The organism is Halopseudomonas litoralis (assembly GCF_900105005.1).
GTDB classification, from domain to species: domain Bacteria; phylum Pseudomonadota; class Gammaproteobacteria; order Pseudomonadales; family Pseudomonadaceae; genus Halopseudomonas; species Halopseudomonas litoralis.
Window position 1 is genome coordinate 3,611,815 of sequence record NZ_LT629748.1, and the last position, 56,334, is coordinate 3,668,148.

Consider the following 56,334-nt stretch of genomic DNA (forward strand, 5'->3'; position numbering starts at 1 on the left):
TTTGGCATGCGTTGCTTGTTCGGCCACGCATACAGAGTTTCCAGCCGGTTCAGCGCCTCGACCGCGCGCGGGTAGCCGATCCAGCGGTCGGCGCGAATGCGCTGGATGCGCTCGTCTGCCGGCAGCCTGGCCAAACCCTGTGCCGCTGGCAGCAGGTGGGACAGGTCAATGACGGGATATTCGTCCACGGCTACCACTCCTCGATCTGATCGAACGGTTTGGCCGGCGGCAGGTTGTCTGCCTGCGGGTCAGCCATGTCCACATCCGGCGGTATGGGCTTGGCCGGTGGCTCCGACGTCTTGAGGTGCTGGCGGCGATCAGCGTCGCGCCGCGCCTTGCGCGTGGCCTTCTGGGCGGTGGTCACGATCTCGCGCATCTGCCCGATCATGCGGAACAGCGCCGACTCGTCCACCTGCTCGCGCCCGAGCTGACGCAATTTGGCCAGCGCCTGGCGTTGTTCCCAGAGGGTGACGGCCGGATGGGACAAGGTGCGGTAGTGGATCTCCAGATAGTGCTGACCTTCCGGTTCCAGTACCCAGATGCGGCTGATGTCGCGCGGATCGCGCCGGATCAGGAAGGCGGGCAAGCGCTCGCGCCGGGCAATCCACGGCTTGAGGGCGTCGGCGTAGTAGTGGATGTGGTCGATGACAAAGCCGGTGCGGGTCAGGGTGCGGCGGATCACCGGCAGGAAATCGACCAAAAACGCGGTGGGGCGGGTAACGACGGCCGGGACGCCAACGCGCTCCACGGCCTCGGCCCAGCGCGCGGCCGGCGGCTGGAGCAGGCCGTTGTGCACGGAGCCGTGATAGGTGCCTACCGCCAACGCGAGCCAGCGCTCCAGCTCGCGCAGCGTCAGGGTGGCCATCTTCTCGGAATCGTACTCGCCGCGCTGGCCGGGATTGGAGAAGGTCGTCCCCGGTAATTCGTCGTGGATCATCTGCATCGCCGTGCCGATGATCCGTTCCACGATGCCGCCGTAGTGCGGCTGGCCTGGTGGGCGATAGTCCAGCCGGATGCCATGCTGTTCGCAGCCACGGCGCAGCGCTTCGCTTTTGAACTCGGCCGCGTTGTCCAGATAGAGCAGCCTGGGCTTGCCGCTCATCGGCCAGTCCATTTCCACATTCAGCCCTTCCAGCCAGGGCCGCTTGTCGCAGGCGGCATGCGCGAGGCATAGGCCGACCGAGACGGCGGACGGCGCTTCCAGCGTGACCACCATGCCGAGTACGCAGCGCGTGAACACGTCGATGGCGAGGGTCAAATATGGGCGGCCAATCGGTTGCCGGTCGCGCTCGTCGACCACGATCAGGTCGATGACGGTGTGGTCGATCTGCACCTGTTCCAGCGGCATGGTGACTTCGGGCGGAATGCCACCCGCGCCTTGCAAGGGACGGGCAGCGTCCTGCCCGCCCCGGCTGCGGGCTATTTTCGCCGGGTGTAGTCCGGCAATCCGCTGGGCCACGGTGTTGCGCGCCGGCACCGGCAGCTTCTGGGTTTTGCACGCCTGCGCGACTTCGCGGTGGAACGCCGCCAGGCTGCGTTTCTGCTTGGTCAGGAAGCGCTTTTGCAGCAGCTCGCGGATGATGCGCTCGACCGGTTCCGGCAAGCGCCCCTTGCCTTTGCCGCCGCCGGATCGGCCGGGCGTCAGGTCTGTTACCAGGCCAGTACCCTGCCGGGCGCGACGGATCAGGACATATACCTGTCGCCGGGACAGGCCCAGCGCTTGGGCTGCCTCATCGGCGGCTTCATGCCCGACCACCTCAAGCGCTGCCAGTGGCCCGATGATTTCCGTCCGGTGCCGGGCTTGCGCCCATGCCTCGTCGGGCAGGGTGGCCACGCCTTGCGCGGCAATCGGTGGAGTGTCTGATGTCATGCCCAAACCTCGCTTTGGTGCACACGAGTATTGAGCATAGTCGAGATTGGTGCAGACGACTCCTGATATTGGGCTGTCAGGAGCCGTATGCACACCAGGCGTTACATCCAGTCAGATGGTGCGGTCGTCTTCTGAAAACGACAGCAACGGTAGACGGAGCTGGCAGGTTAACCGGAAGGAACGCTGGAATCGACGTGAGCGCATTATCGGTTCGGCGTGACTCACTGATCCAGCGTCGCACCAGATTGGCGTGGAGGCCGTTATCCAGCGCAACGCGTGAGACGGAGGCTCCCGGTTCATTGCAAGTGGTGACGATGCTGGCCTTGAATTCCCGGGAATGGCGACGACGTTTTTGACAAGGCTTGGTTACGCTTACAGTGCTCATATTAAGTGTCCACTAGAAAATAAGTGGACACTATCCTGACGGCCCCAGTGCTCAGCTCAAGACGGGATCACCGGACGCTTACGTACGAACAGCGTGACCGACCCCAGGACGTGCTGTTCATTCGGACCAGGGTACCTATGCCATGACAATGCGCCAATGGAGCGGCTGTTTCGCAGTCTGGAAGCAGAATGGGGCTGACCGTGGGCTACATGAGTGCATCGCGGGCACAGCAGGATATCAGTCGGTTTCTGATGCCAGGGTACAACTTGCAACGGCCATATCAGTTCAACGGTGGACCACCGCCCGCTGTGGCTGGGGGAGAGTTAGAGAGTACTTGCTCTTCCGGGTACGCGGATTAAATGGTTGATCTTACCTTTGCATGAGAGAGAGAGTGAAGCAAGCCGATATTTTATCGGATTATCTGGTTAGTGCTCCAACCTCCTGCTGATGCACACTTCCTTCGCTAATTCCAGCAAGAACCCCACAAACCTCAATTTCCCGATCATCGTTGCAGCTCGCTCTTAATGAAACGAGTTGTTTCTCAAGCGCTTGCAGACCGGTTATCTGTGACCGCACTTGAGAGATGTGATCATCGAGCAAGGCGTTGACGGCGGTGCAAGGCTGATGAGGCTCGTCTTGATAGCTCTGTAGTTCGTGAATCTCAGCCAGTGACAGGTCTAGGATTCTGCAGCGACGGATGAAGGCAAGCCGCTCACTATGCTTCTCGGTATAGACACGATAACCGTTGTTCTGCCGATCAGGCGGCGGCAACAAGCCCTGCTGTTCATAGAAGCGGATCGTCTGCGTTTCGACCCCTACCAGCTGCGCCAACTGACCAATACGCATCAGCCTTCTCCCCTGTTGACCTTGTAGTGGCTTTATGGTTTTAAATGGTACCACAACATTTGTCAAGTGGAATAGTAGCATGAGAAAATCCTGTGGTAGCGCCTGTGACGGTGACGCAACGTCCGCAGTGGATAGCAATATGCATGCCTCCTCCGAAGCGTCAGGGAACTGGGTCAGCGTTTATGCCGTGCCGAAGATGGACTGCCCATCAGAAGAGCGAATGATTCGCCTGGCCCTGGACGGCTTTGAGGAAATTCGGGCGCTGTCCTTCGACTTGTCGAACCGCCGGCTCAAGGTCGTGCATGACGGCGAAGTCGAGCCCATCACCTCGAAACTGAAGACCTTGAGGCTAGGAGCCTCGCTTCAGGAAACCGTCGCTGCAAATCCGGAGACCATCAAGGCCGCTGAGTTCTCGCCAGCTTCTGCTAAGCAAGAATCCAGGACCCTGCGTTGGTTGCTCGGCATCAATGCACTTCTGTTCGGGGTGGAAATGACTGCCGGTCTAATCGCCCAGTCCACCGGGCTGATTGGAGAATCCCTGGACAATTTTGCAGATGCAGCCGTCTATGGCCTTGCCCTTTATGCGGTCGGGCATAGCGTAAAAATGCAGGTACGCGCCGCGCATCTAGCAGGATGGCTGCAGCTAATTCTGGCTATAGGCGTACTTGTGGAGGTGGTGAGACGCTTTGTATTCGGTAGTGAGCCTGAATCGCTGGTGATGATGGCTATCGCATTTGTCGCATTGATTGCCAATACCAGTTGTTTGCTGCTCATATCCAAGCACCGTGAGGGCGGGGCGCACATGAAGGCAAGCTGGATATTCTCGGCCAATGACGTAGTGATCAACCTGGGGGTTATCATTGCCGGAGCTTTGGTTGCCTGGACAGGATCCAATTATCCGGATCTGATTATCGGCACAGTCTCGGGGGTCATTGTACTTAACGGTGCCAGGCGCATTCTGGCGTTGAAGTAATGCCCATCATTGGCAAAACTCTCGCCGTATGCCCTGTTGCCCATATCAAGCCTGCTGGCAGCGTCTGATCAGGCTGTAAAGTGGCTGGTGCAGCAATCAATGGTCTAGGGCGAATCTGTTTAAGTGATCCTGCTCTTTAACTGGGTGCATCTATGGAGCACCCGTGCCGCATTCAGTCTTTTTGCGCATGGTGGGGGCTGGCAGCGCTACTTTTTTAAAAATCGTCATAAAAGAGAATTCATTGCATACCGTCTTATCCTCGGTGGCACCATGGGCAATCTGACATGCTTTCCGAGTTGCCCAGTGTCGTACTTTTCTTCCAGTCGACAGCCTTAGAGGACACCGCGGGAGACCTCCTGACAGGGCTGATCGCAGCCTACTGCTTATACGGGTGATAGATGTCATTCCACGGCTTCGGAAGGAAAAGCAGACCATGTAAGCCTTGAACCACTTGGTCACCTCAGTGGGACTGTCAGATTTTTTGTGTTCGGGCTGTTAATGGCCTGCCATCAGGTAGGCCCTCACTTACCAGGTTGGCTTGGTGAAACGATCTTCGTACAGGATCACGAACTGAGTCATAGCGGTTTCCAGTCATGCGCCGCACTACCCCAGTTGGCAGTGATATTACGTAGCGCCAACCAGAATACCTTTCGTATGGCAGGCGGGAAGACAAGGAACGGAATGAACCTATCCCATCCACGCCGCCATTGTCTTGCTGGCTGAATACGAAGCAGCAGCTCCCAGCTTGCGGCGCACCGAGTCGAGTCCAGAAACATTCACTTTGCCACCCTGGTGAGCCCGAGGAATGGGGTGATGGGATTGAATTGAGCGGAGCAAGAAAGCATGAGCCACAGGATTGATCTTGATTTCGGAGGCGAGAGCATTGGGTGATAAGTGCGCGCTACTCTTCGACCTATCCACGGGAATGCGCTACAAGACTCTTGTAACGAGGGTGATGGCTTTGCTTGCCGGAGGCGCCATGCCGCTTGCCTTTGCCCCTTTTGGTTGGGCATGGCTTGCGGTGGTCGCTCTGGCCGCATTGTTTGTCCTGACCGCGCAACCTTCAAAGCGTCAGGCGTTATGGTCGGCTTACTTCTTTGGCCTTGGTTACTTCGGTGTAGGTGTCTCCTGGGTCTTCGTCAGCATCAGCCAGTACGGCAATGGCCCCGTGGTGGGGATGTTAGCTACAGCGGCCTTTGTCTCGCTGCTTGCCCTCTTTCCATGGGGCGTCGCGTACCTCGTACGCCGCCTGCACCCTGAGATGGATGCGACGGCCCTCTGGCTAGGGCTACCAGCGACATGGGTGTTGAGTGAATGGATGCGCACCTGGTTCTTAACCGGCTTTCCCTGGCTCTTTGTCGGCTACAGCCAGACCGACACCACACTCGCCACTATCGCGCCTGTCTTTGGTGTGCTTGGCGTGAGTTTTCTGGTGGCCTTGCTCGCTGGCGGCCTGGCTTGGGTTGTTTTAAATCCAAGCCTGCGCCGTGCAGCGGTAGCCGGTGCCGTGTTAACCGCTACTCTTGCCAGCTTGCAGCTCCTGGATCATGAGTGGACGCAGCCAGCCGCCGATCCTATCAATATTGCCCTCTTGCAAGGAAACATCGCGCAAGACAGAAAATGGGACCCGGATTCACGGGGAATCACGCTGGACCGTTATCAGGCGCTTACGAAGCAGCATCTCGGGGCCGACATTGTGATTTGGCCAGAAACGGCAATCCCGATGTGGCATGACGAGGCTAGAGAATATCTTGCTGAGCTTAAGGCGTTAGCCGATCAGGCCGGCACCTCGTTGATGATTGGCGTCCCGATACGCGAGGAGGACGGTCGCACCTACAACGCGGTGACAAGCCTCTCCGATCCCTCAGGCTTCTACTACAAACGTCACCTGGTGCCCTTCGGTGAGTATGTTCCGTTTCGGGAGTTTTTGGGTTCGTCCCTCGACGTGCTCGGGGCGCCCATGTCCGATTTCACACCGGGACGGGAAGCGCACGTCCTGAAGGCAGCAGGGGTGCCTGTAGGGGCACTCATCTGCTACGAGGCGGTCTTTGGTGCTGAAGTCACGGAGTTTCTGCCCGAAGCGCAGTTGCTGGTGAATGTCAGTAACGATGCCTGGTTCGGCAGCTCGCTCGGCCCTTTCCAGCACTTTCAGATGGTCCGCATGCGTGCCATCGAAACCGGACGTGACCTACTGCGAGCCACGAACACGGGTATCACAGCAGCTGTCAGCTACGAGGGAAAGGTTCTTACACGCGCTCCTCAATTCCGCGTAGCCACCCTCAGTGCCGAAGTGACCCCCAGAACTGGCGCAACCCCTTATGTGCGCTGGCGGGATTGGCCTGTCCTTGGCGTGATCGCACTCGGACTCGGCTTGCTCCTGCTTCGTCGAATTCGGCAGTATCATCGCTTGGGTACATGACAGCGAGCAGATTTTAAATCGGATGAGGAGGAAGGGATTTGTCTACATGTGGCAATTGGCTATCAAGAAAAAAGCTCACAAGCCGGGAAAGCGATGCGTTGCTGTGGCTCTCGCTCCTGTTAATGTTGGCGGCGTCTATATGGAGAAGAGATATGAGCACTCAAACAACCTTCTGTTTAAGGATGCAAGCGGCCAATGGCGGGGTCAGACCGGACGTTTCAGTCGGGAATCGTGGGAAGGGCTGGAATAGCTGAATGATCGATCACATTCCCTCTTTACTCATCGCCAGCCAGCTCTTAATGGCGACAGTGGCAGGTTTGCTGCTCAACCTGACGCCCTGCGTTTTGCCCGCGATTCCTATTAAGGTCCGGACTATCTTACGAGAGGCGGGCAGCCAACGATCGCACCGCGTGCTGGCCGCATTGGCGTTCACCGCAGGAACACTCGCGTTTTTCTTGACGCTGGGCGGATTGACCGCATTTCTTCAGTGGAGCTGGGGCACTTTGTTTCAGTCCGCGGTGTTCGTTGGTATCCTTGTTGCCTTGCTGGTCGGGTTTGCGGTGGTCACGTGGCTGGATTTGCCCATTCCGATCCCGTCGTTCGCCGCCTCGGCCCATGGCCGGCGTTACTCTGAAGCATTCTTATCGGGGTTATTGAGTGCGGTTTTGGCTGCACCTTGTGCTGGTCCTTTCCTGGGTGGAGTCCTAGCCTTTGCCGTTACCCAGCCGGCGCCGGTAACTATGGGGATATTCGGCAGTATCGGGCTGGGGTTGTCGCTGCCCTACGCGGCACTGATCCTCAAACCCAAGTGGCTGAGCCGGTTGCCCAAGGCGGGGCCCTGGACTCTGGCCATTCGAGAAGGGCTCGCGCTGGTCTTGCTGGCCGCAGCCGTCTTCTTCAGCGCGAGCCTGATGCCCAAAGCGGTTTATCCCTGGCTATGGTGGTCTTGGCTGGCACTGGTGCTGGCCTGGGGTGCTCGCCGTTTCGTCCAGGGTAATGGTACCGTGCGTGTGATCACCACAACGGCGGCAGGCCTTGCCCTTGCGATGACTATGGGATTTGCATCCCCGCTGGACAGCAACGGAGACGAACTCGTCTGGCAACCCTACTCCGCAAAGTTACTGACGGAGACAAAAGCCCGGGGCACACCCTATTTGCTGGAGTTCACCGCCGACTGGTGCATCAACTGTAAGATACTTGAGCGCACGGTCTACCAAGAGCCCTCCGTGGCCAAAGCCGTGCGGCGCACCAAGATGGTGCCTATACAAGTGGACGTGACAGCGAGCAACCCCGAAAAAGATGCGCTATTAACTGCGACCGGTGGGCAGGCCTTACCCTTCGCAGTGGTTATTGACGGTGACGGCACCGTTATCGCCCGTTTCACGGGGCTTTTTGACGCCGACAGCTTGGTCGAAGCTATCAGTCGTACCGAAAACCTACAACCTTAGATACTGGAGATGAATCATGGTGATTCGACATAAAGGATTGCTGGCTGGTGTAGTGGCTTTTCTCCTCGCGATCGCTGCGTTCATGTTGATCGACACCAACGGAAACAACCCCGACGCTGTCCAGACTGAACGAGCCGCTCTTGAAGTCCCGGTTTCGGCCCGAACAGGATTGGCGAATTCCGCTGATAAGGTACGCCTCACTCTTGCGAAAGGCGACGCAGCATTGGCGGGAAAGCCTGGTGAATTCGTTCTGACATTGAACATTGAACCGGGCTGGCACGTGAATGCCAATCCGGCCTCTATGGAGTTCCTGATTCCCACTGTCGTCAATTCTTCAGTCAACGGCCAAGCGCTTGAAATCCCGACGCAGTACCCGCGCGGCCGGGTCAGTGACATTGTGCTGGGTGACACCGCCCTTGAGGTGTATGACGATGGTGCGAGTATTCGGCTGCGGCCCGACGGAAAACAGATTGCCGTGCTGGAAAAGGTAGGCAGGCTCGAAATGATTGTACGGGCGCAGGCCTGCAGTGACGAGGGCGTCTGCCTGGCACCGACTGACATGCCTGTTGCGCTGAATCTGGACGATACCAGCCGACAATAAGTCAGAACGCACTTTGGAAGTGACGCAACTGGGGAATGACTGTGAACAGCTTATTCAGAGTATCCCGATTGCCGTGGTTGCTCTTGGCAGCTCAAGGCCATGCCAGAGTTCATGTCTAGAGATGGGCGAGACTCGCTTCGTTAAACGGCAAACTTACATTGTAATTCGCACATTCCGCATGATGAAGTGGCTTCGGGGAAGTGTCGGCATCCTGTCCCAGATAATCGATAAATCTTGTTGGGGAATCTCGTATTGGAGCGAGCGAGCCAGAAAACGGGCTGCAACGCTCATCAAGGCGCCGGCAACGCCTTCTCCCGGACAGCGATGGTTAACATGCGGGTCGCCTGGTCCTTGCGGGATTGCCTGCCCAGCGCACCGTAACTGTTGAGGGTCAGCCTTTCATTCTTTGACTCGGCCGGCTTCCGCCTTTGGGCTCAGCAAACTGCCCAGGATCAACATGGCGGCGCCGACGACGATACCAATATCCGCCAGGTTAAACGCAGGCCAATGCCAGGACTGCCAGTAAAAATCCAGGTAGTCGATTACATGGCCTCGAAATGCGCGATCGATCAGATTCCCAACTGCCCCGCCCAAGATAAGGCTATAGCCTAGCGCTTCACTGTTGACTCTGGGCTTACGCAATACCAGAGCCAGCACGATTGAAATGACCAAAGCTATGACGATGAAGAAGTAACGCTGCCAACCGCCCGCGTCAGCCAGGAAGCTGAACGCTGCACCGGTATTCCAGAAATGAACCAGATTGAAGAACGGGGTGAAAGGAATCACGGTGCCGACCGGGAGCGAACCCGTAACTGCGCTTTTCATCGCTAGGTCGGCCGAGGCAATGGCCAGCGATAGCATCCACCAGAACCAGGGAGCAGCGAGAAGTGACCTTCTAGGAGACGAGCTCATCGCGTTTCTCCTTGAAGAAGTCGCTGCAGCTCCGGTGAGATGGGCATCGGAGCAAAAGCACTGACCCTGGCGCGCCCGCTGTTTCCGAGCGGCACCCAGATCTTAGAGAACAGCAGGGCCGCTATGATTCGCGGAACTTGGCTGGGCACCTCTCGAAAGTCGCGCAACTGCCAGCCAGCCCTTAGCATCAGCCAATGGCTCTGAGCATGAAGAATAGCCATTCGCTGGCTCAATATGTGGGCTCGCTCCAGCCAAGAGAAAGCCTCGGTTGGCGCCTTTTCACTGAGTGCTTTCCTAGCTTGGAAAAAGGCCTCATCGATGGCAATGCGGAGAGCGGTATTCATCTGGATCTCACTTACGCAGCAGATTGCCTAAGTGAACACCCTATAGCAGCTATAGGGTCAAGCGCTATGGATTCAGGCGACGCGAAAAATGACTTGAAGCCGAAATCATAAAAGAGGTTTGTCGCCCCCCAGCAGGCCAGCAGTTTGTCCGCATGGTCTGCTTTATAGGTTCGATAGCCAGTGTCTTCGCGATTAGGCGGTGGAAGCAGTCCCTGACGTTCATAAAAACGAATCGTCTGAATGTCCACCCCCGCCTGATGTGCAAGTTGGCCGATGCGAATAGTCTGTCCCTTGGTAAAAAGCCAGTATATCCAGGCTTGACCCTATGCCTGCTACATGGTTTTTAATCGGCAGGATCAAGTTCTATAGGAGAAGCTGATCATGAATTCCTGTGAGAAACCCAGTGGCTGTGGCCCCGTGTCGGCAACCACTGAAGCGGCAACCGCGCCTTTGAATGAAGGAGCATGGATCAGCAGTGCCCAAAATGGGTTGCTCTTCAGAAGAACGAATGATTCGGCTCGCGCTGAATGGCTTTCCTGAGCTCAATTCGTTGGCCTTTGATCTAAGCAGCTGACAGGTGCGCGCTTTGCATGACGGTTCGGTTGACCAGATCGCGACCAAGCTAGAATCACTTGGCTTCTTCCTATCCAGATTTGGTGATTGGTACGGTCGCTGGCCTCATCGTACTCAACGGTCCGCGCCGAATCCTGGCATTGAAAGCCTGGCCAACCGGATCGACAGCCACTCCCATTTACCCAAACAGAGGCGCGTAGCTTATGACTGACGTTAAGACGACTGAGATAGAACAGTTGATGGCTGGATTGAACAGAAAAATTGCCGAAGGGAATGCCGCCCAGAGTCGCGATGCAGCTTATGCCGTCTATGTGAAGCTCGCGTCGCTTCGTGAGCAGCTCCCAGCCCTCACAGAAGCCGGGGTGGAGAAGGCCTTGGAGCACGCCAGCCAGAAGGCCTGGCGACTCTATGAGGCTTTTCACCTTGAAGTGCAGTATGACTTGGAATGGGCGAGCAGCCGCAGCTACGAAGACTCTTAGAAATTTGTCCTTGAAGATGAGCAAGCGGCGAATGGGCCACGGGTGAAGCCCGGCCTAAACGAATCCATTGTGCCATGAATGAGGTTTCCACTATGCAGCATCGAACTACCAGATGAGCTGAGTGGAAGTGAAGATGACACTACTCGAGACTGCCAATGAGGGGGCCGCAGACCCTGTCCGTTTAGCTACGCCGCTGGGCCGGGCCATTGGTAATCTGTTCGCCCAGGCCTTGCCGCTACTGGACGGCAACCCACCAGGCTAGCTCAATGTCTTCATTATCGGTGGCGGTGCGGTACATCTATTCACCCATGCGCGTGGCAGTGTTGACATCGATGCAGAGATCGAGGCCGCGTGCTGCGCAAGGACGAGATCATGACCGTTTACACGCCGCCCGAGGGCTACGAGGATAGCGACCATGCTCGGTGGTTTTTTGGCGAATTAGTATATGTTTCATTGTTATAGTGATGTCTTGGCTACTTCGCTGCTCACCAACTGGCGCAGCGGCTCGGGGCCGAACTCGCTGAGCGCACGACCATTGACAAAAAAGGTCGGGGTGCCACGAACCCCAACAGCCATGACGTCCTGCATATCTGTTTCCAGCACGGCGTTGACGCCAGGTGCGTGCATATCCTGGCGGGCCTGCTCGAGATTCAGGCCGACGCGCTCGGCAGCAGCCCATGCCTGTGCCACCTTGGGATCGTCGTGCCAACCGGGCTGGGCCTCCAGCACAGCCTCTAGCACCTGTTCATGGAGGTTTTGCTTGCGCGCCGCCTCAAGCATCCGCGCCACTTCTTCCGAACCCGGATGGAACAGCACATAGCGTAATACCAGACGCACATCTTCCGGATTCTCAGCGAGAATCTGCTTCACATAAGGGTGGAAGGCGCGACATGCCTCGCAGGAAGGATCGAAGAACTCGACTATGGTTACTGGGGCCTGCACCGGACCGAATACCGGCGAGTGGGAGCGGACAAGTTGGCCGCCGCTCTGTTTGGGTTGTGCCGCGGTCTTTTGGGCTGTCGAACCGGGAGCCTCGGCCTGTTGAGGCGACTGCAACTGTGAGGAGGAATAGAAGAATGCGGCGGCAGCAAAGACGGCCAGGATCACGGCACTGATGATCAGGACCACGGAACGGCGATTCATAGAGTTGTTCTCCGACGGATGAGAATGAGCAGAATGGCTATCAGGATAAAGGAGAATAGAGCGATTGCGGGCAGTGGCACTACGCCGAAGAGTGTCATCCCGGATCCCGAGCAGGATGGGCCGGTGGCTGTGCAAGGCTGGATCGGCTGTGGAATCAGCCCTGCATAGAGTAGCGTATGAAAAAATGCCAGCGCCGCACCGATAGTGGTCAGCGGGAGGGCATAGCGCCAAATTGTGAAATCCGAGCGGTAGCAAGCTATGGCCATAATCACTGCCAGCGGAAACATGAATGCACGCTGGAACCAGCACAGCACGCAAGGTGCTTGCCCCATCACTTCGCCAATGAATAGCGCGGACAGGGTCGATACCAGTGCAACCAGCCAGGTTAGCAGCAGGTTCCAGGTCGCCCTCGAAGGTTGGGCATTCATTTCGGTGAGCTCTTGAAGATGACAAACACTTGCGGTAGATCCGCCACCCAGTTGATTCGGGACATCATACTTCCTCTTATCGGCAAGGCTCCTTAGAAGCGTTGCAGGCTTCGCCCAACGGCACACCCAAAGCGAAAAGCAACCAGAAACCCGCTGCGCAACCAGTCTCACCGCTGGGTTAAATCCGTTGTCAATGCTCAGTCCAGACTATGCATTGACAACGTTAAAATTGCTAGGCACACGCTGCGCATTGTCATCCGTCTGTAGTGATCAATTGATTCCGGACACGGTTTTACTACGCCCGCATTAAAAAAATGACACTACGGGGGCAATCTTGACAAACCTTTAAAGGTCGACAATCATCATCACGTACCACGTCGTCCACGTCCGGTAATCGTGGAGCCCTTAGCGCTGTGAAGCGCCACACCCTTTGAGCGGCTGCGCATTCTGAAAAGCCGCCAGCATCCGTGCTGAATGCCCCTGCTAATCAGCTTCATCGCCTGACCTAAAACCGCTGTACCCACCTGCGGGGACGCTCTCCCTGCCGGGAAAAGCCGTCTCCGCTTTCCAGTACGTTTAGAAATCGGAGAATCGCCATGAGCGCTACTCAAACCTCAGAAACCAAGTACTTTGACCTTCACACCACTGGTATCGGTTATCTCAATCGCCTGCGGGAGGTGACTCCGCGTAAGGGAAAACCTTTCATGGCTGTGACCGTCGCCGCTCTGAAGGGATCGGCAGATGCTTGCCTGAAAATCAATATGAAAGATTCCACTCGCCATGATAAGACCTCATCAGTTTAGATGCTTCGAGTGTAGATGTAGGGGGCGGTTCGCGGGAGGGAACGTGTAACAAATTGTGCCATCAAAATGACACTAAAGAGGGTGGTTTTTATCTTGGCGAACGGCGGCTCTAGAAGTTCTACGCAGTCCTGACTTTATTTTCAGTGAGTTACTAACTGCAGCCATGGTGATATCCAGCGTGCTAGAGAATTGACTTAGTCCTGTCATATCGGTTGGCAGCGAGCCGGCTAGCTGTCCGCTCCTGGCCGGCTAGCGACCGTTTCCATCACCGTTCATCCTTGCCTTTCATCACGTGGAGGACAAGCCATGAAAGCCACTGAAACCTATAGCCATCAACCTTGGAACAAGGGCAAGCTGGTCGGGCAGAAAGCCCCGCTGCGACTCAGAGACATTTGGTCCATCCGGGTAAGGCTTCAAATAGCGGATAGACCTCGAGATCTTGCGTTATTCGAGTTAGCCATCGACAGCAAGCTGCGGGCCTGCGATTTAACCAAGCTTCGTGTGCGGGACATCGCACATGGAGACCTTGTGTCGTCTCGGGCCATTGTGATGCAGCAGAAAACCCAGCACCCGGTGCAATTTGAAATCACTGAACAAACCAGGGTGGCGCTGGCGGAATGGATACAGCAGGCAAACCTACGCAGCGAGGATTTCTTATTTCCTAGCCGGTTGCATAGCTCAGATCATCTTTCCACCAGACAGTACGCGCGGATCGTCAAAGTTTGGGTGGCTGCCATTGGGCTTGATCCGGCCCTGTATGGCACTCACACGATGCGTCGCACCAAAGCTTCTCTGATCTACCGCAGAACGAGGAACCTAAGGGCGATCCAGCTTCTTCTCGGCCACAGCAAGCTTGAAAGCACCGTCAGATACCTGGGAATTGAGGTCGATGACGCTTTGGAAATGGCGGAGCAGACGGAGGTCTGACCTTGAATAGCGACGGCTGAAGCTAACCCGTCGCTATTCGGCCAATTGCTGCCGCATCAATGGGCGCCTGTCCGAGTCACACAATTTGATTGGGGCAGACCATACTGGGTCTCTGGCCGAGGCCAAGTATAGAGATCTGAATCCTCAAAGGAGCTTCAATGCATCTGGTAATGCTCGATACATGCGTATGGCTTGATATTTCATCCCAGAAGTCAGAGCTGCCAATGCTCACGGCGATAGAGCATCTAGTTGAGGATGGCGTTATCAAGATCCTGCTGCCCGACTTGGTACGGACCGAGTACGAGCAAAATAAAGACAGGGTGATCGAGGCCACACGCAAACGCCTCGCGAACGAGTTCAGAGTGGTTAAAGGTGTCATTGAGTCGTTTGGCGGCGACGGAAAGGACGTAACGCTTGAGACGTTGGAGGACGTGAATCACCGTCTGCCAATACTTTCAGAAGCCACCGAGGGCACGGTTAAGCGTGTCCTGAGGTTATTCGACACAGCTTTGGTTGTAGCAATAACTGATAAGGCAAAAATTAAAGCAGCTGAGCGCGCAATCGCGAAGAAGGCTCCGTTCCACAAGCAAAAAAACAGTGTTGCCGACGCGGTACTTATTGAGGCGTTCCAAGAGTATCGGCTAGAACACGCAGATGAGTACAACTCCTTTCGGTTCGTCACCCATAATGTCAATGATTTTTCAGCCAAAGACCACCGCTTACCTCACGAAGATTTTGCAGAAATCTTTGATGACCAAACCCATTTCTACAATGCCACAAGCCAGGCCGTAGAGGATCTGCTCGACCTCGAAGAGCTCCACTATGAGTACGACTGGGCTTGGGAGGATCAGACGCGCGGCTTGCAAGAGATCTTGGGGGCAATGGATGAGCTGGTCGATAAAGTTTGGTACAACAGGCATATGAATCGTACCGGGTTTTATGGAGGCCATTTCGTTTAAGTCAGGCCGCCATGGTCTGACCGGATTGTTGCTGGTAGAAGTTTGCCTCAGCTTCTGCCGGGGGTATATACCCAATCGAGCTCAGCAACCGCTGGTGGTTGTACCAGTGAACCCATTTCAAAGTGGCGATTTCCACGGCTTCGCGACTACGCCAGGATTGCCGATAGATCAGCTCCGCTTTGTATAACCCGTTGATGGTTTCAGCCAAAGCGTTGTCATAGCTATCGCCTTTGCTGCCTACAGAGGGCTCTATGCCGGCCTCAGCGAGACGCTCGGTGTATCGGATGGAGACGTATTGGCTACCCCTGTCGCTATGGTGTATCAGGCCGTCCATGCGGCTCGGCTGTCGAGCGTGCAGCGCTTGCTCCAGGGCATCCAGAACGAAGTCTGTTCGCATGCTGTTGCTCACCCGCCAGCCAACGATACGCCGGGCAAATACATCGACCACGAAGGCGACGTAGAGCCAGCCTTGCCACGTTGAAACATAAGTAAAGTCGGACACCCATAGCTGATTGGGTCGATCCGCATGGAACTGGCGTTGGACCCTATCCAGCGGACAAATCGCGTTCTCATTCGGGATGGTGGTGCGGATCACATGACCGCGACGAACGCCCTGCAGGCCCAGTTGACGCATCAGCCGCTGTACCGTGCAGCGAGCAATATCAATGCCCTCACGCTTGAGTTGCTTCCAGACTTTCACGACGCCATAGCACTGCATATTGTCATCCCAGACTCGCTGGATTTTATCGCTCAACAGCTCGTCCTGTTTGGCACGAGCGCTTCGCAGTTCGGGTTGACGGGCTTTGGCTGCATGCACGTAATAACCGGACGGAGCGATCTGGATTACCCGACAGATCGACTCGACTCCGTAGCGGTCACGGTACTCGTCAACGAAGGCGTTCAGGGTTTGTTGCGGCGGTCGAGCTCCGCCTGGGCAAAATACGCACTGGCCAGGCGCAGAATCTCGTTCGCTTTGCGCAGTTCCCGGTTCTCGCGTTCCAGAGCCTTGATGCGTTCTCGTTCCTCGGTCGTCTGGCCGGGGCGGTGGCCAATATCAGTGCGTATCCAGCCATGCAGCGTCTGGGGGACACAGCCGATCTTGGGCGCAATGGATTCGATGGCTGCCCATTCGGAGGGGTAGTCCTTCAGGTTCTCCAGAACCATGCGCACAGCACGTTCACGGACTTCAGGGGAATAGCTATTAGATTTCTTCATGCCTCATTCTCTCAAGAGTTGAGGCCTCCACGAAACCCGGTGCGATTCAATATGAACCGCGCTCACCACATTGAGCAAGGAACTATCAAGCTCATCCCGGAGGGAGCTGAGCGTAATTCCAATGGTGAGATTCACCAACACATCTGGAAAGGTGCGTTGGCCGCTGCTGAGAGGGTGAGAAATCAGTACGAGGACACCGGCCCTTGGGACGATTTTGAGTGGGGCATGCTCAACGGCAAGCTATCCGCGCTCCGCTGGGTACTAGGAGATGAATGGGACATGCTCGATACCTGAAGCAATAGAGGCCCCCTCTGGATCGACATCAAGACAGCTCTGTAAATGACCAATCAGCTTGTCTGTAACACTCTGGATAGCTCCCTCTTCACCATCCTATAAAGGGTTGACTGCTACCGGTCGTGACAGGCCGGTGTCGGCCAAAAGCGGCCGATCTACTCAAGTCACCCTGCTCTTGCCACTTCCTCTTGGCAGCGCTTACGACTGCACACTTAAAAGGCAGTGGGGCAAACAGTGACGTCTGGCTAACCTTGACTCCAGCACACCCGGCACCTACCTGCCACCGCCGAGCACAACAAGGCCAGCTTCGCGAAAGAACCAAGCCTGCCAATACCCACCATCAACAGTGATACGCAGAAAATTACCAGCGCCACGTCGAAGAACATGGTTACGATCAGCAAATTCACAGGGCTTGGCTTCGGTGCAGGCCGATTCCTACCATTTCAGTATCGGCGAGCTTGAGCAGATAACGAGCTGCTTGCTGCCCCGCGTCATTGCAACATAAAGATTTTTTGCATTCATCTTCTCTGGTTCGAGAATGATGGCTACGTCCGCCTCAAGCCCTTTCAACAACAAGGTGCTCCCCACAGACTTAGGGCGCATCGTACGAGGTATATGTCTAAAACGTTCTCGCTCTCGCATCGCCGCAGCGTGGAAAGTCACGGTCCCGTTCACTGCCCGTAGCGCCTTCGAGCACAAGCGCACGATGTCCGGCCGGAAAGCGAAAACACCGTTGGTATCGTAGAAAGCATCCAGCATATCGGCGGCACTTCGATGAGAGGGGGCTCGCAGATAAGCCAGCGCAATCTCTTCGATACGACTGGCGTGCGTCCGCGCCCTCCCTGCATGTAGCGAACGAGTCCGGGCAATTAGCTTTTCTGGTGACAGTCCCGACAGTAAGTTACCAAAATAGCTCACTGCATCGTCCAGAGACAATTGAGCAGAAGGATCAAACGCTGCAGCAAACTTCATGAAATCCACCATGTCATTGGCTTCAACCATTGTCGCACGGGCTCTGCGAGCGGTCTGCCACTGACTACCCTTGTTTCTCGAGTCTGCAATGATGAGAGCTGTGCCTGCAAACTTTCGCTTTGCAGTGGCGAGGCGTGTTTCGTTCATCTGGGCAGCCGACCCTTCAAGGCGAACCCACTCCACCCCTTTTGGAACCTTGGAAAGGTCAATAGAGCCACCAGCTCGACTCAACGATGGACGAACGGAGTTGAGAAGCCAATCACCAACCTCCGGTGCATCTGCATTCTTCCAGCGCCAAGGCTCCGGCTTCCACGTCAAACGGGGGAAAGCAGCAACCACATCTTTTTGCCAATCGACAACGGGGCCGGCAAAGTCAAAGATGACCTGAAGAGGGTCACCTAGGACCACCGTAGGCAGTAAATTAGCAAGCGCGAGAATCATCTCATGCTGCAAACTTCCGCAATCTTGGTACTCGTCCACAATGACCCGCGAGTATGTCGCTGAGACGATCTTATCAGTGTGACCGGCTTTAAGGATGCCCAACGCTGCTTGCCGAATTGCCGCATAGTTTGCGCTGTTTCCTTGTATCCGAAGAACAGCCGGCGCGAGACGCGAGCGCTGGGGAAAGCACTGGACCAAGCGAATGGCCCAGCTATCCAGCGTTGTCACTCGAGCGGCGTCGCCGCGTACGCCGAGCTTTTTCAAACGCTGCTCGAGCGCAGCTCTCCCCGCGTTGGTATGTGTCAGCACAAGGGCAGGCTTGCTGTCTTCACTTCGTAAGAGCGCAGAGGTGATGAGCTGCGTCTTGCCACATCCGGCAGGGGCGCTGACGCTCCCGCGACGGTACGCGAGGATGTCCAATTCAGCGTCACACATCGGACTGCCTGAATAATGCAAAAATCGGCTGTTTTAGCTCTGGCTCGGCGTCCTTTATCCAAGGGCCAATCACTCTTTCTCCCACCAGCTCCATTTTGCTGATGGACTTGAACCAACCTTTACGACCCGGTCCAACTTTGGAATCTTTTGTTGAAAGTTTAGCAGCCTTGCCCAAGAAGGCCCGCTCTTCGTCTTCGTACTGGGCATCTCCGCCGACGAGGCTTAACGCAGTCTCCAAATCGAACTTCTTATTTGAGACCTCTTCCAGAGCACCGCCAACCAACTCCTCTGAGTTGAGCTCAATCGCCAGCTTAATGAGATCGTCCACGCCATAGTCAGGGAGCCACCTGAACAAGGCCTCTTCGAGAGCAAGGGAATCACCCCAAGTACATACCGTGACACCATCAGCTTCAGCCGCCTCTCGTGCCTCTTGTGGTATGACCACATCTGCATCCAAGAACGCTTTGGTTCGGTAGCCCCACTGGGCAAAAATTTGCGCACGCTCTAAGATATGCTTCGGACTCCTTCCTCCGGCATCGACAAACGCAGTTGCATTTGCATATGCAGATTGCTTTCCTTTCGACACCCGGTATCTGTCAATACCTCGAAGGAGCCCAACCTCGCTAGCTCCTTCGCAGACAATCACAGTTCGTGCAAGGAATGCCTCCGGATAGAGACGAGCAGCACCCTGGATTACGTTCTCGCTACTTACCAAACGCATTTGGTGCTGCCCGCCGTCCGCTTTACGAACGATAACGATCTGGTCACCACTGAGTTCTCTCACCGCAACCGCAGAATGTGTTGTCATGAAGACCTGAAGCGGGGCCTCCGTTTCTTTTGACCCGAGAGAGTGCAGTAGACTGATCACGCGATGCGGTTCAAGTCCATGCTCGACCTCATCAACCAGCAAGCAGCTTGCTGCAGATGAAGCTTCCCGGTGAAGAGCTGCCAGTAACAGGCGACTAGACCCTGTACCAAGGTTGCGCAAGGGCACTCCGCCATCAGAATGCAACGTAATCGCCCCGTCTGAAAAGGAAAGCGCCCCCGCATCCAGCAATGCCTGGGCCTTCTCACCAACATCAATGCCCATCTCCCTAGCTTTAGTCGTGACTAGATCAAGCATGTCACCAATGTTGGCTCCAGCCTTATCCCCAAACGCCAACCGAGCCTCTCTTGCCGCCGAGACCAAATCATTGCCAACAGCAAGCTTTTCTTCCGATAACCGCGCCAATACAGAACTTCTGCTCCAAGAAAGATTGGTGCTCGAGTGATTACCAATACGGCTCGGCGCAAGCATTGCTCTTTCCTTCCATTGAAGTTGTCGCTGGTAGGGATCGGACTCTGTCCGCCTTGAGTACAAGGCTCGTTTTGGATCCAGGTCGCTTCCGACTACCAATTGAAACGTCAGAACGACCTCGAGACCATCACCAGGCTCGTCTTCGACACAGCCGCTGGCAGCATTGAAACCACGCAGCACGTCACCGAGACTATCCAAATCCATCAGATGGTCCGGGAGCGCGCCGACCGTCACCCTTATGATGATCGGCTTGGAAACATCCATTCCAAAGAAGTCGGCGTCCGAGAACTCTACATTGCGGCGCACGGACATGCAGACTTCAATTGCATCGAGAATTGAAGTCTTTCCGCTATCCCCAGGCCCGATGAGGCAATTAATACCTTCGCAGGGAGCCCAACTGAGCCGATTGATTCCTCGGAAGTTCTGAATTTCGACATACCGTATTCTTGCCATGCCCAGGCCTCCTGCTATATGGCCAGATATCTATTTGTGAACAGTCTTATCACACACTTCTCCGCCTGCTTGCACGTTCCTTGTGGATAGTTGTTTCCGGGGCTCCTCTTGGAGCCGGCATTCACCAAGGCCAGGCAGAGGCCGAAAACCATGATCACGATCAGGACTAACAGGGCGAACAACTCAGTGTGCGTGAGGTTTTTCAGGTAGGGAGAGGCGATAATCTGCGGGTAAATGGTGTAGCCAACAAGTCCCGCAACAGCGGTAATGCCACAATATTTCACGGCACCGATCCAGAATCCTTCCATGATGCATCCGAAAAGTTTTATCGAATGGCCATCATTACTTATCAAAGGGGGCTCGTAAAGTCACGGCGAACAAAACCCTTGAGGCATCAAGGATATTATTTGCAAGCTCCTCAAGCCCTCCAGGGCTACCAGTGATAGGCAGCTCCTGGCCGTCAGCCGGCAGGCGCAATCGTCAAGTTTCGGCCTAGAGTGCTTAAAACGCCGATCATGAATCGAAACGCGCGTTGCTGTGTAATTTCTAAAAAAGTGCAGCTAGTCTACAGACTAAAAATTCACGTAGAGGCGCGATTTTTGGATCAGCTTTCACCAGATAAGTCGTCCCGGGTGTTTTACACAACTCAGGCCAGAAGCGGAAGTCCGGTTGGGAGTCAGCAAATCGCTACTTCGAGAACTTCCTCGCCCCAGCGACGCAAAAAATCACGGCCACTGTCACACCCAGCATCCCGATGCTCACGCTCTCGTGCAGCAGAGTCGCGGCTAGCGCGAGGCCGAAGAACGGCTGCAACAGCTGCAGCTGCCCAACCGCCGCAATGCCGCCCTGTGCCAGGCCGTGATACCAGAATACAAAGCCGATCAGCATGCTGAACAAGGAGACATATGCGAGACTGATCCAAGCGGGAACTGAGATGCCCCTGAAGCTTGCCGGCAAATTGTACAGCGTCAACGCAGCCATGGTTGGCAACGACAGAACCAGAGCCCAGGAAATCACCTGCCAGCCGCCAAGCACTTTCGACAGCCTGGCTCCTTCGGCATACCCTAGCCCGCAAGCTACTATCGCAAGCAGCATCAGAACATCGCCCTTGGGCGAGGCAGTTAGGCCTCGAGAGACGGCAAAGCCGACGACCAGCAGGCTGCCCAGAATCGAAAAGACCCAGAAGGCCAAACGTGGGCGTTCACCGCCACGCAGTACACCAAAAACCGCAGTGGCAAGAGGCAGCAAGCCGAGGAAGACAATCGAGTGGGCGGAGGTTACGTATTGCAATGCCATCGCCGTCAGCAACGGGAATCCAACAACCACCCCAAACGCAACTACGGATAATGGAATAATCTGGCCACGTGTCGGGCGTTTCTCTCTGAACAGCAGAAGCAGCGCCAGTCCCAGCAGGCCGGCGATGGTCGCGCGCGCGACCGTCAGAAATACCGGATCAAACTCCATAACGGCGACTCGAGTAGCCGGCAGCGAACCGCTGAAGATCAGCACGCCAATAAGTCCGTTGATCCAGCCATTGGCTCTCTTGTCGCTAACCTCTCCGGATAAGTTGATTGTGTCGCTCACGACTAGTACCTCGCTGCTGGGATGTTAAAGAAGCGTATAATCGGATTAGCAATACAATCAAAAAATTGTACTGGATACGCTCTTCATGCCACGGTTCCGCTACAAAGTCGTTGTCGATACCCTTGCCGCCGACATCCGCGCCGGCAAGCTCCCGCCCGGTGCTCAACTGCCAACCCACCGCGAGCTGGCGAAGCAGAAAGGAATTGCGCTGGTAACAGCCAGCCGCATTTACGCCGAACTCGAAAAAATGGGGCTGGTGAGCGGCGAGACAGGACGCGGCACTTTCGTTCGCGAGACGTCCCTGCCGCAAGGTCACGGCATCGACCAGCAGGATGTCGCCGCCGGGATGATCGATCTCAACTTCAACTACCCCTCCCTCCCCGGGCAGGCCGATCTCCTGCGCATGGCGCTTCGGCAACTAGCTCTGTCAGGTGACCTCGAGTCCCTCCTGCGCTATCAGCCCCATGGCGGCCGGATGCATGAGCGCGCAGCGGTGGCGCGCCACCTGGTGGATCGAGGCCTCGTCACCGAACCGACCCGCGTCCTGCTCGTAAATGGCGCTCAGCATGGCTTGACAGTGACTCTGATGGGGTTGTTCAGGCCGGGGGACATCATCGCTGCAGACTCATTGACCTATCCGGGTTTCAAGGTTCTAGCCAAGACCCTGCACCTTGAGCTTGTCGCACTACCCTCCTCGGAAAGCGGCCCCGACCTCGGCGCTCTGGAACGTCTCTGCACGAGCAGGCCTGTACGTGCGATCTATACGATGCCGACCCTACATAACCCTCTTGGTTGGGTAATGCAGTTGAGCGAGCGAGAGCGCCTGGTATCCATCGCCAGAAAACATGACCTGATGATCATCGAGGATGCAGCCTATGCCTATCTGGTCGAGACCGCCCCGCCGCCTGTCACACAGCTGGCCCCGGAGCGCACGGTGTATGTCTCTGGGTTTTCGAAGAGCGTCGCGACGGGGCTACGGGTTGGCTTCGTCGCGGCTCCATCCCAGCTGATTGCAAGCCTGGAACGGGCGATTCGCTCCACCACCTGGAATACCCCCGGCATCCTCACCGCTATCATCACAGCGTGGCTGGATGACGGCACGGTTGCTAGGTTGGAAATAGAAAAGCGTCGGGATGCGCAGGCACGGCAAGCAATGGCGGCAGAAACGCTCAGTGACATTCGCTACGTGAGCCATCCGTCTTCTTACTTCCTGTGGCTTCCCTTGGCTGAAGAAGCACGCGCCGATCGGATCACGATGGCGCTTATGCAGGAGCAGATATCCGTTTCTACGGCAGAGCCCTTCGCCATTTCGCTACATGTGCCCCACGCGATCCGGCTGGCACTCGGCTCGGTCGACATGCGGGCGTTGGAGTCCGCCCTGCAGCAGGTGGCGTCGGTTGTCGGCTTTCATTCGTGACTTCCTAGCCAAACATGATCTATACGAATGACTGCTTCTGGCCGATTCCGGACGACGATGATCGACTGCGGTGACAGGCAGTTATTCGCACAGTGGCTCTAGCAGATCAATTACGCTCTCAAACCGAGGCTAGGTGGGCTAGTGACTCCCCTGACGTTTAAGCTCATACGCGGTGGGTTGGCGTGGCAGACACCGGTAGGAATAAAGCAGTGCTGGGCATCGGGGGAGGTTCCAAAGCCGCCGTGATGGGTAGAATTCGCGACGGTTTCTGTCTGCCGATCACAGATAGGGCGGCTAGGTTGGTCATCCGACAAATATCTGCCCACCTTAACCTCCGTCGGCGGTCGGCCTTGTATAGGTGTGGATCGTGAGCAGTTTGTTTGAGTGGACGACCGCTGCAGTCGTCTATTTCAATGGTTTTGATGAATTACACCCTGATTATCCAAGGAGGTGTAATTGGCGCCCCACTCCAACCGGAGTAGGTAGGTTCGTTTCGGTAGATGTCCACACTAACCACTTTCAGGGGTAGCTTCGGCTGTGATGGGTCGTTAGCAATCTTGACGAGAATAGGGGTAAGAGATAAAAACGGCATAAGGGCGTGTATAACTGACAGATGTAGTCTCGGGCAGTATGTGGGTCTCATAAAAATCTTTTTTGGAGAGCAGCGATGAAGATTCGTGGGCGTATCGAAGTTGAGACCGTCACCGATGTTTTGTGTGATTGAATCGCACCGGGTTTCGTGGAGGCCTCAACTCTTGAGAGAATGAGGCATGAAGAAATCTAATAGCTATTCCCCTGAAGTCCGTGAACGTGCTGTGCGCATGGTTCTGGAGAACCTGAAGGACTACCCCTCCGAATGGGCAGCCATCGAATCCATTGCGCCCAAGATCGGCTGTGTCCCCCAGACGCTGCATGGCTGGATACGCACTGATATTGGCCACCGCCCCGGCCAGACGACCGAGGAACGAGAACGCATCAAGGCTCTGGAACGCGAGAACCGGGAACTGCGCAAAGCGAACGAGATTCTGCGCCTGGCCAGTGCGTATTTTGCCCAGGCGGAGCTCGACCGCCGCAACAAACCCTGAACGCCTTCGTTGACGAGTACCGTGACCGCTACGGAGTCGAGTCGATCTGTCGGGTAATCCAGATCGCTCCGTCCGGTTATTACGTGCATGCAGCCAAAGCCCGTCAACCCGAACTGCGAAGCGCTCGTGCCAAACAGGACGAGCTGTTGAGCGATAAAATCCAGCGAGTCTGGGATGACAATATGCAGTGCTATGGCGTCGTGAAAGTCTGGAAGCAACTCAAGCGTGAGGGCATTGATATTGCTCGCTGCACGGTACAGCGGCTGATGCGTCAACTGGGCCTGCAGGGCGTTCGTCGCGGTCATGTGATCCGCACCACCATCCCGAATGAGAACGCGATTTGTCCGCTGGATAGGGTCCAACGCCAGTTCCATGCGGATCGACCCAATCAGCTATGGGTGTCCGACTTTACTTATGTTTCAACGTGGCAAGGCTGGCTCTACGTCGCCTTCGTGGTCGATGTATTTGCCCGGCGTATCGTTGGCTGGCGGGTGAGCAACAGCATGCGAACAGACTTCGTTCTGGATGCCCTGGAGCAAGCGCTGCACGCTCGACAGCCGAGCCGCATGGACGGCCTGATACACCATAGCGACAGGGGTAGCCAATACGTCTCCATCCGATACACCGAGCGTCTCGCTGAGGCCGGCATAGAGCCCTCTGTAGGCAGCAAAGGCGATAGCTATGACAACGCTTTGGCTGAAACCATCAACGGGTTATACAAAGCGGAGCTGATCTATCGGCAATCCTGGCGTAGTCGCGAAGCCGTGGAAATCGCCACTTTGAAATGGGTTCACTGGTACAACCACCAGCGGTTGCTGAGCTCGATTGGGTATATACCCCCGGCAGAAGCTGAGGCAAACTTCTACCAGCAACAATCCGGTCAGACCATGGCGGCCTGACTTAAACGAAATGGCCTCCATAAAACCCGGTACGATTCAGAGCTTCATTACCGGCAGGTGTTGGGGAGAGTCCTCAGAAGAACGTCTAAGATCGATGAGCAGGCTTGGCTATTCATGCTGGCTGAACCGACCTTGCGGAGCTATGCAGAGCGGATAGCAGAAGATCTGCCGGACGACCTCGCGGTTTTGAATCAGCTGCAGCTGAAGGCCACTTCAATCGAAGTGCCTTCAGCGCTTGATACAAATGTCAGCGAGGCGGAAGAGAAGGCAAACCGCAAGCTCAACTCGTCAGATTGCAAGCTTGGTTTCGAGCTGGTTGCTGCTTCAGAGGGGCCTACCTATCAAATCAGTTTTTCACGGCATTACCGAGAGCAATTATTGGCTTGTTTTTGAGCGTCATGGTCGTATACGTACGCTGGAGCGGGTATGCTGAATGGAAGCCTTTCGAGCTAGGATGAGGACGGCGTGATGACGACACCTTATGAGCGTAAGCAGAGCTTGATACAGGCCTATGAGTTTTTACAGGAGTTGTCCAAGGATATGGACATTCCTGAGTCAACACGACGCCAGGCTAAAGCTCTGTTGAGGCATTATCCCACGGCTCAAGATATAGAACTGGAAGGTCAGCTGCAGCAGCGCTGCAGCGAAGAGCTGGCTTTAGTGGCAGATAAGCATGGGCCATTGCATCCAATTCTGGTCAGCAGGATAGCGTTTGGATCCATGCTTTGAGATGGGGCGTGCTTTCAGGAGTACGTAGGCATTCAAAGATTCGTAGGTGCTCGTCAGGGTTAACTCGCCATGCTCATTAATTTTGAGGTTGGCCGGGCCTTAGCAAATTCTTGTTTGGCTGCGTTGCGGTTCCAAGACGCGGTACGCCGGTGATCTTATGGGACGCCATTGCCCCCAGTTACACTTTTATTGGCTTAGCGGGCAGTCAAGCACTCAAGTACCTCTAGCCTCCTAGACTAGATATATCTCATCCTCTCGGTCTGTAGGCGGCATAGCATGAATATAGGCTTGACTGTCCTCCTAAACCTTGAACGCACCTCCCCAAGACCTGTTGGCGAAAACGTTGCACTGCCGTGAACGGCAAAGCTTTCGTCACCTGAATCAAGGTGAAAAATATTCTGGCCAGGCTGACGGAACAGACTGGCTTTTACGCTGGCCTTATCCGTCAGCCATTGCGAAAATTCCGCCGCAATGCGTTTTTGCTGCAACTGGTTCAGCAATCGCACCTCGCCTTCAGATCCGATTAGGGTCTGTAGGGTTGGTACTTCCCATTCGGTTAGCAGAAGCTTGGCTGACTGTAATTTCTTTAGCTCTTGCTTGAGGCTGGCAAAACCATACAGGGTGAACAGGCTGGACAGAACGGACAGCTTGGCCTCATCGGAAAAGTATTTTTTTAGCTCGTTCCCAACGTGACCGCTGGTTTTGTTATCTAGTAGCACCTCAAGTATCCCTATTACAGCTTGTTATTTTGAGTATCCATCTATCAATGTCCTCACGTTTGAATTGGCTGTTGGCATAATTATGCGTAACTCCAGTACAAAAGGGCCTTAAAGAGGTCATTGGTTATAGTTTTGGCGACCCGGAGAGATACCTAACATTGCTCTCCGGCAGCTGCGCTCGGAGGCGATGGTTCTCCAGTGTAAGGTCAAGAATTCGTGCTTGGAAATCGAGCAACTGGCCCAGCGCTTTGTCACGCTGCTCCTCAAGTGCCTCAACCTTTTCCTTCAGATCACGGTTTCTTGACCTTTGTGCAAGCATCATCTGTCTAGGCGACTTCGTGGTCGCCTCGTCCTTATGTACTTCGATCCAGGCCTGTATGTCTGCAACCAGTTCTGGAAAGCGTGCTCTGCGAAGGGCAGAAGGGTCTACGCCGGCTTCTTTGGCGACATTGTTCTGACTGAGGGGTGTTCCTTTTGGCAGAATGTCTGGCTTACCCGCCTTGAGGCGTTCAAAGGCGTCCCTGAATTTCAGCTCTGCTTTGCTGATTTTTCTTGCTTCAACTGTTTGTGATGACATTGATAGCTCGCTCTGCGGATTCTAACTGCGCCTGCAATGACTCATGTAAAGGAGAATCTAGCGTTGCATCAAGGAGTTGAATAGTAACAACGTCTCTGAGCTGCTTTATCGCTGGCAGTTTAGCTATATCCAGAAAAGCCGACGGGCAAGGACTGTTACCTCCAAACCCCATGCAGGAACTAATGTTGCTAATCCCACCAAGAGGACAAGGGGGGCCTGAGTTTGCGCAACCTCCGAGAAATGTCTGCCGGTAGCTTATACGTCCGCTTTTTGCCGCTTTGAGCAATTGGTTGTGGTCTTTTTCTGAGATTTCAGAAAGCATTTGCTGCTTACGCTTCTCTCCGTGCGGTGATACGTATTGATCCGATTGCAGCGCTTTGAATTCCCTAACCATTGATTGGTACATCTCACGCAAGTAGTAGGCACGAGCCTCGTCGTTTAATGGCTCTTTGAGTCGGTAGTAGTTTTTTCCGTAATACTGGCTCATTGCGCGAGAAGCATGTTTCAGTTGATATTGAACCGCCGATTCGGTGACCAAGCCACTTGCGAGCATATTGACAGCGCCGGTTCTACGTAACTGATGCCACGCCAGTGGCCAGAGCTTGCCTACCGTAAATTTCTCCGGGTCGAGGCCGAATGTCATCCTGTTTGCCATTTCAAGATCAGACTCGGTAATCGTAAGCTCGTTGGCATCAAAGAGTTTGGGCCAGATGTTCCATATGTCCCCATAGGACCGCGTTTTTTTGAACTTTTTGGTTGTCTGAGATAGCGGCGCCTTGGGACTCCATGGCTCATGTGGCAACGATTGGAGAATCGGGTTTTCAATATCTTCCTTTGACAGCTGTATGTAAGGGTTCTTTTTGGCGGCTGTCAATCTTAGCTTCGCAACCGCCCTCATGGCTTTCACAGCAAGTTCGGTCGTAGGCGAGACAATCCAACGTGCATCATCGTCCTCAATGGTTTTGGTTGTAACGCCTTTAAGTGTATAAATGTCATCACCTAATTGATCACGCTCAACTTCGTAGCAATTAGCACGAAGTCTAGCCCCTTCACCTACTCGCATTAACGAGAAATTAAGTAAATAGGCCAAGCCAACATTGCTTATCAGAGTTAGATAGGAAGAAAGTGCGCCTACCCCGGCCTGTTCGGTTAATTTTACCCAGCGGTCTAAGAGGTCTGATATGCCGAATTTCTTAGCAATTTCCAGAAAAGAACCGTAAAACACCATACCAGAACGTCTTTCCCCTTTGACACGGGACTTGAGGAACGGCGCATCACCGCCAAGCCCACCGAATGCGTAGGATAAATCGCCCCCGGCATTCTGAGCGTATGTAGATAAGCAAAACTCATAACAGGACTCGACTTTATCTTGATAGAGCCGAAAATCGTCAAGGCATTCACGGAGTCGTGATACTTGGTAAGACCAAATTCTGGTAGGAATATAGGCTGTTTGGGTAGAATCAACGGTTGCAAGCTCACTGTTGAGCAGTTGCATTCCGCTCTCATCGAGTATAATAAAACCCAAACTATCTTTTGCTATAAGCAACGAATGAAGGCATGCAATTAAGCGATCTGACCGCTGCTTGTAATAGCTTGATAGGGACTCGATTACCTTTGGATATTTATGAAGATCTGTAACCAAGACGCCGGCGTCAGTGCAAGCAACAAACAGGGGTTTTAGCGTTTCAAACTTATATACCAATGCCTTAGCAGAACGTATCGCAGACTCCCCCCAAAGCCACCATGCGACGACTTGACGTAAGAAAAAAGCGTTCTGGTGGCTGACCTTTCTTCCTTGACCAGGGCCGTCTCCGAAGTAAATCGTGAGTGTCTGTTCAGACCAAGGTGAAAGATCCCACCTCACGTCGCCATAGCGCGATACCACATTACCATAGGTATCTATAACAACAGGAAAATCATTAGTTGGCGGCCAGGTGTCAGGCTTGAAATTTAAGGCATCTGTCTTGGTTAATAGGGAGTCAATCTGTAGTCCTGGGAAGTACGCCAAGTTCATACGATCACCTCCAATAGCTGAATATGCCCGTTCCAGGAGGGGTGATAACGACCAGAACGAACGAAATCCCTGGAGTCTTTTACCCACGTCGCTCGTATCTCGCTACCTGATGCTATGGCATCCAGCTTCTGGTTGATTCGGTTAATTAGATGATATGCCGGATGAGCCTCCTGCTTGGTTGAAGGCTTGTACAGATTTGTTTCCAAGCTCTTTATCTTCGCGTGAGATGCAAGCTTCCAGCAATAATCAAAACTCATAATGTCTCTGTGTTTAGCGCAGAAAAGGCAGCCTTCAGGGCTAATGCAATCAGGCTTCGGTGCCTCTCTGGCTGTATCAGAAATTAGTTCTGGAGTATTTTTTTCATCTACGCATATACCTGGCCCCGGCGGCGAATAGGCCGGATCTGTTGCTTTATGAAAGTTTAATATTTCAGACGCCGCTGACTGATGGTGTGGTCTTTCATAATCGCGAAGAAGGACTTCTTTGCCATGGGCCACTTGCTCTGCTGTCAAGCCGACATCACGGCTTCTCCTCAGTAGCCAATTTACTCTTGTTTTTCTTAATTCCTGTGGACCAAAAACCTGAATGTCAATTTTTTTGAATGCTTTTCTTAAAGTATTGCAACCGACTTTTGAATCTCTCGCTCTAATCATACCCCGACTTTGCAGGGGGAATAGACGAGCATCATGTTCAGAGAAACCTATCTCATCGAGCCACCGCAGATACTTTTCTAAATGCTCTTTGTATGACCTATAACATCGGAAAACAGCTTCTCCACTGCGCCTGCCTTTATATACACGAAAAACTTCAAGATCATCCCCATTAGACTTCCAGCGGTAACTTTCCTTCTCAAGCATTGATGCTTGCGCTAAATTCATGGATGTTTGGGCAATAAATATTAAAAGCTCCGCCTCGATTCTTAGATTTAAGATCGCCGATCTTTTATGCACATCAAAAATATTTTCATCGTCTGCTAACGGAGCACGTGCTTTTTTAGCACTCCGCCTAGCCGCATTATCTTCTATAGATTCAACGTCCAGGGCCGGATTGATCAAGTTACCTGCGACGGTGAATATTTTACTGTTTTCAAGTTCTATAGTAATAGGAAGAGAGCCCCGGACTGTTGCAAGATCCAGTGCGTCGCATACTATTTTTAAAGCACGGCCAAACTCATATGTTTGGGTGAGATTCTGCTTGTCAGCATTGGTGCTCAGTACTTTCTTTTTAGATCGTGGTTTTCTCACCCTTGTCTGCATCAAGAGGTTTCCGCCGGGGTTAGTTCCTGACAGCCGCAACGCCCTTGCAATGAGGTTTGCTAATTTTGAGGTCTGCCTATAGGCATAGATTTCCGACACTTCCTTTTTTATTTTTGACCTGTATATCTGATATTCCGACCACTCCTTAAAAGTATCGATCAAAGCATTCTGATGTATAGGGAATGAGTTTTTGTCGGACCATGCAAAAAACCGCCAAAGCACCTCCAGACTTGATTCGATAAGTGCCCGCGAGCGGCCCTGACTTATCATGGTCGAAATAGCCTCATGGAATACACATACAACTTGAGCACGCGCAGCATCTGGCTCACAAATTAAATCCTCACCGATACTTTTGATCGCCTGTTTTCTCCGCATACTTGCGCTGTCACGATGCAGAAGTATTCTGAGATCCCATGGAGTTTGGTGAGTCCCTACGGCTAAACCTGGAAAAGTAAGGTCTAATTCATGCATGACTATTTCCTTTAGCCAGCCCCATAAAGACCTCTGAGAAGGCATCTGCTGCCTCTGCCATTGCTTTATTAGTCTCAATGAACTTTATGTACTTCATTGTTGTGCTTTCATCTTGATGCAAGCAGGCTTCTTTTACGAACTGGATGGCATCACCTACCGGCATGAACTTCAGTGCCACACGCATGAGTTCAGTTGCAAAAGTGGCGCGCGTTCTGTGGAAGTGAAATCCTCGCATAACTTTCATCCCAGCCTTTTTGCCAGCGGATCGAAGGCGAGACATCTCTACATTCACTGCGCGGCTATCATCTCCGTTATAAGGGTTACCGTAGCCCCCTCAGTCACAATAGATGTCCGCTCGTTTACCATTGATACTTGAGGGGCGGACGGATTTATTCAGTGCCCAGTTACAACCCGGAATTCAAAGAGCAGACCGTCAGAAAGATGATGCCGCCCTATAATCAGAGTGTTGCCCATCTGAGCCGAGAGATCGGTGTTTCGGAGCCAACGCTGTATGCTTGGAAAAAGCAGTTTCAGACCAGAGGATTTGTTGTGCCAGCCAAACCGTCCAGCCCGGATCGTTGGGATGCCCGTGCCAAGCTGGCAGCGGTCATCCAGACCGCCTCCATGAATGAGGCCGAACGCTCGACCTATTGTCGTGAGCATGGTCTGTACCCAGAGCAGCTGGAGGCCTGGAAGGAGGCCTTCGAGGGTATGGATGCTGGCGGCCATCCGGCTGACAAGGCGCAGCTGACAGCAGAGCGCAAGAAGAGCCGTAAGCTTGAAAAAGAACTGCTGCGCAAGGAGCGTGCCCTGGCGGAGGTGGCTGCCTTGCTGACCCTGTCAAAAAAAGCCCAGGCCATCTGGGGCACCAGCGAGGACGATTGATCTCCGAGCCGATGAAACAGATGGCCATTGCCTTGATTGACGAAGCGGTAGAAGCAGGTGCACGCAAGCACTTGGCCTGTGGGGTGCTCGGCCTGACCGATCGTACGCTGCGCCGCTGGCAACGCAGCGAGACACTGCTAGATCAGCGCAAAGGAGCTGTCCGAAAGGGCAGCGCCCATGCCCTGACCGCACAGGAGAAGGAGCAGATTCTCGCTGTGTGTAATAGCGCGGAACATCAGAGCTTGCCTCCCAGCCAGATTGTTCCTCGGTTGGCTGACCACGGCATCTACATTGCCAGTGAGTCCAGCTTCTACCGGGTTCTGCGAGAGCATGAACAGGCGCATCGCCGTGGACGGACTGCCGCACCACGCACCCTGGAAAAGCCGCAAGCCTGGGTGGCTACGGCACCGAACCAGCTTTGGTCATGGGATATCACGTTCCTGCCGACCGCTGTGAAGGGAGAGTTCTACCGTCTGTATCTGGTGATGGATATCTTCAGCCGTATGATCGTAGGTTGGGAGATCCACCACAATGAGGCTTCAGCACATGCCTCGACTCTGATCAGCAAGGCCTGCCTACGTCATGGCATACGCCGCGATCAGCTGGTGCTGCATTCGGACAATGGCAGCCCGATGAAAGGGGCCACCATGCTGGCAACACTGCAAAAACTGGGTGTGGTGCCCTCGTTCAGCCGTCCATCGGTGAGCAATGACAATCCGTATTCTGAAGCGATGTTCAAGACCTTGAAATACAGTCCAGCCTATCCTGCTAAGCGCTTCGCGGACATCGACCAGGCCCGTGTCTGGGTGCAGCGCTTCGTGAGCTGGTATAACACCGAGCACCGTCATAGTGGTATCCGCTTCGTTACGCCGGAGCAGCGTCATGTCGGCCTTGACCGGGATATCCTGGTCAGCCGTACTGCTGTCTATGAAGCCGCGAAACAGGCCAATCCGGCTCGCTGGAGAACTCGCCCGACACGCAACTGGACACCTATCGATAGTGTCTGGCTTAACCCGGACAATCTGCATGAGGAGTTATTAGAAAAGGAAAGACGTGCCGCATGAGTTACCGGACATCATTGTTGACAACTACCGGTAGCGTGTGAGGAAAAGCAGATCCTGATCTTCCGGGTTCGCCAGCATTTGGCGTTTCAATCGCCTTGTGCTCATCGAATAGGAAATAAGCGACTCAAGAAGCTCTTCTGGTATAGGTACAGAGCCAGAAGCGCTGAATTTTGTTGAAACTGGCGGTCTAGCTCCGGGGCCAACTTCCAAACGCTTCCAGCCAACTTCTGGAACAGTAGTGGCATTGTGGAGTGTTTGAACCTTCAGATCGGTAATGGAGCCAATACGCAACCCCGAAAAAAAGCCGAGTCGAAGCATTAAAGAAAGCTCTTCCGTTGCGTTGCAGTCTGCCAACACAAGTATTTCTTTCATCGCTGAAATAGATACTGGTAACAGGCCGTCTTCCAGCTGTATTGCCCCAGCTACCTTTCGATTCGGAATGGCGAGATCTGTACTGGCAACCTGCATCGTGTGTTCAAATCCGAACGGATTGGTAAGTTTTATCCCAACGAAACGTTGTTCCCACATTGGCCATTCCGGAGAAATAAGGCGGCGCACTTGCATCCATTTATAAAACCGGATCACTGCTGCCATTCTTTGTGATGCAGTGCTTGGGGCGAGATCACCACTATTCCTGGCTGCAACTAGAGCGCCCCGGAAACGGACAAGACAGCGCTCGCTTTCACGCTCAGGAAAATGCCACCACTGGATTGACTCCGCTTCCAGCCACTTTGCATAGGCGAGCAAGTGAAACATATTGGATCGAACAGTTTTCAAATCGCGCTTGGAAGATGTCGCTTGATCCAGGGCCCAAAGATTAGCTTCTGCCCACGTTGAATTATCTTCCCAAACTATCTGGGGAAGATTTTTGATAGGTTTTCGTTTTAATGCTGACCACTGTAAAGAGCCATCTGAGATTTCAGCTCGACGAGGCTGGTAGTTGATTTTTTCAAGAGATGCCATTGACTCGTCCCTCCGACAACCCAATGCGGTTAAGGAAGGAACCTTTTCTGAGCATGGATCGGCCTAATTTGTCACCATTAAACCATGTATGGTGTGTGATGAAAAGTGGGTATGTAACGTTTGCCACAGGCCGGATCGAGCACCCGCACATCGCATAAATGCTGATGAAAGGCGCGGACTTCGGCTACCGCGTCCTTGTGCTTGTTGCGTGCCTCAAAGGCCAGCGCGGCGACCTGCACTTCCTGCCATTCGGCGCGCAGCGGTTCGATTACCGTCGGCAGCACCAGGCGTTCAACATAGGCGCGGGGCGTGTAATGCGCGCCCAGTTTATGCCGTTCGCGCGGGTCGAGCGCGCGCTCCAGCAGGGTACCGAAAATAGCCGGCTCGACGTATCGCCAGTCCGCTTCGGCGGCGCTGAGCAGCAGCTCCATCTGATCCCGATCCAGGCTGATAGCCTGACTGTCGGCAAACAGGCCGCCGTTGAAGCGCAGCAGGGTGTTTTCCAGAATGGGTGAAAAGCCGCCACTGTTCATCGTCTGCCAGAGATTTTCCAGCATCGGTGCGAAGGTTTCGGGCTTGGCCTTGAGGCGCTGCAACAGCTCGGTGAAACCGCGCGCTGGCAGCAGGCCGACATCCTCGGCAAACATGGTGAACAGCGTGCGCATCAGAAAACTGGCGACCAGTTGCGGGGAGTGCCCGCCGGCTTCCAGGGATTTCGCCAATTTCGCCAGTTGATCGGCAATTTCGCGGGTGACCCGTGCCGAGCGCCGTGCGGGGTCGAGGCTGAGCGGGTCCTGCCAGACGGCGCGTAGGCGCTCTCGGATCGGCTCCTTGCCCAGGTCCTCCAACCGAATGCGGTGGCTGCGGGCATCCGGAAAGGGCGTGTAAGTGGCGCCGGAGCGGCTGAATTCCGCGTACAACTCAATATTGCGGCCAACATCCACCACCAGAATGAACGGCGGGCGGCCTTCGTCTGCGGGTAGCGCGCGGGCGTATTGATCGGCCTGGTTGTGCGCCCGGAGCATGGCTTTGTCCCAGCCGGAGCTGTCCAGCGTCTTGCCGGTCTGCTTGGCTTCCAGAACAAAACTGCCGCGTTTGTACAGGTCGATAAAGCCGTTGTTGCTTGAGCCGTCAGGCTGCTTGATGACGACGCGACGCTCGAATACATAGGCATTGTCGCGGGTGTCATCCCCCGCTGGTTCGGGCAGCGGCAGGTCGAGCAGGGCGCAAAGCTCGGTGAGGAACAGCTGGTAATTGGCGCGCTCGGTACCACCGGCGTTCTGCCAGCGGGCCAGAAAGGGTTCCAGACGATCCGTCACGCGACTGCTCCTGTTCGGTTGGACTCAGGATTCTAACCAACCGAGGCGGTGGAGGACAGGTGTAACGGGGATATGGCGGTGCGCTGGTAGGATGGGGCTGCTCTGATTATCTGAGCCAACCCATATATTTTCCTACGCCCCAAAGAATGAATATACCGACCCCGGGGATCAGTATCAGGTTGTATTGGAGGACGAGTAGGCGCTTGAGCTTGGGTGGAAAGTTTCTGATGTCGTCCGGGTCGGCTATGCCTTGTTTCAGATACCATGTGGGGGTTCTGACCACGCCGATAATCTCAGCCAATAGTAGAAAACGACCTATTGGACCTTTACTGAAGTAAGACACCCTAAGCTGGATGGCCTGACAGTTGGGCAGGTGCCGGACCATAACGTCCATTTTGGTGTGGGCGATGTAAAACCACATTACCAAAGCCAGGAAGGCCCAAGTAAAAATAGAGATTCCTATTACAAAATACGTGATTTCTGCGCTGCTACGAGTCACTTGCTGGAAACCTCATACAATAGTTCGCCAGCCCCCCATTCCGAAGGACTCCCCGGCTGCCCCGCCAACCACAGACCCCGGGGGCGCTGCCGCAGATACTATAACTTCGCAGGTCAAGGCCCCAGCACTAACGCCTGCTTCTTTGGGTGCCAACGCACGTTGCCGGGCTTGTGGTTATTCAATCCAGCCCAGATAGCACCCTGCTCCAAACAGGATGAACATTGCTATCAATAACAACAGGACAATGTTGTATTGTAAAAAAAGCAGCCGCTTCAGATTGGGTGGAAAGTTTTTCAAATCATTCGGATCAGCGTTGCCGTGTTTTAAATAGTAGTCAGCATTTCTCAGTATGCCGATAACCTCGCTGAGCAGAAGCAGTCGGCCTACAGGTCCCATACCAAATGTTGGCGCTCTGACCTGAACAGAGCGGCAGTTAGATAAATGTTTGAGGATGACATTCATTTTGGTATAAGCGGTGACAAGTAGAGCTGCTAACATCAAAAACATGAGAGCAAATGGGACTGTCAGATTTTTTGTGTTCGGGCCGTTAATGGCCTGCCATCAGGTAGGCCCTCACTTACCAGGTCGGCCTGGTGAAGCGATCTTCGTATAGGATCGCGAACTGATTCATAGCGGCTTTCCAGTCATGTGCCGCGTTACCCCAGTTGGCAGTGATATTACGTAGCGCCAACCAGATCAACTTCGTCGCGGCCTCATCCGTTGGGAAGTGGCCCCGGGTTTTAATGATCTTACGCAACTGAGCGTTGATGCTTTCAATCGCATTGGTCGTATAGATCACCTTTCGTATGGCGGGCGGGAACACAAAGAACGGAATGACCCTATCCCACGCACGCCGCCAGGCTGCTGTGACCGTCGGGTACTGCTTACCCCATGGCCCAGCTTCAAACGCGTCCAAAGCCTGCGCTGCGACCTCGGCGTTGAGCGCCTGATAGATGGGCTTGAGAGCTTTGGCCAGCTCTCTGCGCTTGTCCCAGCCTGCATAATCAAGGCTGTTGCGGATCAGATGTACAATGCAGGTCTGCAAGGTGGTATCCGGGAACACCGCACTCAGGGCTTCAGGTATGCCCTTCAGGCCGTCAGTCACGGCGATCAATATATCTTCTACGCCTCGGGTCTTCAGATCGTTGAACACCTTCATCCAGAATTTGGCGCCCTCCGTCGTTTCGATCCAGATGCCCAGAATATCCCGTGTACCGTCCGGTAACACCCCAAGCGCTAGGTAAACGGCCTTATTGCGAACCAGGCCCTCGTCCCGAATTTTGACCCTCAAGGCATCGAAAAAGATGACCGGGTACATTGGCTCCAAGGGGCGTTGCTGCCAAGCGCTAATCTCTTCCAATACGGCATCGGTAACCGAACTGATGAAGTCATGAGAAACATCGGTTCCGTACTGCTCGGCCAGGAAGGCTCGGATTTCACGAACCGTCATGCCTCGGGCATACATGGCAATGATCTTGTCGTCAAAGCCGGTAAAGCGGCGCTCATGCTTGGGAATCAGGATCGGGGCAAAGCTGCCGTCGCGGTCTCGGGGGATGTCCAGACGCAGCGGGCCATCATCGGTGAGCACTGTCTTGCCGCTCCGGCCGTTACGCTGGTTGCTCGCCCCCTCTGGGCGCTCAGCACCTTCAGGGTAGCCAAGGTGATGCCCTAGCTCGGCACCAAGGGCCCGCTCGATCAACGCCTTCTTGAACGCCATCGAGGCATCCTGAATGGCTTCAGCGCTCATCGGGCCATTGACGAACTGATCAATCAGCTCTTTGGGAATTGCTGGTAGGTCTCGCGGGGTTTCACGCCCCGGCTTCTTCTTGGTCGGCATACATGCATCCTCTGCTGCAACATGTTATGCCCAAACACAAAATTTATGACACCCCCGAGCAAATATAACAACACCCGCTACCATATACGTTATTTCAACAAGGGTCATTTGGTAGCCTTATATAAGAGCTCTCCAGTGAGCTCCCCCGCACGACCACCGACAGCCCCAGCGGCCACCGAGACCGTTCCTACAACCATAAGACCGCAAACGAGGCCGCCAACGCCGGCAGAACCTGCACCTATCGTCACGCAAACCGCTCCGGCCCTCGCCCCTTTGACTGCTATGCCTGCCAGTGAACCTGTTGCTGCCCCGCCAGCAAGCAGACCCCTCTCGGTAAATTTCATCTGCCGGCATTCATCTTCTCTGCCCACTCGGCAGGTTTCTGCGATGGCCATTTCCGAGGATACAATAGTCAATCCGGTGGCGAACCAAGCGCCACCCTTGATGTAACGTGCGGCTCTGTTGATTCCGTCAATATGGCTGGCATAACCGGGAATTTCACCGGGTACGCCCGCCTGATTCCAATGATGAACCAAGCTGCGACTGGAAATGCCAAGGGCGTGCTTGAGCTCTGGGTGATCCGGGATGCCGGCGCCCTTACGCACCAAGGGCAGCAAGCCGTTGTCGAGCTGTGCCATTAAAATTTTACGTTGATTGAAGAAGCTTTCGTGGCACAGGTGGCTATAGCGGGCATAGGAGCTTTGGTGCAGTTGTTCCAGATTCGCCAGTGTGTGACTGATGCTGTCCAAGTGTCGCCCGGCCATGAGCGTACCGATGGATAGACCAGCGCCGGAATAGCCGATAAAGGAGCCGAGAGTGTCGTAGTGTTCCAGCATGAATTGAGCTTCGTCATCGCTGAGCTCTTGCAAGACCGCTTCTACCGTTCCGGCGGCCTCCATCAGCTGGGCTTCTTCATAGTAAAACCGCCGACTGTATCCGGGCTGCCGGTAGTGATGCGACCACCATGTGAGGTTTCGCTACCTAGATAGGCGAGCGGTCGGCCATTGATGATGACTGTTGGAAAGCCTTGAGTGATGACCGCGCCACAGCCGGAGACATCGCCGACCCGGGCGGCACCGAAGCCATCGATAAGGGGGTCGCCGGAGGCCGAGGTGATAGCAGCGGTGCCATGACCCTTGATCGGGCATTGATGCATATCGCCAAGACGGGCGGCTGGAATCATGGTTATCGCTCCTTGAAAGGTATCCGGCGGACAGTTCTACTGCAGAAGCGGTGGTGGGGGAATCGGTTGCGGTGGCGTCGTGCTCAGTATGTGATGAGCTTGGCATTCATATGCCGCAGAACTTTTGTCTGGGCTTGTTTTCAGAACACCGGAATCAACAGGGTTATCGAACGGGAACCGAATAGCCTCGGTCAGAAAAGGGTTCAGATGATCCGTCACACAGCTGCTGCTGTTCGGTCGGACTCAGGGTTCTAGCTAACCGGGGCGGTGCAGATGTAACGGGGATATGGCGGTGCACTGGTAGGATGGGCGGCTCTGGCTATTTCAGCCAGCCCATATACTTGCCTACGCTCCACAGAATAAACATGCCGATACCGGGGATGAGTATCAAGTTGTACTGGATGACGAGTAGGCGCTTGAGCTTGGGCGGGAAATTCTTGATGTCGTCCGGGTCGGCTATGCCTTGCTTCAAATACCATGCGGGGGTTCTGACCACGCCGATGATCTCGGATAACATCAAAAACCGACCTATCGGACCTTTGCCAAAATAAGGCACTCTGAACTGGATCGCTTGGCAATTGGACAGGTGTCGAAGCATGACGTCCATCTTTGTATAAGCGATGTAGAACCACATTACCAAGGCTAAAAAAGCCCATGTTAAAACGACGAGATTCAAAACAGAGTATATAGTTGCAGCAACGCTCATTCCGTAAGCCTATATATTAATTCCCCGGCTAATTCCCCACCTTGCTCGCCATAGGCTGCGCCAACCGTCGATGCGGCGGCGGCAACCAATACTCCACAAGCCAGCGTACCCATGCCGACAGTTGGCACCCCTACAGCGATGCATAATGCACCAGCGGTGGCCCGACCGATCATTGCGCTGCCAACTGCACCGCCGATCACAGTACCGGAAAACCGCCCTCTCTCGGTAAATTTTACGTGCCTGCATTCGTCCTCTCGGCCCACTCGGCAGGTTTCCGCGATGACTCTTTCTGAAGCTACGGCAGAGAGAGCAAGAGCGGCCCAGCTACCCCTTTTTATGTAACGTGCCGTGCGGCTAATTCCTTCAATATGATTGGTATAGCCAGGAATCTCACCAGCTACACCGGCCTGATCCCAGTGGTGAACCAAACTGCGGCTGGAAATGCCAAGGGCGTGTTTGAGTTTGGGATGATCCGGGATGCCAGCGCCCTTCCGCACCAAGGGCAGCAGGCCGTTGTCGAGCTGAGCCATCAGTATTCGGCGTTGATTGAAGAAGCTTTCGTGGCGCAGATGGCCATATCGGGTATAGGAATTTTGGTGCAGTTGTTCCAGATTCGTCAGTGTATGACTGATGCTGTCCAAGTGCCGCCCGGCCATGAGCGTACTGATGGATAGGCCAGCGCCGGAATAGCCGATAAAGGAGCCTAGGACATCGTAGTGTTCCAGCATGAACATGGCTTCGTCATCACTGAGCTCTTGCAGTGCCGTCTCTACCTTGCCGGCGGCCTCCATCAGCTGGGCTTCTTTCCGAGTGCATTGACGGTTGTCCGGATCGCTGATAATGGCCATCTGCCCCGGCTTGAGCCATTCACCCAGGTGCGGATTGAGGTGCTTGAAGTGTGCCAGCAGAGCTGGGCTGGGTGAGTCGAACAGCAGTTCTTCCAGAGCGCTACGGGACATGCTTTCCTGAACGATGTGAAACCCGGGTTCGATCAGACTGAGGGCAGCGGATTGCTCTTCCTGCTGCGCCGCCCGCTTCTGCTCTATTTCCTGCTCATGCTGCAGGGTATTTGTAGGCTGGCCGTTAGCGGTCTCGGTAGCATCCGGGTTCACCAGTGCATTCTGGTTTTCGGCCAGTTGTTCCAGATGTGGATCTTCCAATAACTGGCTGAGTATCTGATTATTTATCTGACCCTGAGTATCGATGGCACCCAGGCGGGCGAAGTCGACGATGGCCCCCGAGCCACTCATGGTGAAACCGCCGAACGTATCCGGGCTACCGGTGGTGATGCGACCACCATGTGAGGTTTCGCTACCCAGATAGGCGAGCGGTCGACCATTGATGACCACTGCTGGAAAGCCTTGTGTGATGACCGCGCCACAGCCGCAGACATCGCCGACTCGGGCGGCACCGAAGCCATCGATAAGAGTGTCGCCGGAGGCGGAGGTGATGGCGGTGGTGCCATGACCCTTGATCGGGCATTGATGCATATCGCCAAGACGGGCGGCTGGAATCATGGTTATCACTCCCTGAAAGGTATCCGGCGGACAGTTCTACTGCAGATGGGATGGCAAGGGAATGGGTGACGGCGGGGTGACACTCAATTTGTGATGAGCTTGGCATTCATATGCCGAGAGCGGTTGTCTGGGTTTGCTTTCAGAGCACTGAAATCAGTTTTTCATCTTCTGATCGACACACCTTCACCCGCCCGCCCTCTACTCTGTAGGTCAGGTAGCAGTGAGCTCGTGGGTTACTGAGCAGGGTGGGGTTGAAGACTGCGGCGTTCACCCCGCTGCATCGAGCGGAGATGGTCAAAAGGCCTGGAAGGCCCTGCCTGTCAAAAGATTCCCCCAGCGTCTGACACGCTGCGTAGTCATCTGAGCGAAGCTCAGGCCACTCTTCTGACATGGGCACCAGATTGACCAATGCCCCGTTGCACTGAACAAGATGCACCCGGCGCTCAATCGCCACTCCCTCAATATCTTGCCACCCTGCGTCACGGAGCAGGCCATTGCGCCAATGATGGACGGTCTCATGAATGGTGGTTTCCAGCGTTTCGCTCCCATACCAGACGCCAAAGTAACCGCTGCTGAAACGGCTGGCGCCAAGGTTATCGAAGGGGAACCGAATGGCTTCGAGAAATGCGGCCTCCTCGAATGGTCTATCAATTATGGGGTGACCAGACTGGAACTGAGGTGGCTTGCAGGTGATTTCCAATTCGATCGCTGCAGCCCAATCCTCTGGATCGTCGCTGAGGTCATCGAAAAGATCCTGCGATTTTCGAAGCGAAACAATATTGCGAAAAAGGTCGCCATCAATGGCTTTGAGAGTGAGGCCTTCCAGATCTCCGAATGCCATGCCTATCGACCTCTCTGCACATCCAGATAAGCCCTGACCATGTACATCCCGATCATCCCTTGGCGATCGATGAGTTCGACCGGTGACTGACCATCGAAAGCCTTGTTGGGCTGGGACATCCAGGCATAGGTCATGTCGCGGTTGTAAGGGAACAGCAAGCGTAGAGACTTGTGGATGCCAAGCAGTATGCCGGCACGTTCCAGCTTGTCCCTGTCGTTGGCGAGTGGCTGGCCATTACGGTACTTGCTCAGCGCGGCCCGGTTATCTTTGGACAGGCCCAGCAAGCTCAGCTGTTCAATGGTCGAGAGCTTCCAGTGATCGAACAGGGTGATCAGCATTTTGCCAATCCTTGAACGATCCACTTGGCCCGCACTTTTGTCGCTGTACATGAGCCCTCCGATAATAAAGCAACGATTTATGTTGCAATTATAACAGAGAAGGAAGATTAGGCAATTTCCAACAGAAGCCGTGGTGGATTGGTCAGCGCTCGACTTCCTGCAACGCCCAGGGCAGCTCCGCAACTCGGCAAGGCTGGCTGCTGAGATCGATGAGGTCGCCGTTGGCGGGAACCAAGCCACCAATGCCGAGGTTGCGGGCGAAATCCATGTGCGCTTGCTGATGGTAGTTCTCGCCATGCACCGGCAGCAGGTAGCGTGGACGCAGCCAGCCATACAACTGACGCAGGTCTTCCTGCGGAGGGTGACCGGATGCATGAATGGGCGCCATGTCATCATCGATGATATACACACCCTGGCGCTGCAGGTTGTTCCTGATGCGTTCGAGAGCTTCTTCGTTGCCGGGAATCAGACGCGAGGAAAACACCACTGTATCACCGGCTTCCAGGGTCAGCTGCGGATGGTTACCTGCGGCCAGTCTGCCCAGCGCGGCGCCGGGTTCGCCCTGACTGCCGGTGCAGATCCATAGCTGCTGATCGCGCGGTAGAAAGCCCAGCTCCCACGGACCGATGAACCCCGGGCGTGCTCGCAGGTAGCCGTGGGCGCGACCGAAGCTGTGCATGCTGACCAGACTGCGTCCCAGCAGTCCGGCATAACGGCCGGTATCGAAGGCGATTTCCGCGAGGCTGTGCAGACGCGCAAGGTTGCTGGCGAAACAGGTAACGATTACCCGCTGGGTGCACGGGCGGATAGCATCCAGCAGACCATTCTGCACCGCCGCTTCGGAGCGGCTGGCAACATTGCCGGGGGCATTGGTCGAGTCACCGATCAGGACATCCACGCCCTCTCGGCCAAGGGTGCGCAGCCGCTTTTCAGCAGTCAACTCGCCCACCAGCGGTTGCGGATCGAGCTTCCAGTCGCCGCTGTGGTAGATGCGCTTATCAGCTACTTGCAGCAGGATGGCGTGGGACTCGGGAATGGAATGGGTGACGGGTATCCACTCCGCCTGGAAAGCGCCCAGACCGATTGGCTGCAGAGGCTGAATTTCGTGCAGCGCTGGCCAGTCCAGATTCTGCGCCAGCTTGTTGCGGATCAGCCGGGCGGTAAAGGGGCTCGTATACAAGGGGCAGCCAAGCTGGCGCCAAAGATGCGGAATGGCGCCGATATGATCCTCATGCCCATGGGTGATCAGCAGCGCACTCAGCTTGATGTCATATTTGTTCAGGGCGCTGAGGCTGGGTATCGAGATACGGGTGTCGCCACTGGCCGTCGGTTGCATGGCAAAGCCGCAATCGATGGCGATCCACTCACCGCCGGAGCCGTACAGATACAGGTTGGCACCGAACATCCCCGCGCCGCCGAGGGCAACGAAATACGGGCCGACCTGGCGGTGTAACTGATCAAAACGCGGTGCGGGCATAACGGATTCCAGTGGAGGATATACCCGACAGCTTAGCAGGCGCCGTCCGTCAGCGTGTCAGCCAAAGAACCAATAGCACATACCGATGGCAGTGAGCACGCCGGCCAGATCTGCTATCAATGCACAGCCCAGGCCATGGCGGATGCGGGTGATGCCCACTGCGCCGAAGTACACCGCGATCACATAGAAGGTGGTTTCCGTGCTGCCCTGAAAGGTTGCCGCCAACAGCCCGGGGAAGCTGTCGACACCGAAGGTGTCCATGGTCTCGATCATCATCGCCCGGGCGCCGCTGCCGGACAGCGGTTTCATGAAGGCGGTGGGTAGTGCGTCGATAAAGCGGTCGTCCCAGCCGAAGATGTCGGCCAGCCAGCGCACGCCATCCAGCCCGGCATCCAGCACACCGCTGGCCCGCAGCACGCCGATAGCTACCAGCATGGCGATAAGAAACGGCAACAGCGATACGGTGAAGCTGAAACCTTCCTTCGCTCCTTCGATGAAGGTGTCATAGACCCTGACCTTGCGCAGTGCCGCGACGCCCAGAAACAGCATGACGATGCCGAACAGGGTCAGATTGCCGATCAATGAAGATGTTGCGGCCAGCGCCTGGGCAGACATGCCGGCGAGGCTGGTCAGCAGCAGACCCAGCGCCACGGCGCCGCCCAGCAGGTAGGCCAGCACCACCGGATCATGCAGGCGCAGGCGTTGCATGAAGGCGACGGTCAGCAGCCCCACCAGGCTGGACACGGTGGTGGCCAGCAGGATCGGCAGGAACACCAGGGTGGGGTCGGTGGCGCCCTGTTGTGCGCGGTACATGAAGATGGTCACCGGCAATAACGTCAGCGATGAGCTGTTGAGCACCAGGAACAGGATCTGTGCGTTGGTCGCAGTGTTTTTCTGCGGATTGAGCTCCTGCAACGAGTGCATGGCCTTGATGCCGATCGGTGTGGCTGCATTGTCCAGGCCGAGAATATTCGCTGCGAAGTTCATACTGATGTGGCCAAGGGCGGGATGGCCGCTGGGTACCTCCGGCATCAGCCGACGGAACAAGGGGTCCAGCAATCGGGCCAGCAGGCGGATCAGCCCGGCCTTTTCGGCAATCGCCAGAAACCCCAGCCACAGCGTCATAGTGCCGACCAGGACCAGAATGATCTCGACACTCAGCCGGGCCATGTCGAACATGGCTGCCACCAGGCGGCTGAACACGTCGCTGTCCCCCACACCAAGCCACTGCCACAGTGCAGCGCTGAAGGCAGCGAGGAAGAAGCTCAGCCAGATTCCATTGAGCATGGGTGCGCCAATCCTTTCAGGGTGGAGTGATCGCGGGTTCTACCGGCGTGGCGAAACCGGTGAAGCGAGCTATCTCGGCAAAGCTGCCGGGGACCAGTGCAGCAAGGATAGCAGCGGTATGCGCATCGGGCTCGCCATCATGCAAGGTTGGTCGAAAGCGCATCTGGAAAGCAGCGATGATATTGCGCGTAGCGTCGGTCTGGCCAGGTCTTCGAGCCAAGCTGTAGCCGAAGCGCTCCAGTGTCATTTCGAACCAGGCTAGGGGCGGCGTTTGCCCGGCTAACAGGTGTTGGTACCGGGCAACCTGGGTAGCCTCCGGCCAGACCGCCACGCCCGCCTCGGCCAGTTGTTGCCAGGGAAACAGCGGGCCGGGGTCGAGTTTGCGCTGCGGTGCAATATCGCTGTGGCCGATGACGTGCTGCGGCGACAGTCCATGTCGTTGCAGGATATCCTGCAACAGCGGGATCAAACGGTCTATCTGCTGCTGGTCCCATGGGTACCACTGACGCCCCTGCGGCGTATCGCGATAACCGGGATGCACTATCTCGATGCCGATGGAGCTGGCGTTCAGCCAGGTGCGGCCCTGCCAGCTGCTGTCTCCGGCATGCCAGGCGCGCCGGTTTTCGTTCACCAGGCGGTAGATGGTCGGCGGATGGGTATCGATCAGATAATGGCTGCTGACCTCGCCCAGGGTCAGGGTATTCATCGCCCGAGCGGAGTCGGATGAGGTGTAGTGCAGAATGACGTACTGCACACGGCTGTCCTGGCCGCGAGCGGTGTGACTGGTATCAATCACCAAGCCACGGCTACAGCCGGCAAGCAGTAACAGGGCGATCAGCAAACCCGCCATCCGGCGGGCAGGGTGGGCCAGCCAGCGCGGCATTATTGCTTGGCGGCTGGCAGGCTGCACATGCTGGGCGGCAGGCGGATATGCATGGATACCGGCAGGTGATCGGAAATCGGCTGCGGCAGCACGTCAACCTGCTCGATATTCAGAGAGGGGCTGAGCAGAATATGATCAAGCACGCGCGCCGGCTTCCAACTCGGGTAGGTGCCAGGCAGACTGGCTGTATGCAGATTGCTGCCGCTCAGGGGAGAGCGCTCCAGCAGATCTTCGGCATGGGTATTCATGTCGCCCATCAATACCACATGGCTGTGATCAGCGATGCGTTCGCGGATATAGGCCAACTGGTTGGCGCGGGTGCGAGTGCTCAGTGCCAAGTGCATCATCACCACCAACAGACTGTCCGGCCCCTGGCCGAAGCTGGTGAGAATGGCGCCGCGCCCCGGCAGCATACCGGGCAGCTTGTGATCTTCCAGCAATTGCGGCTGGAAGCGGCTGAGAAAGCCGTTGGAGTGTTGGGCGAAGCGCCCCAGATTGCGATTGAGCTGCTGATACCAGAACGGGAACTGACTCTCCCTGGCCAGATGCTCCACCTGATTGACGAAGCCCGAGCGCAAACTGCCGCCATCGACCTCCTGCAGCGCGACCACATCAAAGTCATTGAGTAGCTTGGCAATCTGGCCGAGCGTCTGCTGACGACGCGCGTGCGGCAGCACATGCTGCCAGCCGCGGGTCAGATAATGATGGTAGCGCTGAGTATTGATGCCAACCTGAATATTGAAGCTGAGCAGCCGGAGCACATCTGGCAGCGCCGGTGCGTCGTCGCTGCAGGCCCAGTTCGGGTTGGTCTGCAGACAGGCCGGCGCCATGGAGCCCTGGGTAGTGCGCCGCCATGGGATATTGCCCGTTGCAATCATCAAAGCCCCCTTGGTCAGGAACGTTCCTGATCCACCAGATATTCTGCGATTTTCAGCATTTCCTCGAAACTGCCGGCCATGCCGCCTTCAATTCGATATTTGCCGTTGACGATCAGCGTGGGTACACCCGAAGCGCGATAGGCTTTGGCCAGCCGTTTGGCCTGATTCATCTTCAGGCTCACCCCGGCGGAGGACCAGGTCTTGCGGAATTCGTCTTCGTCAATGCCGTATTGCGAGAGCAATTTCACCATCGCATCCGGGTTGGCCAGGCGGTTACCCTGATTGTGAATCGCCTGGAATACCGCGGCATGGGCTTCATCCAGCTGATTCATGCTTTCCAGAGTGTAGAACAACTGACCATGGGTATCCCAGGTGCCGCCAAAGAATGCCGGAACAGGACGGAAGTTCACATCCTCGGGCAGGGTTTTCTTCCACTCGCTGACGATAGGCTCGAAACTGAAGCAGTGGCCGCAGCCGTACCAGAACAGCTCGGCCACTTCGATCTTGTCGGGCTCCTGTGTCGGCGCCACTGCTGGCAGCTTGACATAATGCACGCCGGCCCGGTACTGGCTTTCCTGAGTCTGGGCCTGAGCCATCGCCAAACCACCCAGCAGCCATATCAATCCAACAGTCAACAACTTGCGCATGTGTCTCTCCAGACGCTATTTCAGACAATATTCTGTGTCATTCAGGCCATCATGATGGCAAAAAGGTTCCCCGGCTGGCTATCGTGCTGGCCGCCTGGGTTTTCAACAGTCGCAAAAAAGGGTGGCCTTAGCCACCCTTTTTTTATCACCAGCTATTGCAATGCAACACGGCGATCAACGCAGGCCCTGGATATAGCTCGAGACGGCCTCGATATCCTTGTTGCTGAGACGCGAAGCAATGGTCTGCATGATCATGGCATCGCCATCATTGACCCGGTTACCTTCACGGAAGTCGGTCAGCTGTTTGGCGGTATAGGTCGCGTGCTGCCCGGCCAGCTGCGGGAAGGCAGCGGGATCGTTGCCCTGACCAGTCGGTGAGTGGCAACCGGTACAGGCCGGCAGGCCGATAGCCAGGTCGCCGCCACGGTAGATGGCTTCACCACGGGCAACCAGCTCGGGATCGGCAGCACCGCCAGTCAGGGTTTGTGATGAATAATAAGCCGCAGCGTCAGCCAGGTCCTGCTCGCTCATGTTGGCCACGATAGCGGTCATTTCCGGCACGACCCGCACTTCTTCCTTGATTTCTATCAGCTGCTTGAGCAGATAACGCTCCCCTTGCCCGGCCAGGCTAGGCCAGTTCGGCATGACACTGTTGCCATCTGCGCCATGACAGGCCGAACAGACGGCCACTTTGCCCTTACCAGCTTCGGCATCACCCTGCAGTGCATGGGCCGAACCGGCCACACCGAGGGATAACACCAGACTTACAAGTAATTTATTCATCGGCTAATCCAATTACGGCTAAAAGAAAAATCAGGCCTGGCCTGCGTCCGGTCTTGATGACCACGTTATGTGCAGACAGCCTTGCATACTTGCCGACATTACCGGGCCGGCACCAATAAGCGCCCATGCTAGCCGCCACCCGGAGGCAGCGCAATGGCCATACTGTCGCAGTGCACTGTCACGATATTAAACGGCGGCATTATATACTAAGCTAGCCGCTGACGTGAATGCATCAAGCCACACAGACCGGATATTCCATGCCCTCAGCTACACCTCTTGCCATTCTCTGCCAGACAGCCAGTTTCATCAAAAGCGCCAGTCAGGCGGACCAGTGCCCGGCCGATCAAGGTCTGGAAGTGGCCTTTGCCGGCCGCTCCAATGCCGGTAAATCCAGCGCCCTGAACACCTTGACCCACGCACGGCTGGCCCGTACCTCGAAAACCCCGGGGCGTACCCAACTGATCAACTTCTTCGGCCTGGACGAGGAACACCGTCTGGTCGACCTGCCCGGTTACGGTTACGCCAAGGTACCGCTGGAGTTAAAGGAGCACTGGAAGCTGCACCTGGACGCCTACCTCACCCAGCGCAATTCCCTGGCCGGCGTGGTACTGGTCATGGACATTCGTCACCCATTGTCCGGATTCGACCGGATGATGCTCGAATGGGCGGACGTGACTGGCCTGCCGGCGCACATCCTGCTGAGCAAGTCGGACAAGCTGTCCTACGGCGCCGCCAAGGGTGTGCTGCTCAAGGTGCAGAGCACGGTGCGCAAGGAGTTCGGCAACCGTGCCAGCGTGCAGTTGTTCTCCTCACCCAAACGCCAGGGCATCGAGGAGGCGCACGCGGTGCTGGAAAGCTGGTTGTATCCTGCAGAGGATCTGGAGCAGCCTGAGGAATAACGGGGACGCTCAAATAGCAGACAAAAAAAACCCCGAACTTCTATGGGGAGGGAAGGTTCGGGGCTTAACGACCGGGCTGTGCTAGGAAAGGGATGCCCGGTATTCTGCCAACACTAAATCACATCTAAGGAGCATGAAGGGCTTGACGGGCCATTCATAGTCTCTGACCGGGCAGTTTCCGGTTAAGTTCCGAATTATTGCAGAAAATATTTTTATCCGGAGATGGGGCGCTCAATGCGCCTCATCCCAGTTGTTTCCAGTACCCACTTCCACCAGTAGCGGCACGTCGAGTTCAGCGGCGGCGCTCATGTGCTGGCACAGCCCGGCGCTGATCTGATCAAGCAGATCCTCGCGCACTTCCAGTACCAGTTCGTCATGCACCTGCATGACCACACGGGCGTCCAGTCTCGATTCCGTCAGCCAGCGATCCACTTCGACCATGGCTCGCTTGATGATGTCGGCCGCGGTGCCCTGCATGGGTGCGTTGATCGCGGTGCGCTCGGCGCCTTTGCGCATGGCCTGGTTCTTCGAGTGAATCTCCGGCAGGTACAGGCGTCGACCGAACAGGGTTTCGACGAAGCCTTTCTCCGCCGCCTGCGCCCGAGTGTCTTCCATATAGCGCAGTACGCCTGGATAGCGGGTGAAGTAGCGATCGATATAGGCCTGCGACTGCTTGCGATCGACGCCGATCTGCTTGGCCAGGCCAAAGGCGCTCATGCCATAGATCAGACCGAAGTTGATCGCCTTGGCGCTGCGCCGCTGATCGTTGCTGACCTCATCCAGAGCGACGCCGAATACCTCGGCGGCGGTGGCGCGGTGCACGTCGAGACCCTGACGGAAGGCCTCCAGCAGGCCCTCGTCCTGCGCCAGATGAGCCATGATGCGCAGCTCGATCTGAGAGTAGTCGGCCGCCATTATCTTGTAGCCTTCCGGGGCGATGAAGGCCTGACGGATGCGTCGGCCCTCGGCGCTGCGGATCGGAATGTTCTGCAGGTTCGGATCGGACGAGGACAGTCGGCCGGTAGCAGTGACCGCCTGGTGATAACTGGTATGGATGCGTCCGGTACGCGGATTGATCTGTTCGGGTAGCCGGTCGGTATAGGTGCTCTTGAGCTTGCTCACCGTGCGGTACTGCATGATCACCTGGGGCAACTCATAGCCTTGTTCCGCCAGCTCGGCGAGTACCGATTCGGCAGTGGACGGCTGGCCCTTGGCGGTCTTGGATATCACCGGCAGGCCCTGCTTTTCATAGAGAATGGCGCACAACTGCTTCGGCGAGCCAAGATTGAACTCCTCCCCGGCCAGATCAAAGGCCTGCCGTTCGAGGGCCGTCATCTTGTCGCCCAGCTCCCGGCTCTGGATGCCCAACAGCTTGGCATCGACCAGCGCACCGCTGCGCTCGATCCGCGCCAACACCGGCACCAGTGGCATCTCTATCTGCTCCAGCACCTTGGCCAGCGAGCTGATGCCTTGCAGCTTCTGCCACAGTGTCTGATGCAGGCGCAGGGTGATGTCGGCATCTTCGGCGGCGTAGGGGCCAGCCTGTTCCAGTGCAATCTGGTCAAAGGTCAGTTGTTTTGCACCCTTGCCGGCAATGTCTTCGAAACGTACTGTGCCGGTGCCCAGGTATTTGAGCGCCAGGCTGTCCATATCGTGACGTGTCGCTGTTGAGTCCAGCACATAGGATTCAAGCATGGTATCGAAAGCCACGCCCTGCACCTGGATGCCGTAATGCGCCAGGACGTTCATGTCGTATTTTGCGTGTTGTGCCACCTTGCGCTTGTCCGGATCTTCCAGTAAGGGCTTGAGTGCGGCCAGCACCTGATCACGGTCGAGCTGCTCGGGCACGCCCATGTAGCTATGGGCCAGCGGTACATAGGCTGCTTCATGGGGATTGACAGCGAAGGACAGACCGACCAGCTCCGCCTGCTGGGCGTAAATGCTGGTGGTCTCGGTATCAAAGGCAAACAGAGAGGCGTTCTGCAACTTGTTGAGCCACAGGTCAAAGCCCGCCTGATCAAGGATGGTCTCGTACGTTGCTTCCACAGCCTCGGTCTGGTTCGGTGTCTCTACGGTCTGGCCGGCGGTTTTTGCTTCACGCAGCAGGTCGTCGAGCCAATTCTTGAATTCCAGTGTGCGATACAGCTCGATCAGAGCTTCACGGTTGGGCTCGGTCGGATGCAGCGCGTCGACTTTCACATCCAGCTCGACATCTATCTTGATGGTCGCCAGCTGGTGGGACAGATAGGCCATGTCCTTGTGTTCCAGCAGTTTCTCCGGCAGCTTCTTGGCGCCACGGATCGGCAGCTCGGGAATCTTCTCCAGATTGGCGTAGATCACATCCATGCCGCCACCGAGCCCGTTGAGCAGGCCCTGCGCGGTCTTCTCACCCACGCCCGGCACGCCGGGAATATTGTCGGACTTGTCGCCCATCAATGCGAGAAAATCGATGATCAACTCAGGGCCGACACCGAATTTCTCCCTTACCCCCTCAGGGTTCATGACCGTATTGGTCATGGTGTTGACCAGGGTAATGTGCTCGTCGACCAACTGCGCCATGTCCTTGTCGCCGGTGGAAATCACCACCGGGCAACCTACCGCGGCGCTTTGCCGGGCCAGCGTGCCGATCACGTCATCCGCCTCAACCCCATCGACGCACAATAGCGGCAGGCCCAGCGCCTTGACGCTGGCGTGCAGCGGCTCGATCTGCGAACGCAGATCATCAGGCATGGGTGGGCGGTGCGATTTGTAATCCTCGAACAGCGCATCGCGGAAGGTCGGGCCCTTGGCATCGAAGACCACCGCGATGGGGCTGTCCGGATACTGCTTGCGCAGGCTCCTGAGCATATTGAGAACGCCCTTGACGGCGCCGGTCGGCTTGCCGGTGGAGGTGGTCAGTGGCGGCAGTGCGTGGAAGGCACGGTACAGATAGGAGGAGCCGTCAACGAGAATCAGCGGGGCAATGGAGTCAGTCATGCGTCAGGTCAGCGTTCCAGAGAGAAAAGAGGCTAGAATGAAGTTGTCGTCATTCCATAAAAGGACAAGGTTAACATGACACGCATAATTGGCCGCGGGTTGGCTGCCCTGGTATTGATAGCAAGTTTCTCGGTTATGGCGCAGGAGCCACCGCTGACCGGCGAGCCGGACGTTACCATTCGTCAGGAAGGCGACAAGACCATTGAGGAATATCGCCTGAATGGCTTTCTCTATGCCATCAAGGTCACCCCGAAGAATGGCGCGCCCTACTTTCTGGTGGCGGTGGATGATGATGGCAACTTCACCCGTGCCGACAATCCCAACGGCTTGCGTATCCCGTCGTGGAAGATCTTCGAATGGTAAGGCGCTGACATGTCGGTATTCACTCCGGTTGAACGGGCGCAGTTGGCGGACTTTCTCAGTGGCTTCGATGTTGGCAGGTTGATCGACTACAGCGGTATTGTCGGTGGCACGGAGAACAGCAATTTCTTTGTCGCCACCGAGCACGGTGAGTATGTGCTGACCCTGATCGAGCGTGGCCCGATTGCCGAGCTGCCGTTTTTTGTCGAGCTGCTTGATTGTCTGCATGGAGCAGGGTTGCCGGTGCCTTATGCCATTCGCAACCGTCAGGCACGGGCGCTGCATGAGCTCAACCAGCGCCCGGCGCTGCTGCAGCCGCGGTTGTCTGGCCGGCATGTCGGTATTTCCGACGCCAGTCACTGCCATGCCGTCGGGCAGACGCTGGCTGGACTGCACAACGCCACAACCGACAGCAGTCTGCAGCGGCGCAGCGACCGGGGGCTTGAGTGGATGACCGCAGAGACCCAGGCGCTGTTGGAGCGCAGTGAACCCTCGGCCAGGCAATTGTTGCAGTCGATGCTTGCTGTATTGGAACGATTGCAGCGAGAACGCCCGGAGCTGCCCGAAGCCGTGCTGCATGGCGACCTGTTCCGTGACAATGTATTGTTCGACGGCCATCACCTGACGGGTGTCATCGACTTCTACAACGCCTTCAATGGCTGGACGCTGTACGACGTCGCCATTTGCGTCAACGACTGGTGTCTGGCTGAAACGGGTGGGCTGGACGCACGGCGGGCCGAGTCCCTGCTGGCCGGCTACGCCAGCCAGCGTCGCTTTACCCCGCTGGAAGCAGAGCACTGGCCCGACCTGCTGCGTCTCGCCGCGCTGCGCTTCTGGTTGTCACGGGAGTTGGCGGCGGATCAGCATGCCGAGCAGAGCGGCGTGCTGATCAAGGACCCGATGCATTTTCAGCGGCTGCTGGAATGGCATCGGGATGTCGGAGTGGGCTTGCCGCTGGCGCTGTAGCAGTCAGCTGATCAGTACCGCTCCAGCCAGTGCGCATAAGGTGCCGGCAGGGTCCAGGAGGCTTTGTCGATCTTCAGCTCCCGTGCGGCGTAATAGGCCCAGTGCGGGTTGGCCAGATGCGCCTTGCCGACCATAACCAGATCCAGCTGGCCATCCTGTACCGCCTTTTCCGCGATATGCGGCTCGCCGAAGCCCCAGGCAGAGGACACCGGGATGCCCACTTCACGACGTACACGCTCGGCAATCGGTCCCATGAACGCCGGTGCCCAGGGAATCTGCGCTTCGGGCGTATTGAAACCGATGCTGACACTGATCATATCCAGCCCGGCGTCTTTCAGTCGGCGGGTCAGGTCGATGGATTCGTTCAGGGTCTGCTCATCCTTGCCATCGAACTCCAACACACCGAAGCGCATGGTTAACGGCAGATGCGCCGGCCACACTTCACGAACGGCAGCAAAGGTTTCACGCAGGAAGCGGCTGCGGTTTTCGTAGTTGCCACCGTAGGCGTCGGTACGCTGGTTGGAGTGCTCGGAGAAGAAGCTCTGCGCCAGATAGCCGTGAGCGAAATGCAGCTCCAACCACTCGAAGCCGACGTCGAGGGCCCGCTTGGCAGCGGCAACGAAATCGTCGCGCACCCGGGCGATATCTTCCAGCGTCATTTCACGCGGTTGCTTGGGGAGGTTCTTGCCGAAGGCCAGCGCCGAGGGCGCGATGGTCTGCCAGCCGCGCGGGGCATCGTTGGCAATATGGTCGTCGCCTTCCCAGGGATTGTGCGCGCTGGCCTTGCGGCCGGCGTGGGCGATCTGGATGCCCGGCACCGAGCCGTGCTTCTTGATGGCCTGCACCGTGGGAATGAACGCCTGAGCCAGCTCATCACTCCAGATACCTGCACAGTCCGGGGTGATGCGGCCTTCCGGTGCTACTGCGGTGGCCTCGACGATAACCAGACCGGCACCGCCGCGGGCCATACCGGCGTAGTTCTGCAGGTGCCAGTCATTCACCAGGCCATCAACGGCGCTGTACTGACACATGGGTGGTATGGCAATCCGGTTGCGCAGAGTGACGTCCTTGAGCGTAAAGGGTTGGAAGAGCGCGGACATGGGTTTTCCTGTGGGGTGGGTAAAACGATTGTTCGATAATAATCGAACAATAGATCAAAAACAAATCATTATGTAGACTCCAAGCCATGAGACCTTTCAAACACCCAGCCGTCAGCGACTTTGTGCTGGAGCGTGTATTACACGCTCTCAGCGACCCGGTACGCCTGGAGATAGTGCAATGCCTGGCGCAGGTAGCCGAGGCCAGTTGCGGCGAGCTGGATGGCGGGCGCCCCAAATCGAGCATGTCGCATCATTTTCGGGTGCTGCGTGACGCGGGCCTGGTGTGCACCTACGGCGTGGGCACCACCCATATCAATTCGCTGCGGCGTCAGGAGATGGACAACCGCTTCCCCGGTTTGCTGGAGGCGGTTCTGGGGAATATCGCGGTGCAGACCGTCAATATCGAGGGGCAAGGCTGAGGCTTTACTCTGCCATCACCCTGGGCAGCCATTGGGCCAACTGCTCAGGTTTCAGCGGAGGACGGATGAAGCCGACGTAACGGCCTTCGGGATCGACCATCACCACTTGCCCGCTATGATCGACCAGATAGTCCGGCTCACTGGTATCCGGCTCGATATAGGCTACGGACAGCGCCTGTGCCAGGCGGGCCAGTTGCTCTGGCTCGCCGGTGGCGCCGTGAAACCCGGCATTGAAGAAGTCCAGATACTGACTCATCTGCTCCGGCGTATCGCGTGCCGGGTCAACACTGATCATGGTGACGCGCAGGTTGTCAGCCTGCTCCGGCGGCAGGCTGGTCACCAGCTGGCGCAGTTCGGCCATAGTCGTGGGGCAGATGTCCGGGCAGAAGGTATAACCGAAGAACAGCAGATCCCACTGACCCTGCAGAGTATCCTGGGTCCAGTCACCGCCCGCTGCCGACTGCAGTGTCACCTCGGGTATCGAACGCGGGGCATCAAACAGAAAGAGCCCATTCTGCGATAGCAGGTCGCGACCCAGCGCGGCTGGTCGCATCACCTTGTTGACGACAGCACCGATGACCAGGGCGATGACCGCCACCGTGATCAGAACGGTTTTCTGCACTCCAGTCAGAGCCATCCTGCTACTCCTGCATAGTGATCCACCAGCAGGGCGACGAACAGCCACAGCAGGTACCACAGTGAAAACTTGAACGTCTTGATCGCCGCATGTTTGCGGCTGTCGCGGTACAGCGCCCAGGCCCAGTCGATAAAGCGCAGACCCAGACCCAATGCCACCACCAGATACAGCGTCCCGCTCATGTGAATGACATAGGGCAGCAGGCTGGCGGCCAGCAGGATGAAGGAATACAGCAGGATATGCAGTTTGGTGTACTGCTCGCCATGGGTAACCGGCAGCATGGGAATATCCACCTTGGCGTATTCGGCCTTGCGGTGAATGGCCAGCGCCCAGAAGTGCGGCGGCGTCCAGGCGAAGATGATCAGCACCAGCAACAGCGCTTCGGCATCAATCTGACCGGTCACGGCGGTCCAGCCCAGCAGCGGCGGCGCGGCGCCGGCCAGCCCGCCGATGACGATATTCTGCGGGGTCGCACGTTTGAGGAAAGAGGTGTAGATCACCGCGTAACCAAGCAGCGAGCCGAGGGTCAGCCAGGCGGTCAGCGCATTGATCCAGAGCAGCAGTATGGCCATACCGGCGACACCCAGTGTCAACGCGAAGAGCAATGCATGTACGGGATTGACGCGTCCCTGCGCCAGCGGGCGGCGCTGGGTTCGGGCCATATGCAGGTCGATGCGCCGGTCCACCACATGGTTGATCGCCGCGGCCGAACCGGCGCACAGGGCGATGCCGAGGTTGCCCAGCAGCAACACCGACCAGGACACCGCCCCCGGGGTCGACAGCAGCATACCGATGGCTGAAGTGATGATCATCAAGGCGACGACCTTGGGCTTGGTCAGCTCAAGGTAGTCGCGCCAGCCGGCAACGGCCCGTGCGGTTCTGCTCATGGTCGTCATGCTGTT

The 56,334-nt window shown here is 56.0% G+C and carries 54 protein-coding genes, 7 pseudogenes and 2 other annotated features (1 of these 63 only partly in view); of the genes and pseudogenes, 21 read left to right on the forward strand and 40 right to left on the reverse strand.

All coding sequences use genetic code 11. The features are described from left to right. From BLU11_RS17225 to tnpA, 3 genes are all read right to left on the reverse strand, one after another. Positions 1–188 carry the 5' portion of a TniB family NTP-binding protein gene (locus tag BLU11_RS17225; RefSeq protein WP_003465065.1) on the reverse strand. Its footprint begins 721 nt before the window's first position, so 188 of the gene's 909 nt are visible here — the first part of the coding sequence; its start codon is at positions 186–188; its stop codon lies off the left edge, out of view. A gap of 2 nt (positions 189–190) precedes the next feature. Further along, positions 191–1,870 (reverse strand): Mu transposase C-terminal domain-containing protein, encoded by a 1,680-nt coding sequence (locus tag BLU11_RS17230; protein ID WP_003465068.1) that lies wholly within the window; start codon positions 1,868–1,870, stop codon positions 191–193. A gap of 76 nt (positions 1,871–1,946) precedes the next feature. Next, on the reverse strand, positions 1,947–2,255 hold the full coding sequence (gene tnpA / locus BLU11_RS19845) for an IS66-like element accessory protein TnpA (protein WP_090275499.1): 309 nt from the start codon (positions 2,253–2,255) through the stop codon (positions 1,947–1,949). A gap of 138 nt (positions 2,256–2,393) precedes the next feature. On the opposite strand from tnpA, the pseudogene BLU11_RS19630 reads away from it, so the two are divergent. After that, positions 2,394–2,614, forward strand: a pseudogene (locus BLU11_RS19630) (IS3 family transposase); the annotation flags it as partial. A 58-nt stretch (positions 2,615–2,672) separates the two neighbouring features. Here BLU11_RS19630 and cadR read toward each other — a convergent pair. Continuing rightward, a complete protein-coding gene (gene cadR / locus BLU11_RS17245) occupies positions 2,673–3,101 on the reverse strand; it encodes a Cd(II)/Pb(II)-responsive transcriptional regulator (RefSeq protein ID WP_036991837.1) in 429 nt (142 codons plus the stop codon). Positions 3,102–3,180: 79 nt separating this feature from the next. Here cadR and BLU11_RS17250 point away from each other — a divergent pair, with 79 nt between their 5' ends. Together BLU11_RS17250 and BLU11_RS17255 are read left to right on the forward strand one after the other, a co-directional pair. Then, complete coding sequence (locus tag BLU11_RS17250) at positions 3,181–4,074, forward strand: cation transporter (protein WP_036991838.1); 894 nt, start codon at positions 3,181–3,183, stop codon at positions 4,072–4,074. A 9-nt stretch (positions 4,075–4,083) separates the two neighbouring features. Then, positions 4,084–4,356 (forward strand): annotated as a pseudogene (locus BLU11_RS17255) (signal peptidase II); the annotation flags it as partial. Positions 4,357–4,599: 243 nt separating this feature from the next. Here the strand turns inward: BLU11_RS17255 and BLU11_RS19345 are convergent. After that, positions 4,600–4,781 (reverse strand): annotated as a pseudogene (locus tag BLU11_RS19345) (IS256 family transposase); the annotation flags it as partial. A gap of 272 nt (positions 4,782–5,053) precedes the next feature. Here BLU11_RS19345 and lnt point away from each other — a divergent pair. From lnt to BLU11_RS17275, 3 genes are all read left to right on the forward strand, one after another. After that, positions 5,054–6,493: an apolipoprotein N-acyltransferase gene (gene lnt / locus BLU11_RS17260; protein WP_036992120.1), complete on the forward strand. Its 1,440-nt coding sequence runs from the start codon at positions 5,054–5,056 to the stop codon at positions 6,491–6,493. A gap of 254 nt (positions 6,494–6,747) precedes the next feature. Continuing rightward, positions 6,748–7,941, forward strand: a complete 1,194-nt coding sequence (locus BLU11_RS17270; protein ID WP_220469429.1) for a protein-disulfide reductase DsbD family protein — start codon at positions 6,748–6,750, stop codon at positions 7,939–7,941. A gap of 16 nt (positions 7,942–7,957) precedes the next feature. Then, positions 7,958–8,542 (forward strand): protein-disulfide reductase DsbD domain-containing protein, encoded by a 585-nt coding sequence (locus tag BLU11_RS17275; RefSeq protein ID WP_036991839.1) that lies wholly within the window; start codon positions 7,958–7,960, stop codon positions 8,540–8,542. Between the two features lie 399 nt (positions 8,543–8,941). On the opposite strand, the gene lspA is transcribed toward BLU11_RS17275, so the two are convergent. The 3 genes and pseudogenes from lspA to BLU11_RS17295 all read right to left on the reverse strand — a co-directional run. Next, positions 8,942–9,454 carry a signal peptidase II gene (lspA, locus tag BLU11_RS17285; RefSeq protein WP_036991841.1) on the reverse strand — a complete coding sequence of 171 codons (513 nt, stop codon included), beginning with the start codon at positions 9,452–9,454 and terminating at the stop codon, positions 8,942–8,944. Continuing rightward, positions 9,451–9,798 (reverse strand): DUF3703 domain-containing protein, encoded by a 348-nt coding sequence (locus BLU11_RS17290; RefSeq protein WP_036991842.1) that lies wholly within the window; start codon positions 9,796–9,798, stop codon positions 9,451–9,453. The genes lspA and BLU11_RS17290 overlap by 4 nt, the downstream gene beginning before the upstream one ends. Positions 9,799–9,938: 140 nt before the next feature. Then, positions 9,939–10,079 (reverse strand): annotated as a pseudogene (locus BLU11_RS17295) (MerR family DNA-binding transcriptional regulator); the annotation flags it as partial. A gap of 495 nt (positions 10,080–10,574) precedes the next feature. Here BLU11_RS17295 and BLU11_RS17305 point away from each other — a divergent pair. Together BLU11_RS17305 and BLU11_RS19735 are read left to right on the forward strand one after the other, a co-directional pair. After that, entirely contained in the window at positions 10,575–10,850 is a 276-nt protein-coding gene (locus BLU11_RS17305; protein WP_036991844.1) for a hypothetical protein, read from the forward strand. A gap of 133 nt (positions 10,851–10,983) precedes the next feature. Further along, complete coding sequence (locus tag BLU11_RS19735; RefSeq protein WP_259364921.1) at positions 10,984–11,112, forward strand: hypothetical protein; 129 nt, start codon at positions 10,984–10,986, stop codon at positions 11,110–11,112. A gap of 194 nt (positions 11,113–11,306) precedes the next feature. Here BLU11_RS19735 and BLU11_RS17315 read toward each other — a convergent pair whose 3' ends face one another. Next, a complete protein-coding gene (locus BLU11_RS17315; RefSeq protein WP_036991847.1) occupies positions 11,307–11,993 on the reverse strand; it encodes a DsbA family protein in 687 nt (228 codons plus the stop codon). Next, entirely contained in the window at positions 11,990–12,421 is a 432-nt protein-coding gene (locus BLU11_RS17320; RefSeq protein ID WP_036991849.1) for a disulfide bond formation protein B, read from the reverse strand. Before BLU11_RS17320 ends, BLU11_RS17315 begins: the two co-directional genes overlap by 4 nt. Positions 12,422–13,017: 596 nt before the next feature. Between BLU11_RS17320 and BLU11_RS17325 the strand changes: the two are divergent. The 3 genes and pseudogenes from BLU11_RS17325 to BLU11_RS17335 form a co-directional block, all read left to right on the forward strand. Then, positions 13,018–13,167, forward strand: a pseudogene (locus BLU11_RS17325) (DUF3577 domain-containing protein); the annotation flags it as partial. A gap of 363 nt (positions 13,168–13,530) precedes the next feature. Further along, positions 13,531–14,151 carry a tyrosine-type recombinase/integrase gene (locus BLU11_RS17330; RefSeq protein ID WP_090275502.1) on the forward strand — a complete coding sequence of 207 codons (621 nt, stop codon included), beginning with the start codon at positions 13,531–13,533 and terminating at the stop codon, positions 14,149–14,151. Between the two features lie 158 nt (positions 14,152–14,309). After that, positions 14,310–15,110, forward strand: a complete 801-nt coding sequence (locus BLU11_RS17335; protein ID WP_231702229.1) for a PIN domain-containing protein — start codon at positions 14,310–14,312, stop codon at positions 15,108–15,110. Between the two features lies 1 nt (position 15,111). Here the strand turns inward: BLU11_RS17335 and BLU11_RS17340 are convergent. Then, positions 15,112–16,325, reverse strand: a protein-coding gene (locus BLU11_RS17340; RefSeq protein ID WP_090272669.1) for an IS3 family transposase whose coding sequence is annotated in 2 segments (ribosomal slippage) — positions 15,112–16,049 and positions 16,049–16,325 — 1,215 coding nt in all. Because the reading frame shifts where the segments join, the coding sequence is not laid out codon by codon here. Further along, positions 15,940–16,056 (reverse strand) — a sequence feature (AL1L pseudoknot). It overlaps the preceding gene by 117 nt. A 51-nt stretch (positions 16,326–16,376) precedes the next feature. Between BLU11_RS17340 and BLU11_RS17345 the strand changes: the two genes are divergently transcribed. After that, on the forward strand, positions 16,377–16,619 hold the full coding sequence (locus BLU11_RS17345; RefSeq protein ID WP_231702230.1) for a hypothetical protein: 243 nt from the start codon (positions 16,377–16,379) through the stop codon (positions 16,617–16,619). 435 nt (positions 16,620–17,054) lie between these two features. Here BLU11_RS17345 and BLU11_RS17350 read toward each other — a convergent pair whose 3' ends face one another. From BLU11_RS17350 to BLU11_RS17365, 4 genes are all read right to left on the reverse strand, one after another. After that, on the reverse strand, positions 17,055–18,467 hold the full coding sequence (locus BLU11_RS17350; protein WP_090275504.1) for a UvrD-helicase domain-containing protein: 1,413 nt from the start codon (positions 18,465–18,467) through the stop codon (positions 17,055–17,057). Beyond that, positions 18,460–20,217, reverse strand: a complete 1,758-nt coding sequence (locus tag BLU11_RS17355; RefSeq protein ID WP_090275506.1) for an ATP-dependent nuclease — start codon at positions 20,215–20,217, stop codon at positions 18,460–18,462. The genes BLU11_RS17350 and BLU11_RS17355 overlap by 8 nt, the downstream gene beginning before the upstream one ends. Before the next feature lie 14 nt (positions 20,218–20,231). Further along, positions 20,232–20,525, reverse strand: a complete 294-nt coding sequence (locus tag BLU11_RS17360; RefSeq protein ID WP_090275508.1) for a hypothetical protein — start codon at positions 20,523–20,525, stop codon at positions 20,232–20,234. A gap of 379 nt (positions 20,526–20,904) precedes the next feature. Next, entirely contained in the window at positions 20,905–21,801 is an 897-nt protein-coding gene (locus BLU11_RS17365) for a DMT family transporter (protein ID WP_090275510.1), read from the reverse strand. A gap of 85 nt (positions 21,802–21,886) precedes the next feature. Here BLU11_RS17365 and BLU11_RS17370 point away from each other — a divergent pair, with 85 nt between their 5' ends. The 4 genes and pseudogenes from BLU11_RS17370 (at position 21,887) to BLU11_RS17385 (ending at position 25,931) form a co-directional block, all read left to right on the forward strand. Continuing rightward, on the forward strand, positions 21,887–23,218 hold the full coding sequence (locus BLU11_RS17370; RefSeq protein WP_090275512.1) for an aminotransferase-like domain-containing protein: 1,332 nt from the start codon (positions 21,887–21,889) through the stop codon (positions 23,216–23,218). A gap of 770 nt (positions 23,219–23,988) precedes the next feature. Then, positions 23,989–25,202 (forward strand): IS3 family transposase gene (locus tag BLU11_RS17375; RefSeq protein WP_090272669.1). Its coding sequence is split into 2 segments (ribosomal slippage): positions 23,989–24,265 and positions 24,265–25,202, totalling 1,215 coding nucleotides; the frame shifts between segments, so codons are not numbered across the junction. Continuing rightward, positions 24,258–24,374: a sequence feature (AL1L pseudoknot), on the forward strand. (Overlaps the previous gene by 117 nt.) A gap of 24 nt (positions 25,203–25,226) precedes the next feature. Beyond that, positions 25,227–25,398: pseudogene (locus tag BLU11_RS19850) on the forward strand (diguanylate cyclase); the annotation flags it as partial. Positions 25,399–25,670: 272 nt separating this feature from the next. Further along, positions 25,671–25,931, forward strand: coding sequence for a BPSL0761 family protein (locus tag BLU11_RS17385; protein WP_090275518.1), 261 nt, complete (start codon positions 25,671–25,673; stop codon positions 25,929–25,931). Between the two features lie 236 nt (positions 25,932–26,167). Here the strand turns inward: BLU11_RS17385 and BLU11_RS17390 are convergent, their stop codons facing one another. The 5 genes from BLU11_RS17390 to BLU11_RS17410 form a co-directional block, all read right to left on the reverse strand. After that, positions 26,168–26,650 carry a phospholipase D-like domain-containing protein gene (locus BLU11_RS17390; protein WP_090275520.1) on the reverse strand — a complete coding sequence of 161 codons (483 nt, stop codon included), beginning with the start codon at positions 26,648–26,650 and terminating at the stop codon, positions 26,168–26,170. A 124-nt stretch (positions 26,651–26,774) separates the two neighbouring features. Beyond that, positions 26,775–27,227, reverse strand: a complete 453-nt coding sequence (locus BLU11_RS17395) for a hypothetical protein (RefSeq protein WP_090275523.1) — start codon at positions 27,225–27,227, stop codon at positions 26,775–26,777. Beyond that, positions 27,208–29,241, reverse strand: coding sequence for a site-specific integrase (locus tag BLU11_RS17400; protein WP_090275526.1), 2,034 nt, complete (start codon positions 29,239–29,241; stop codon positions 27,208–27,210). The genes BLU11_RS17395 and BLU11_RS17400 overlap by 20 nt, the downstream gene beginning before the upstream one ends. Continuing rightward, positions 29,238–30,968 (reverse strand): hypothetical protein, encoded by a 1,731-nt coding sequence (locus BLU11_RS17405; RefSeq protein WP_090275528.1) that lies wholly within the window; start codon positions 30,966–30,968, stop codon positions 29,238–29,240. Before BLU11_RS17405 ends, BLU11_RS17400 begins: the two co-directional genes overlap by 4 nt. After that, on the reverse strand, positions 30,961–31,212 hold the full coding sequence (locus tag BLU11_RS17410; RefSeq protein WP_197674221.1) for a site-specific integrase: 252 nt from the start codon (positions 31,210–31,212) through the stop codon (positions 30,961–30,963). Before BLU11_RS17410 ends, BLU11_RS17405 begins: the two co-directional genes overlap by 8 nt. A gap of 152 nt (positions 31,213–31,364) precedes the next feature. Here BLU11_RS17410 and BLU11_RS17415 point away from each other — a divergent pair. Beyond that, positions 31,365–32,917 (forward strand): IS3 family transposase gene (locus BLU11_RS17415; RefSeq protein WP_407920211.1). Its coding sequence is split into 2 segments (ribosomal slippage): positions 31,365–31,818 and positions 31,818–32,917, totalling 1,554 coding nucleotides; the frame shifts between segments, so codons are not numbered across the junction. A gap of 24 nt (positions 32,918–32,941) precedes the next feature. Here the strand turns inward: BLU11_RS17415 and BLU11_RS17420 are convergent. From BLU11_RS17420 to BLU11_RS17500, 16 genes and pseudogenes are all read right to left on the reverse strand, one after another. Next, positions 32,942–33,880 (reverse strand): site-specific integrase, encoded by a 939-nt coding sequence (locus BLU11_RS17420; protein ID WP_197674222.1) that lies wholly within the window; start codon positions 33,878–33,880, stop codon positions 32,942–32,944. A 77-nt stretch (positions 33,881–33,957) separates the two neighbouring features. Further along, positions 33,958–35,199, reverse strand: a complete 1,242-nt coding sequence (locus BLU11_RS17425) for a type IIL restriction-modification enzyme MmeI (RefSeq protein ID WP_197674223.1) — start codon at positions 35,197–35,199, stop codon at positions 33,958–33,960. A 673-nt stretch (positions 35,200–35,872) separates the two neighbouring features. Beyond that, on the reverse strand, positions 35,873–36,196 hold the full coding sequence (locus BLU11_RS17435) for a hypothetical protein (RefSeq protein WP_157718709.1): 324 nt from the start codon (positions 36,194–36,196) through the stop codon (positions 35,873–35,875). A gap of 79 nt (positions 36,197–36,275) precedes the next feature. Then, positions 36,276–37,535 carry an IS256 family transposase gene (locus BLU11_RS17440; protein WP_090271862.1) on the reverse strand — a complete coding sequence of 420 codons (1,260 nt, stop codon included), beginning with the start codon at positions 37,533–37,535 and terminating at the stop codon, positions 36,276–36,278. 104 nt (positions 37,536–37,639) lie between these two features. After that, positions 37,640–38,434, reverse strand: coding sequence for a hypothetical protein (locus BLU11_RS17445; RefSeq protein ID WP_090275534.1), 795 nt, complete (start codon positions 38,432–38,434; stop codon positions 37,640–37,642). Between the two features lie 14 nt (positions 38,435–38,448). Continuing rightward, positions 38,449–38,718, reverse strand: a pseudogene (locus BLU11_RS17450) (PAAR domain-containing protein); the annotation flags it as partial. Positions 38,719–39,037: 319 nt separating this feature from the next. After that, positions 39,038–39,424, reverse strand: coding sequence for a hypothetical protein (locus BLU11_RS17455; protein ID WP_090275539.1), 387 nt, complete (start codon positions 39,422–39,424; stop codon positions 39,038–39,040). Then, the gene (locus BLU11_RS17460; protein WP_090275541.1) at positions 39,421–40,941 is read right to left on the reverse strand and encodes a PAAR domain-containing protein; all 1,521 of its coding nucleotides are present in this window, start codon (positions 40,939–40,941) and stop codon (positions 39,421–39,423) included. Before BLU11_RS17460 ends, BLU11_RS17455 begins: the two co-directional genes overlap by 4 nt. Before the next feature lie 139 nt (positions 40,942–41,080). Further along, a complete protein-coding gene (locus BLU11_RS17465; RefSeq protein ID WP_090275543.1) occupies positions 41,081–41,782 on the reverse strand; it encodes an RES family NAD+ phosphorylase in 702 nt (233 codons plus the stop codon). A gap of 2 nt (positions 41,783–41,784) precedes the next feature. Continuing rightward, complete coding sequence (locus BLU11_RS17470; protein WP_197674224.1) at positions 41,785–42,120, reverse strand: MbcA/ParS/Xre antitoxin family protein; 336 nt, start codon at positions 42,118–42,120, stop codon at positions 41,785–41,787. A gap of 142 nt (positions 42,121–42,262) precedes the next feature. Next, positions 42,263–43,597: a ribonuclease J gene (locus BLU11_RS17475; protein WP_090275548.1), complete on the reverse strand. Its 1,335-nt coding sequence runs from the start codon at positions 43,595–43,597 to the stop codon at positions 42,263–42,265. Between the two features lie 57 nt (positions 43,598–43,654). After that, a complete protein-coding gene (locus tag BLU11_RS17480; protein WP_090275551.1) occupies positions 43,655–44,884 on the reverse strand; it encodes a nucleoside recognition domain-containing protein in 1,230 nt (409 codons plus the stop codon). A 16-nt stretch (positions 44,885–44,900) separates the two neighbouring features. Then, positions 44,901–45,767, reverse strand: a complete 867-nt coding sequence (locus BLU11_RS17485; RefSeq protein ID WP_269433219.1) for an N-acetylmuramoyl-L-alanine amidase — start codon at positions 45,765–45,767, stop codon at positions 44,901–44,903. Further along, on the reverse strand, positions 45,767–46,645 hold the full coding sequence (locus BLU11_RS17490) for an endonuclease/exonuclease/phosphatase family protein (protein WP_407920217.1): 879 nt from the start codon (positions 46,643–46,645) through the stop codon (positions 45,767–45,769). Before BLU11_RS17490 ends, BLU11_RS17485 begins: the two co-directional genes overlap by 1 nt. 14 nt (positions 46,646–46,659) lie before the next feature. After that, positions 46,660–47,292, reverse strand: coding sequence for a thiol:disulfide interchange protein DsbA/DsbL (locus BLU11_RS17495; protein WP_090275553.1), 633 nt, complete (start codon positions 47,290–47,292; stop codon positions 46,660–46,662). Between the two features lie 174 nt (positions 47,293–47,466). Then, the gene (locus tag BLU11_RS17500; RefSeq protein WP_090275555.1) at positions 47,467–48,075 is read right to left on the reverse strand and encodes a c-type cytochrome; all 609 of its coding nucleotides are present in this window, start codon (positions 48,073–48,075) and stop codon (positions 47,467–47,469) included. 257 nt (positions 48,076–48,332) lie between these two features. On the opposite strand from BLU11_RS17500, the gene yihA reads away from it, so the two are divergent. Then, on the forward strand, positions 48,333–48,974 hold the full coding sequence (gene yihA / locus BLU11_RS17505) for a ribosome biogenesis GTP-binding protein YihA/YsxC (RefSeq protein WP_090275557.1): 642 nt from the start codon (positions 48,333–48,335) through the stop codon (positions 48,972–48,974). A 231-nt stretch (positions 48,975–49,205) separates the two neighbouring features. On the opposite strand, the gene polA is transcribed toward yihA, so the two are convergent. Then, positions 49,206–51,950: a DNA polymerase I gene (gene polA / locus BLU11_RS17510; protein WP_090275559.1), complete on the reverse strand. Its 2,745-nt coding sequence runs from the start codon at positions 51,948–51,950 to the stop codon at positions 49,206–49,208. 75 nt (positions 51,951–52,025) lie between these two features. Here polA and BLU11_RS17515 point away from each other — a divergent pair, with 75 nt between their 5' ends. Both BLU11_RS17515 and BLU11_RS17520 read left to right on the forward strand, forming a co-directional pair. Next, complete coding sequence (locus tag BLU11_RS17515) at positions 52,026–52,313, forward strand: DUF2782 domain-containing protein (protein ID WP_090275561.1); 288 nt, start codon at positions 52,026–52,028, stop codon at positions 52,311–52,313. A gap of 9 nt (positions 52,314–52,322) precedes the next feature. Continuing rightward, positions 52,323–53,276, forward strand: coding sequence for a homoserine kinase (locus tag BLU11_RS17520; RefSeq protein WP_090275563.1), 954 nt, complete (start codon positions 52,323–52,325; stop codon positions 53,274–53,276). An 11-nt stretch (positions 53,277–53,287) separates the two neighbouring features. Here the strand turns inward: BLU11_RS17520 and BLU11_RS17525 are convergent, their stop codons facing one another. Further along, complete coding sequence (locus tag BLU11_RS17525; RefSeq protein WP_090275565.1) at positions 53,288–54,376, reverse strand: NADH:flavin oxidoreductase/NADH oxidase; 1,089 nt, start codon at positions 54,374–54,376, stop codon at positions 53,288–53,290. An 86-nt stretch (positions 54,377–54,462) separates the two neighbouring features. Here BLU11_RS17525 and BLU11_RS17530 point away from each other — a divergent pair, with 86 nt between their 5' ends. After that, positions 54,463–54,795 (forward strand): ArsR/SmtB family transcription factor, encoded by a 333-nt coding sequence (locus tag BLU11_RS17530; protein WP_090275566.1) that lies wholly within the window; start codon positions 54,463–54,465, stop codon positions 54,793–54,795. Between the two features lie 4 nt (positions 54,796–54,799). Here the strand turns inward: BLU11_RS17530 and BLU11_RS17535 are convergent, their stop codons facing one another. Together BLU11_RS17535 and cyoE are read right to left on the reverse strand one after the other, a co-directional pair. Further along, positions 54,800–55,432, reverse strand: coding sequence for an SCO family protein (locus tag BLU11_RS17535; protein WP_231702231.1), 633 nt, complete (start codon positions 55,430–55,432; stop codon positions 54,800–54,802). After that, positions 55,423–56,319: a heme o synthase gene (gene cyoE / locus BLU11_RS17540; RefSeq protein ID WP_407920218.1), complete on the reverse strand. Its 897-nt coding sequence runs from the start codon at positions 56,317–56,319 to the stop codon at positions 55,423–55,425. Before cyoE ends, BLU11_RS17535 begins: the two co-directional genes overlap by 10 nt. Positions 56,320–56,334 lie beyond the last annotated feature (15 nt).

Bases quoted from the DNA above. Each gene is read 5' to 3' on its own strand.
- BLU11_RS17230 (WP_003465068.1), bottom strand. From the start codon at position 1,870: ATGACATCAGACACTCCACCGATTGCCGCGCAAGGCGTGGCCACCCTG.
- tnpA (WP_090275499.1), bottom strand. From the start codon at position 2,255: ATGAGCACTGTAAGCGTAACCAAGCCTTGTCAAAAACGTCGTCGCCAT.
- cadR (WP_036991837.1), bottom strand. From the start codon at position 3,101: ATGCGTATTGGTCAGTTGGCGCAGCTGGTAGGGGTCGAAACGCAGACG.
- BLU11_RS17250 (WP_036991838.1), top strand. From the start codon at position 3,181: ATGAGAAAATCCTGTGGTAGCGCCTGTGACGGTGACGCAACGTCCGCA.
- lnt (WP_036992120.1), top strand. From the start codon at position 5,054: ATGCCGCTTGCCTTTGCCCCTTTTGGTTGGGCATGGCTTGCGGTGGTC.
- BLU11_RS17270 (WP_220469429.1), top strand. From the start codon at position 6,748: ATGATCGATCACATTCCCTCTTTACTCATCGCCAGCCAGCTCTTAATG.
- BLU11_RS17275 (WP_036991839.1), top strand. From the start codon at position 7,958: ATGGTGATTCGACATAAAGGATTGCTGGCTGGTGTAGTGGCTTTTCTC.
- lspA (WP_036991841.1), bottom strand. From the start codon at position 9,454: ATGAGCTCGTCTCCTAGAAGGTCACTTCTCGCTGCTCCCTGGTTCTGG.
- BLU11_RS17290 (WP_036991842.1), bottom strand. From the start codon at position 9,798: ATGAATACCGCTCTCCGCATTGCCATCGATGAGGCCTTTTTCCAAGCT.
- BLU11_RS17305 (WP_036991844.1), top strand. From the start codon at position 10,575: ATGACTGACGTTAAGACGACTGAGATAGAACAGTTGATGGCTGGATTG.
- BLU11_RS19735 (WP_259364921.1), top strand. From the start codon at position 10,984: ATGACACTACTCGAGACTGCCAATGAGGGGGCCGCAGACCCTGTCCGT.
- BLU11_RS17315 (WP_036991847.1), bottom strand. From the start codon at position 11,993: ATGAATCGCCGTTCCGTGGTCCTGATCATCAGTGCCGTGATCCTGGCC.
- BLU11_RS17320 (WP_036991849.1), bottom strand. From the start codon at position 12,421: ATGAATGCCCAACCTTCGAGGGCGACCTGGAACCTGCTGCTAACCTGG.
- BLU11_RS17330 (WP_090275502.1), top strand. From the start codon at position 13,531: ATGAAAGCCACTGAAACCTATAGCCATCAACCTTGGAACAAGGGCAAG.
- BLU11_RS17335 (WP_231702229.1), top strand. From the start codon at position 14,310: ATGCATCTGGTAATGCTCGATACATGCGTATGGCTTGATATTTCATCC.
- BLU11_RS17345 (WP_231702230.1), top strand. From the start codon at position 16,377: ATGAACCGCGCTCACCACATTGAGCAAGGAACTATCAAGCTCATCCCG.
- BLU11_RS17350 (WP_090275504.1), bottom strand. From the start codon at position 18,467: ATGTGTGACGCTGAATTGGACATCCTCGCGTACCGTCGCGGGAGCGTC.
- BLU11_RS17355 (WP_090275506.1), bottom strand. From the start codon at position 20,217: ATGGCAAGAATACGGTATGTCGAAATTCAGAACTTCCGAGGAATCAAT.
- BLU11_RS17360 (WP_090275508.1), bottom strand. From the start codon at position 20,525: ATGGAAGGATTCTGGATCGGTGCCGTGAAATATTGTGGCATTACCGCT.
- BLU11_RS17370 (WP_090275512.1), top strand. From the start codon at position 21,887: ATGCCACGGTTCCGCTACAAAGTCGTTGTCGATACCCTTGCCGCCGAC.
- BLU11_RS17385 (WP_090275518.1), top strand. From the start codon at position 25,671: ATGACGACACCTTATGAGCGTAAGCAGAGCTTGATACAGGCCTATGAG.
- BLU11_RS17395 (WP_090275523.1), bottom strand. From the start codon at position 27,227: ATGTCATCACAAACAGTTGAAGCAAGAAAAATCAGCAAAGCAGAGCTG.
- BLU11_RS17400 (WP_090275526.1), bottom strand. From the start codon at position 29,241: ATGAACTTGGCGTACTTCCCAGGACTACAGATTGACTCCCTATTAACC.
- BLU11_RS17405 (WP_090275528.1), bottom strand. From the start codon at position 30,968: ATGCATGAATTAGACCTTACTTTTCCAGGTTTAGCCGTAGGGACTCAC.
- BLU11_RS17410 (WP_197674221.1), bottom strand. From the start codon at position 31,212: ATGAAAGTTATGCGAGGATTTCACTTCCACAGAACGCGCGCCACTTTT.
- BLU11_RS17420 (WP_197674222.1), bottom strand. From the start codon at position 33,880: ATGGCATCTCTTGAAAAAATCAACTACCAGCCTCGTCGAGCTGAAATC.
- BLU11_RS17435 (WP_157718709.1), bottom strand. From the start codon at position 36,196: ATGTTAGCAGCTCTACTTGTCACCGCTTATACCAAAATGAATGTCATC.
- BLU11_RS17440 (WP_090271862.1), bottom strand. From the start codon at position 37,535: ATGCCGACCAAGAAGAAGCCGGGGCGTGAAACCCCGCGAGACCTACCA.
- BLU11_RS17445 (WP_090275534.1), bottom strand. From the start codon at position 38,434: ATGGAGGCCGCCGGAACGGTAGAAGCGGTCTTGCAAGAGCTCAGCGAT.
- BLU11_RS17455 (WP_090275539.1), bottom strand. From the start codon at position 39,424: ATGAGCGTTGCTGCAACTATATACTCTGTTTTGAATCTCGTCGTTTTA.
- BLU11_RS17460 (WP_090275541.1), bottom strand. From the start codon at position 40,941: ATGATTCCAGCCGCCCGTCTTGGCGATATGCATCAATGCCCGATCAAG.
- BLU11_RS17465 (WP_090275543.1), bottom strand. From the start codon at position 41,782: ATGGCATTCGGAGATCTGGAAGGCCTCACTCTCAAAGCCATTGATGGC.
- BLU11_RS17470 (WP_197674224.1), bottom strand. From the start codon at position 42,120: ATGCTGATCACCCTGTTCGATCACTGGAAGCTCTCGACCATTGAACAG.
- BLU11_RS17475 (WP_090275548.1), bottom strand. From the start codon at position 43,597: ATGCCCGCACCGCGTTTTGATCAGTTACACCGCCAGGTCGGCCCGTAT.
- BLU11_RS17480 (WP_090275551.1), bottom strand. From the start codon at position 44,884: ATGCTCAATGGAATCTGGCTGAGCTTCTTCCTCGCTGCCTTCAGCGCT.
- BLU11_RS17485 (WP_269433219.1), bottom strand. From the start codon at position 45,767: ATGCCGCGCTGGCTGGCCCACCCTGCCCGCCGGATGGCGGGTTTGCTG.
- BLU11_RS17490 (WP_407920217.1), bottom strand. From the start codon at position 46,645: ATGATTGCAACGGGCAATATCCCATGGCGGCGCACTACCCAGGGCTCC.
- BLU11_RS17495 (WP_090275553.1), bottom strand. From the start codon at position 47,292: ATGCGCAAGTTGTTGACTGTTGGATTGATATGGCTGCTGGGTGGTTTG.
- BLU11_RS17500 (WP_090275555.1), bottom strand. From the start codon at position 48,075: ATGAATAAATTACTTGTAAGTCTGGTGTTATCCCTCGGTGTGGCCGGT.
- yihA (WP_090275557.1), top strand. From the start codon at position 48,333: ATGCCCTCAGCTACACCTCTTGCCATTCTCTGCCAGACAGCCAGTTTC.
- polA (WP_090275559.1), bottom strand. From the start codon at position 51,950: ATGACTGACTCCATTGCCCCGCTGATTCTCGTTGACGGCTCCTCCTAT.
- BLU11_RS17515 (WP_090275561.1), top strand. From the start codon at position 52,026: ATGACACGCATAATTGGCCGCGGGTTGGCTGCCCTGGTATTGATAGCA.
- BLU11_RS17520 (WP_090275563.1), top strand. From the start codon at position 52,323: ATGTCGGTATTCACTCCGGTTGAACGGGCGCAGTTGGCGGACTTTCTC.
- BLU11_RS17525 (WP_090275565.1), bottom strand. From the start codon at position 54,376: ATGTCCGCGCTCTTCCAACCCTTTACGCTCAAGGACGTCACTCTGCGC.
- BLU11_RS17530 (WP_090275566.1), top strand. From the start codon at position 54,463: ATGAGACCTTTCAAACACCCAGCCGTCAGCGACTTTGTGCTGGAGCGT.
- BLU11_RS17535 (WP_231702231.1), bottom strand. From the start codon at position 55,432: ATGGCTCTGACTGGAGTGCAGAAAACCGTTCTGATCACGGTGGCGGTC.
- cyoE (WP_407920218.1), bottom strand. From the start codon at position 56,319: ATGAGCAGAACCGCACGGGCCGTTGCCGGCTGGCGCGACTACCTTGAG.